The organism is Autumnicola tepida, from assembly GCF_031846485.1.
Classification (GTDB): Bacteria; Bacteroidota; Bacteroidia; order Flavobacteriales; family Flavobacteriaceae; genus Autumnicola; species Autumnicola tepida.
In genome coordinates this window covers 115,343-173,013 of sequence record NZ_JAVRHQ010000004.1, presented here as the reverse complement: position 1 = coordinate 173,013, position 57,671 = coordinate 115,343, and the positions used below count along the sequence as shown (strand labels likewise).

Annotated in this window: 52 protein-coding genes, 1 tRNA gene and 4 pseudogenes (1 of these 57 cut by a window edge); 10 read left to right on the top strand and 47 right to left on the bottom strand. The window is 38.7% G+C overall.

Annotated elements, in window-relative coordinates:
• The 33 genes and pseudogenes from RM553_RS05605 to RM553_RS05445 form a co-directional block, all read right to left on the bottom strand.
• A protein-coding gene (locus tag RM553_RS05605; protein WP_311533975.1) for a GDP-L-fucose synthase family protein crosses the window boundary here: on the bottom strand, positions 1 to 665 show its 5' portion. It extends 286 nt beyond the left edge of the window; only the first 665 of its 951 coding nucleotides appear in the window; the start codon lies at positions 663 to 665; its stop codon lies off the left edge, out of view.
• Between the two features lie 64 nt (positions 666 to 729).
• A complete protein-coding gene (locus RM553_RS05600; protein WP_311533974.1) occupies positions 730 to 1,104 on the bottom strand; it encodes a GxxExxY protein in 375 nt (124 codons plus the stop codon).
• 99 nt (positions 1,105 to 1,203) lie between these two features.
• Complete coding sequence (gmd, locus tag RM553_RS05595; protein ID WP_311533973.1) at positions 1,204 to 2,319, bottom strand: GDP-mannose 4,6-dehydratase; 1,116 nt, start codon at positions 2,317 to 2,319, stop codon at positions 1,204 to 1,206.
• Positions 2,320 to 2,548: 229 nt separating this feature from the next.
• Positions 2,549 to 3,589: a mannose-1-phosphate guanylyltransferase gene (locus RM553_RS05590; RefSeq protein ID WP_311533972.1), complete on the bottom strand. Its 1,041-nt coding sequence runs from the start codon at positions 3,587 to 3,589 to the stop codon at positions 2,549 to 2,551.
• Between the two features lie 6 nt (positions 3,590 to 3,595).
• Complete coding sequence (locus RM553_RS05585) at positions 3,596 to 3,847, bottom strand: hypothetical protein (protein ID WP_311533971.1); 252 nt, start codon at positions 3,845 to 3,847, stop codon at positions 3,596 to 3,598.
• Positions 3,848 to 4,204: 357 nt separating this feature from the next.
• A pseudogene (locus RM553_RS05580) lies at positions 4,205 to 4,732 on the bottom strand (dTDP-glucose 4,6-dehydratase); the annotation flags it as partial.
• A 348-nt stretch (positions 4,733 to 5,080) separates the two neighbouring features.
• Positions 5,081 to 5,958: pseudogene (gene rfbA, locus RM553_RS05575) on the bottom strand (glucose-1-phosphate thymidylyltransferase RfbA).
• A 44-nt stretch (positions 5,959 to 6,002) separates the two neighbouring features.
• Positions 6,003 to 6,791, bottom strand: a complete 789-nt coding sequence (gene cysQ / locus RM553_RS05570) for a 3'(2'),5'-bisphosphate nucleotidase CysQ (protein ID WP_311533970.1) — start codon at positions 6,789 to 6,791, stop codon at positions 6,003 to 6,005.
• 117 nt (positions 6,792 to 6,908) lie between these two features.
• Entirely contained in the window at positions 6,909 to 7,871 is a 963-nt protein-coding gene (locus RM553_RS05565; RefSeq protein ID WP_311533969.1) for a UDP-glucuronic acid decarboxylase family protein, read from the bottom strand.
• 34 nt (positions 7,872 to 7,905) lie between these two features.
• Complete coding sequence (gene cysC / locus RM553_RS05560; RefSeq protein ID WP_311533968.1) at positions 7,906 to 8,505, bottom strand: adenylyl-sulfate kinase; 600 nt, start codon at positions 8,503 to 8,505, stop codon at positions 7,906 to 7,908.
• A 93-nt stretch (positions 8,506 to 8,598) separates the two neighbouring features.
• Positions 8,599 to 9,087 carry a UpxY family transcription antiterminator gene (locus RM553_RS05555; RefSeq protein WP_311533967.1) on the bottom strand — a complete coding sequence of 163 codons (489 nt, stop codon included), beginning with the start codon at positions 9,085 to 9,087 and terminating at the stop codon, positions 8,599 to 8,601.
• A gap of 983 nt (positions 9,088 to 10,070) precedes the next feature.
• Complete coding sequence (locus RM553_RS05550; protein WP_311533966.1) at positions 10,071 to 12,464, bottom strand: GumC family protein; 2,394 nt, start codon at positions 12,462 to 12,464, stop codon at positions 10,071 to 10,073.
• Positions 12,465 to 12,467: 3 nt separating this feature from the next.
• Positions 12,468 to 13,259, bottom strand: a complete 792-nt coding sequence (locus RM553_RS05545; RefSeq protein ID WP_311533965.1) for a polysaccharide biosynthesis/export family protein — start codon at positions 13,257 to 13,259, stop codon at positions 12,468 to 12,470.
• A gap of 116 nt (positions 13,260 to 13,375) precedes the next feature.
• On the bottom strand, positions 13,376 to 14,518 hold the full coding sequence (locus RM553_RS05540; RefSeq protein WP_311533964.1) for a YjbH domain-containing protein: 1,143 nt from the start codon (positions 14,516 to 14,518) through the stop codon (positions 13,376 to 13,378).
• Positions 14,499 to 15,296 (bottom strand): YjbH domain-containing protein, encoded by a 798-nt coding sequence (locus tag RM553_RS05535; RefSeq protein WP_311533963.1) that lies wholly within the window; start codon positions 15,294 to 15,296, stop codon positions 14,499 to 14,501. The genes RM553_RS05540 and RM553_RS05535 overlap by 20 nt, the downstream gene beginning before the upstream one ends.
• Positions 15,297 to 15,483: 187 nt before the next feature.
• Positions 15,484 to 16,554 carry a hypothetical protein gene (locus RM553_RS05530; RefSeq protein WP_311533962.1) on the bottom strand — a complete coding sequence of 357 codons (1,071 nt, stop codon included), beginning with the start codon at positions 16,552 to 16,554 and terminating at the stop codon, positions 15,484 to 15,486.
• 63 nt (positions 16,555 to 16,617) lie between these two features.
• Entirely contained in the window at positions 16,618 to 17,808 is a 1,191-nt protein-coding gene (locus RM553_RS05525) for a glycosyltransferase family 4 protein (RefSeq protein WP_311533961.1), read from the bottom strand.
• 204 nt (positions 17,809 to 18,012) lie between these two features.
• On the bottom strand, positions 18,013 to 18,306 hold the full coding sequence (locus RM553_RS05520) for a hypothetical protein (RefSeq protein ID WP_311533960.1): 294 nt from the start codon (positions 18,304 to 18,306) through the stop codon (positions 18,013 to 18,015).
• A 308-nt stretch (positions 18,307 to 18,614) separates the two neighbouring features.
• Positions 18,615 to 18,944 (bottom strand): hypothetical protein, encoded by a 330-nt coding sequence (locus RM553_RS05515; RefSeq protein WP_311533959.1) that lies wholly within the window; start codon positions 18,942 to 18,944, stop codon positions 18,615 to 18,617.
• A 23-nt stretch (positions 18,945 to 18,967) separates the two neighbouring features.
• On the bottom strand, positions 18,968 to 20,158 hold the full coding sequence (locus RM553_RS05510) for a glycosyltransferase family 4 protein (protein WP_311533958.1): 1,191 nt from the start codon (positions 20,156 to 20,158) through the stop codon (positions 18,968 to 18,970).
• A 4-nt stretch (positions 20,159 to 20,162) separates the two neighbouring features.
• Complete coding sequence (locus RM553_RS05505) at positions 20,163 to 21,074, bottom strand: glycosyltransferase family 2 protein (protein WP_311533957.1); 912 nt, start codon at positions 21,072 to 21,074, stop codon at positions 20,163 to 20,165.
• Positions 21,074 to 22,162 carry an EpsG family protein gene (locus RM553_RS05500; protein WP_311533956.1) on the bottom strand — a complete coding sequence of 363 codons (1,089 nt, stop codon included), beginning with the start codon at positions 22,160 to 22,162 and terminating at the stop codon, positions 21,074 to 21,076. Before RM553_RS05500 ends, RM553_RS05505 begins: the two co-directional genes overlap by 1 nt.
• 10 nt (positions 22,163 to 22,172) lie before the next feature.
• A complete protein-coding gene (locus RM553_RS05495) occupies positions 22,173 to 23,288 on the bottom strand; it encodes a glycosyltransferase (protein WP_311533955.1) in 1,116 nt (371 codons plus the stop codon).
• Positions 23,289 to 25,082: a hypothetical protein gene (locus tag RM553_RS05490; protein WP_311533954.1), complete on the bottom strand. Its 1,794-nt coding sequence runs from the start codon at positions 25,080 to 25,082 to the stop codon at positions 23,289 to 23,291.
• A gap of 25 nt (positions 25,083 to 25,107) precedes the next feature.
• Positions 25,108 to 26,037 carry a glycosyltransferase family 2 protein gene (locus RM553_RS05485; RefSeq protein ID WP_311533953.1) on the bottom strand — a complete coding sequence of 310 codons (930 nt, stop codon included), beginning with the start codon at positions 26,035 to 26,037 and terminating at the stop codon, positions 25,108 to 25,110.
• 15 nt (positions 26,038 to 26,052) lie between these two features.
• On the bottom strand, positions 26,053 to 27,195 hold the full coding sequence (locus RM553_RS05480) for a polysaccharide pyruvyl transferase family protein (protein ID WP_311533952.1): 1,143 nt from the start codon (positions 27,193 to 27,195) through the stop codon (positions 26,053 to 26,055).
• Positions 27,195 to 28,211, bottom strand: coding sequence for a glycoside hydrolase family 88 protein (locus tag RM553_RS05475; RefSeq protein WP_311533951.1), 1,017 nt, complete (start codon positions 28,209 to 28,211; stop codon positions 27,195 to 27,197). The genes RM553_RS05480 and RM553_RS05475 overlap by 1 nt, the downstream gene beginning before the upstream one ends.
• Before the next feature lie 187 nt (positions 28,212 to 28,398).
• Positions 28,399 to 29,583, bottom strand: coding sequence for a hypothetical protein (locus tag RM553_RS05470; protein WP_311533950.1), 1,185 nt, complete (start codon positions 29,581 to 29,583; stop codon positions 28,399 to 28,401).
• A complete protein-coding gene (locus RM553_RS05465) occupies positions 29,580 to 31,103 on the bottom strand; it encodes a lipopolysaccharide biosynthesis protein (RefSeq protein ID WP_311533949.1) in 1,524 nt (507 codons plus the stop codon). Before RM553_RS05465 ends, RM553_RS05470 begins: the two co-directional genes overlap by 4 nt.
• Positions 31,104 to 31,152: 49 nt before the next feature.
• The gene (locus RM553_RS05460; protein ID WP_311533948.1) at positions 31,153 to 32,310 is read right to left on the bottom strand and encodes an acyltransferase family protein; all 1,158 of its coding nucleotides are present in this window, start codon (positions 32,308 to 32,310) and stop codon (positions 31,153 to 31,155) included.
• A 67-nt stretch (positions 32,311 to 32,377) separates the two neighbouring features.
• Positions 32,378 to 33,697: a nucleotide sugar dehydrogenase gene (locus tag RM553_RS05455; protein WP_432271449.1), complete on the bottom strand. Its 1,320-nt coding sequence runs from the start codon at positions 33,695 to 33,697 to the stop codon at positions 32,378 to 32,380.
• Positions 33,698 to 33,857: 160 nt separating this feature from the next.
• Positions 33,858 to 33,941 (bottom strand): annotated as a pseudogene (locus RM553_RS05450) (sugar phosphate nucleotidyltransferase); the annotation flags it as partial.
• A 928-nt stretch (positions 33,942 to 34,869) separates the two neighbouring features.
• Entirely contained in the window at positions 34,870 to 35,343 is a 474-nt protein-coding gene (locus RM553_RS05445) for a UpxY family transcription antiterminator (protein WP_311533947.1), read from the bottom strand.
• A gap of 397 nt (positions 35,344 to 35,740) precedes the next feature.
• On the opposite strand from RM553_RS05445, the pseudogene RM553_RS19710 reads away from it, so the two are divergent.
• Together RM553_RS19710 and RM553_RS19705 are read left to right on the top strand one after the other, a co-directional pair.
• A pseudogene (locus RM553_RS19710) lies at positions 35,741 to 36,166 on the top strand (nucleotidyltransferase substrate binding protein).
• Positions 36,156 to 36,491 (top strand): nucleotidyltransferase domain-containing protein, encoded by a 336-nt coding sequence (locus RM553_RS19705; protein ID WP_432271450.1) that lies wholly within the window; start codon positions 36,156 to 36,158, stop codon positions 36,489 to 36,491. Before RM553_RS19710 ends, RM553_RS19705 begins: the two are co-directional and overlap by 11 nt.
• A 1,191-nt stretch (positions 36,492 to 37,682) precedes the next feature.
• On the opposite strand, the gene RM553_RS05440 is transcribed toward RM553_RS19705, so the two are convergent.
• The 9 genes from RM553_RS05440 to RM553_RS05400 all read right to left on the bottom strand — a co-directional run bounded on the left by RM553_RS05440 (position 37,683) and on the right by RM553_RS05400 (position 44,173).
• On the bottom strand, positions 37,683 to 38,141 hold the full coding sequence (locus RM553_RS05440) for a DUF6730 family protein (protein ID WP_311533946.1): 459 nt from the start codon (positions 38,139 to 38,141) through the stop codon (positions 37,683 to 37,685).
• A gap of 11 nt (positions 38,142 to 38,152) precedes the next feature.
• A complete protein-coding gene (locus RM553_RS05435) occupies positions 38,153 to 39,025 on the bottom strand; it encodes a relaxase/mobilization nuclease domain-containing protein (RefSeq protein WP_311533945.1) in 873 nt (290 codons plus the stop codon).
• Complete coding sequence (mbpA, locus tag RM553_RS05430) at positions 39,022 to 39,318, bottom strand: mobilization protein MbpA (protein ID WP_311533944.1); 297 nt, start codon at positions 39,316 to 39,318, stop codon at positions 39,022 to 39,024. The genes RM553_RS05435 and mbpA overlap by 4 nt, the downstream gene beginning before the upstream one ends.
• A 450-nt stretch (positions 39,319 to 39,768) precedes the next feature.
• The gene (locus RM553_RS05425; RefSeq protein ID WP_311533943.1) at positions 39,769 to 40,434 is read right to left on the bottom strand and encodes a P-loop NTPase family protein; all 666 of its coding nucleotides are present in this window, start codon (positions 40,432 to 40,434) and stop codon (positions 39,769 to 39,771) included.
• A complete protein-coding gene (locus tag RM553_RS05420) occupies positions 40,427 to 41,221 on the bottom strand; it encodes a phage replication protein O (protein WP_311533942.1) in 795 nt (264 codons plus the stop codon). The genes RM553_RS05425 and RM553_RS05420 overlap by 8 nt, the downstream gene beginning before the upstream one ends.
• Before the next feature lie 4 nt (positions 41,222 to 41,225).
• Positions 41,226 to 41,456 (bottom strand): helix-turn-helix domain-containing protein, encoded by a 231-nt coding sequence (locus RM553_RS05415; protein WP_311533941.1) that lies wholly within the window; start codon positions 41,454 to 41,456, stop codon positions 41,226 to 41,228.
• Positions 41,457 to 41,572: 116 nt separating this feature from the next.
• Positions 41,573 to 42,016 carry a hypothetical protein gene (locus RM553_RS05410; RefSeq protein ID WP_311533940.1) on the bottom strand — a complete coding sequence of 148 codons (444 nt, stop codon included), beginning with the start codon at positions 42,014 to 42,016 and terminating at the stop codon, positions 41,573 to 41,575.
• Between the two features lie 599 nt (positions 42,017 to 42,615).
• Entirely contained in the window at positions 42,616 to 43,851 is a 1,236-nt protein-coding gene (locus RM553_RS05405; protein ID WP_311533939.1) for a site-specific integrase, read from the bottom strand.
• Between the two features lie 240 nt (positions 43,852 to 44,091).
• Positions 44,092 to 44,173: transfer RNA gene (locus tag RM553_RS05400), tRNA-Leu, on the bottom strand.
• Positions 44,174 to 44,380: 207 nt separating this feature from the next.
• On the opposite strand from RM553_RS05400, the gene RM553_RS05395 reads away from it, so the two are divergent.
• Positions 44,381 to 44,728 carry a hypothetical protein gene (locus RM553_RS05395; RefSeq protein WP_311533938.1) on the top strand — a complete coding sequence of 116 codons (348 nt, stop codon included), beginning with the start codon at positions 44,381 to 44,383 and terminating at the stop codon, positions 44,726 to 44,728.
• Positions 44,729 to 44,840: 112 nt separating this feature from the next.
• Here the strand turns inward: RM553_RS05395 and RM553_RS05390 are convergent, their stop codons facing one another.
• Both RM553_RS05390 and RM553_RS05385 read right to left on the bottom strand, forming a co-directional pair.
• A complete protein-coding gene (locus RM553_RS05390; RefSeq protein WP_311533937.1) occupies positions 44,841 to 45,962 on the bottom strand; it encodes a PepSY-associated TM helix domain-containing protein in 1,122 nt (373 codons plus the stop codon).
• A 37-nt stretch (positions 45,963 to 45,999) separates the two neighbouring features.
• Positions 46,000 to 48,390 (bottom strand): TonB-dependent siderophore receptor, encoded by a 2,391-nt coding sequence (locus RM553_RS05385; RefSeq protein WP_311533936.1) that lies wholly within the window; start codon positions 48,388 to 48,390, stop codon positions 46,000 to 46,002.
• Positions 48,391 to 48,586: 196 nt separating this feature from the next.
• Here RM553_RS05385 and RM553_RS05380 point away from each other — a divergent pair, with 196 nt between their 5' ends.
• From RM553_RS05380 to RM553_RS05365, 4 genes are all read left to right on the top strand, one after another.
• Positions 48,587 to 49,174: a HupE/UreJ family protein gene (locus RM553_RS05380; protein ID WP_311533935.1), complete on the top strand. Its 588-nt coding sequence runs from the start codon at positions 48,587 to 48,589 to the stop codon at positions 49,172 to 49,174.
• 87 nt (positions 49,175 to 49,261) lie between these two features.
• A complete protein-coding gene (locus tag RM553_RS05375) occupies positions 49,262 to 49,693 on the top strand; it encodes a deoxycytidylate deaminase (RefSeq protein ID WP_311533934.1) in 432 nt (143 codons plus the stop codon).
• Entirely contained in the window at positions 49,690 to 51,285 is a 1,596-nt protein-coding gene (locus RM553_RS05370) for a S41 family peptidase (RefSeq protein ID WP_311533933.1), read from the top strand. The genes RM553_RS05375 and RM553_RS05370 overlap by 4 nt, the downstream gene beginning before the upstream one ends.
• A 10-nt stretch (positions 51,286 to 51,295) precedes the next feature.
• On the top strand, positions 51,296 to 51,601 hold the full coding sequence (locus RM553_RS05365; RefSeq protein ID WP_311533932.1) for a hypothetical protein: 306 nt from the start codon (positions 51,296 to 51,298) through the stop codon (positions 51,599 to 51,601).
• On the opposite strand, the gene RM553_RS05360 is transcribed toward RM553_RS05365, so the two are convergent.
• Genes RM553_RS05360 through RM553_RS05350 form a run of 3 tightly spaced genes read right to left on the bottom strand, consistent with a single transcriptional unit; the run spans position 51,593 to position 52,984 of the window.
• A complete protein-coding gene (locus tag RM553_RS05360) occupies positions 51,593 to 52,204 on the bottom strand; it encodes an FAD-dependent oxidoreductase (protein WP_311533931.1) in 612 nt (203 codons plus the stop codon). The genes RM553_RS05365 and RM553_RS05360 overlap by 9 nt on opposite strands.
• Positions 52,205 to 52,405, bottom strand: coding sequence for a hypothetical protein (locus RM553_RS05355; RefSeq protein WP_311533930.1), 201 nt, complete (start codon positions 52,403 to 52,405; stop codon positions 52,205 to 52,207).
• Positions 52,406 to 52,984: a MarC family protein gene (locus RM553_RS05350; RefSeq protein WP_311533929.1), complete on the bottom strand. Its 579-nt coding sequence runs from the start codon at positions 52,982 to 52,984 to the stop codon at positions 52,406 to 52,408. It lies immediately after the preceding gene.
• 127 nt (positions 52,985 to 53,111) lie between these two features.
• On the opposite strand from RM553_RS05350, the gene RM553_RS05345 reads away from it, so the two are divergent.
• The 3 genes from RM553_RS05345 (at position 53,112) to RM553_RS05335 (ending at position 57,548) form a co-directional block, all read left to right on the top strand.
• On the top strand, positions 53,112 to 53,681 hold the full coding sequence (locus RM553_RS05345) for a DUF3109 family protein (RefSeq protein ID WP_311533928.1): 570 nt from the start codon (positions 53,112 to 53,114) through the stop codon (positions 53,679 to 53,681).
• A 300-nt stretch (positions 53,682 to 53,981) separates the two neighbouring features.
• A complete protein-coding gene (locus tag RM553_RS05340) occupies positions 53,982 to 54,959 on the top strand; it encodes a ribonucleotide-diphosphate reductase subunit beta (RefSeq protein ID WP_311533927.1) in 978 nt (325 codons plus the stop codon).
• Between the two features lie 129 nt (positions 54,960 to 55,088).
• Positions 55,089 to 57,548 carry a ribonucleoside-diphosphate reductase subunit alpha gene (locus tag RM553_RS05335; protein ID WP_311533926.1) on the top strand — a complete coding sequence of 820 codons (2,460 nt, stop codon included), beginning with the start codon at positions 55,089 to 55,091 and terminating at the stop codon, positions 57,546 to 57,548.
• Positions 57,549 to 57,671: the final 123 nt, after the last annotated feature.

The window sequence follows — 57,671 nt, the reverse complement described above, 5'->3', positions numbered from 1 at the left end:
ACGGCATCTGCAAGGTCATCCACAAATAAGAATTCCCTCATAGGCGTGCCTGAACCCCACAGTTCTACAGGCACATGAGCGTTCTCCTTTGCATCGTGGAACTTCCTGATCATGGCCGGAAGCACATGGGAAGTCTTCAGGTCAAAATTATCATGTGTCCCGTAAAGATTAGTAGGCATCAGGCTTATATAATCTTTCCCGAACTGTTTTCTTAATGCTTCACAGGCTTTAACCCCGGCGATCTTGGCTATGGCATACCACTGGTTAGTAGCTTCCAGGCTGTCGGTAAGCAGGTACTCCTCTTTTAAAGGCTGGGGAGCCAGTTTAGGGTAGATACAGGAGCTGCCCAGAAAAATAAATTTTTCTACCCCCGTTTTGTGGGCTTCATCAATGAGGTTATTCTGGATCTGAAGATTTTCCATCAGGAACTGGTAGGGGTAATCATTGTTGGCAAGAATTCCACCAACCCTGGCCGCCGCATCTATGACCACTTCAGGCTTTTCTTCAGCAAAAAATCTCTTTACAGCCTGCTGATCGCGAAGATCCAGCTCCTTTGAAGCTTTGCCTATAAGGTTGGTATATCCTTCAGCCTCCAACTTGCGCCAGATGGCTGAACCTACCATTCCTTTGTGTCCGGCGATGTATATCTTGATGTTCTTGTTCATATTAGATAGTCAACCACTGAGTTCCTCGGAGTTCGGCACAGAGTGCCACAGAGGTTGCTTTGGGTTATTTTATTAATCTTTTAATTCCATTTTTTAAAGAGGCAACATTGAAATTAAGAAGCAATCCAATTTTACACCTGGATAGCTTCAAATATGTCAGCACTTGTGCAGTGTGCACATCATTTAAGGTTTCCACAGATTTTATCTCAACCACAACCGAACCTTCTACTAAGATGTCAATACGATATCCTGCGTTAAGCTTGACTTCATGATAAACAAGAGGTAAAGTTTTTTGTTTTTCAACACTTAAACCGGATTGTTTCAACTCGTAACAGAGGCATTCTTCGTAAGCACTTTCTAATAAACCAGGACCTAATTCAGAATGTACCTTGAAAGCACATTTTAGGATCTGTTCTGTTATTTTATTTATGTGCTGCATTATCTAACCACGGTGTTCACTGAGTTAGGCCCAGAGTTGCGCCGAGTTTTTATCTGTGACCTCTGTGCATTCCTCTGTGCTCTCTGTGTTTAAGCCTTACTATTCGAAGTAGTTTAGGATTTTATAACCACCTTCTTTTAAATGCTGATCCTTTCTCATCAATTCCACATCACTAGACATCATATCTTTGACCAGGTCCTTTAGATCGTATTCCGGAACCCAGCCGAGTTTGTTCCTGGCTTTGGAAGCATCCCCTATTAGTAAGTCTACTTCGGTGGGACGGAAATATTGTGGATCTACAGCTAATACTTCTTTACCTTCCTCTAACTGGAAGTCCGGATTGCTGCAGGATTTCACATAAGCTTTTTCCTCTACGCCTTCACCTTTAAACTCCAGTTCAATTCCCACTTCAGCAAAAGCCATTCTTACGAAATCCCGGACGGGAGTGGTTTTCCCGGTGGCGATCACCCAGTCTTCAGCTTCTTCAGCCTGAAGGATCATCCACATCATACGAACATAGTCTTTGGCATGGCCCCAATCCCTTTGGGCATCAAGATTCCCGAGATAGAATTTATCCTGCAAACCTAGTGCAATTCTTGCCGCGGCACGAGTGATCTTCCTGGTAACGAATGTTTCGCCCCTTAGTGGAGATTCATGGTTAAACAAAATCCCGTTGCAGGCATACATGCCATAAGCTTCACGATAATTTACCGTGATCCAGTAGGCATACATCTTGGCAACCGCATAAGGGCTGCGAGGATAGAAAGGAGTGGTTTCGGTTTGTGGCACTTCCTGTACTTTCCCATATAACTCGGAAGTGGAAGCCTGATAGATCCTGGTCTTCTTCTCAAGCCCGAGCAACCTTACCGCATCCAGGATACGCAAAGTCCCAAGGCCATCGGCATTCCCGGTATATTCCGGGGTTTCAAAAGAAACATGCACATGACTCATCGCCGCGAGGTTATAGATCTCGTCCGGCTGTATCTCCTGGATAAGACGGATAAGATTGGTACTATCGGTCATGTCCCCGTAATGAAGAATAAAGTTCCTGTTTTCTTCATGGGGATCCTGGTACAGATGATCGATCCTGTCTGTATTAAACAAAGAGGCCCTTCTTTTAAGCCCGTGTACAATGTAGCCTTTCTTAAGAAGAAATTCACTTAAATAGGCTCCATCCTGACCGGTCACCCCGGTGATTAATGCTACTTTTTTCATTTTAAAGCTATAGGCTTAAAGCTGTAAGCGATAAGCAGTTTTTAAATTTTGATTCCGGTTATAAAACATTTCTTCTTTGGTTTTACAATCTAATCTCTTTTCCCGCATTGCTACAAATAGCCAGGCCGGCGACTGTTTTCTACTCCAGAGTTGGGGCAAACCGGGGGCAACAGATCACCGGTTTTGGCTAAATTTTTATGCAGTTAAGGCAGGAAAATATTTTCCATTTCTAATGGATTAAATCCGGACTATTTTTTTCTAACTCCACATACACATCCTTTACCTTCTGCGATTCGGCTTTGGACAATACCAGCTGGGCATCTTTGGTAGAAACAAGAATACAGTTCCCCAGCCCCACAAAGGCGGTATGGCGATCTGAACCTAACACCATATTACCATTGACATCCACCGGGTGGCCCTGCTCCTTCAGGTAATCATACACCGCTTCAAAACTGCCCATATCACTCCATTCAAACTCCGCTTTAATTACCTTAATCTTATCACTCTTTTCCATCACGGCATAATCCACACTTACCGAAGGAATTTCCATAGAAGCTTCCAGAGGCAATTTACCTTCTTTATTTTGCTGCCAGGCCAGTTTGGCCTTCTCAAAAAGTACAGGGCTAAGTTCCTTTAACTCCTCAAGAAAAACCCCTGCCTTAAAACAAAACATCCCGCTATTCCACAAAAAATTCCCCTGTCTCAAAAAGTCCCTGGCGGTTTCCACACTGGGCTTTTCCCTGAAGGAAATAACATCCTGGCCTTTATGCTCTATATAGCCATAACCGGATTCGGGCCTGTTTGGAGCCACTCCAAAAGTGACTAAAACATCCCTGTGCGCAAGTTTTATGGCTTCTTTAATGGCACCTGAATACCCCGGACCATCTTTAATAATATGATCTGCCGGGGTGACCAGCAAAACATCCTCCTTAGCCGAAGCGAAGGCAGCAAAAGCAATTGCCGCAGCGGTATTACGAGGGGCAGCTTCCACAACATCGGTATAATCTGTAAGTTTTAACTTATAAAGACTATCTTCAGATAACTGCCGGTTGCCCTGGTTTCCAACAACCATAAGCCGATCTGAAAGAGCAGCATTTCGCTCTATTGCCAGTTCAAACAGGTTCCGGGATTGCCCATGCTTTTCAGCACCGGCACCCGCTGTGTTTTCAGAAAAAATGTTTAGGTATTGTTTAGGCCGTGAATGCCTGGAGAGAGGCCATAGCCTGCTCCCAACCCCGCCTGTGAGCAGGACGTGAATTACTGAAGACATTGTAGGTTAAGTTTTACTTCTGCCGAGTAGGGTTGGCAAAAAAATGCAAGCTTTTAATCTATTACCTGCAAAGCGCTTTTCATGGCTTCGCCGCTGCAAGTCCCATTGGGCTCTCACAGAAAAATTTTTATATTTTTTTAAGAAACCGGCCTTTACTTCCTTTGTGGAAAAAATAATCCCTGTGCTTCTTTGAGCGGACAAAACTATAATTTTTTGTATTCCTGTCAATGCTTTCTTGTTAATTTTTTTAACTAACATGGCTAAAAATTTTTAGAAAATTTTAAGAATTAAAGATTTCTTAATTTGAGATTTTCAAATATTAAATTTTTGAAGAGTTTTTTAAAGAAAAAGACAGCGACAGCTTCTAAAAATGAATGTTTTTTATTTTTTTGAAGATTGAATAAAAGACACTTAAACGGAGAATATTAGGATTTAGAAATAAAAAATTTCATCTGTATTTCAAAAGTAGAAAGAAAAATCCTACGAAGTACTGAGCTGATAGTTAAGCCGTTGGAGTTTTAAAGCGAAAAATCGATATCAGGTTCCAATCAGGTGGTGAAATCAGAATGGAGATTTAACTTAGCAGACAAATGCTAACTTAAACGGACAAACGGAGATCATATCAGACCCGGCTTTGCTGGCAGAATAGGGAGAATTTGGCGCATAAGCTGTTTCTTCTGTAAAAAAGCCTGTTTCTCCAAGGCTGCCAAAAACCTCATCTGTAGAGACATGAAGAAACCGGCTATTTTCATAGCCTTCTTTATATTTAAATGGCCCCTTCATCCAGTATTTATAAGCCACATCCAACAGGCAAAACGTGCCGCGCACGTTGGTTTCTATAAATACCCCCGGGTTTTGAATGGAATTATCAACATGGGATTCCGCAGCAAGATGAACCACCCCCGAAATGTCATGCGCCCGAAAAAGATCTTCTACCAGCTTCCGGTCACAGATATTTCCTTTTACAAACATGTACCTGTCATTATCCTTCACCTCTGCTAGATTGGCCTCATCCCCTGCATAGGTAAGCAGGTCCAGGTTAATAACATTCAGCACGGGATTAGATTCCAGAAAACAGGGTATAAAATTAGAACCTATAAAGCCGGCCCCACCGGTTACCAGAATGTTTCTTTTTTTTGACATAGCTTTTAATTACCTCAGAATTCTACTTCCTCCTATTATATAATTAATTAATCCCGCTGTGAAAATGGCCGTTCTCAACATTTCTTAAGGAACTTAATAACAGGTTCCTGCCCTGCAAAGATAATTTTTACAGAAATAACCTGAAAAGAGCGGCAGTTGCTTAAAAGCCGCGTCTTCCCCTCAGGACTTGTTAGCCCCAGGAGCTTTAGCCTTTAGATTCCTTATTTTCTAATAACACCGAACTACCTGTTTTAATCTTCAGGCCTTAAGCCAGAGGATCACTTTCTGTAACTGTAAAATTTTCAGCTTAAACATTAAAGTTATTAGGTTACAAAAACCCGGACAATTTTATTTTCTTTTAATCCTATCCAGCAGGTATTTTCCATAGCCATTTTTCCTTAAAGGCATGGCTAAGGCTTTTAAATCTTCTTTATTAATATAGCCTTTTTCGTAAGCGATCTCTTCTATACAGGCCACCTTTAAACCCTGTCTTTTTTCTATTGTGTGTATGAAATTAGAAGCTTCCAGCATAGATTCATGCGTCCCGGTATCCAGCCAGGCGTATCTGCGGCCCATGAGTTCTACTTTAAGATTGCCCTGTCTTAAATATTCTACATTTACTGAAGTAATTTCCAGCTCTCCCCGCTTACTCGGCCTAACCTGCTTCGCGATCTCCACCACAGAATTCGGATAAAAATATAAGCCCGAAACTGCGTAATTGCTTTTTGGCTGCTTTGGTTTTTCTTCAATGCTAATCACATTGCCATTCTTATCAAATTCGGCCACGCCATATCTTTCCGGGTCATTAACATAATAGCCGAAAACGGTGGCTTTCCGCTCCGTCTCTACGTGTTGCCGGGATTGTTTCAGCAGGCCGCTAAAGCCATGTCCGTAGAAAATATTATCTCCCAGCACCAGGCATACATCATCATCTCCAATAAATTCCTCTCCAATTATAAAAGCCTGGGCAAGGCCATCCGGGCTGGGTTGTACCTTATTCTGAAAGTTTATGCCGAGACCGGCACCATCTCCCAGCAGTTTTTGAAGTTAGGCAGATCTCCAGGGGTGGAAATAACCAGGATATCCCTTATCCCCGCAAGCATTAATGCAGACAGGGGATAGTAGATCATAGGTTTATCATAAATATTTAAAAGTTGTTTTGAAACCCCTTTGGTAACCGGATAAAGACGGGTGCCGGAACCGCCTGCTAAAATTATTCCTTTCATCTCCTGTTTACTCTAAGCTTAAAAGCGATTAGCTGTTTAAAAATTTATTTTACCAGGAACCAGCCATTCTTTAACTCCTCCCTGTTATATAGCATTTCTTCGCCGGATTCATAATCAGTCAACGTTTTTCCGGCAAAGGTACAAATAGCATGGCCGGCAGCAGTATCCCACTCCATAGTAGGCCCAAAACGCGGATAAACATCGGCCTTAGCTTCAGCCACCATGCACAACTTAAGAGAACTGCCTTTGGAAACCACTTTTACCTCGCCATGCATTTTCTTAAGGGAACTGATATACTCTTCAGTTTCAGCGGAAAGATGTGATTTACTGGCGACCACAGTGTATTCTTTATTCTCTACTGCTATTGGTAATTTTTTAGCTTCAGAAGTTATTTCTTCTATATTGGTTGTTTCAGAAATATCCTCAACCATAAAAGACCCGGTTTCCTTTTCTGCAAAATAAAGCTGCTTTAGCACAGGAACATAAATTACCCCCAGGATTGGCTTCAGATCCTCTATCAGGGCGATGTTAACCGTAAACTCCCCGTTCCTCTTTATAAACTCTTTAGTACCGTCCAGAGGATCTACAATCCAGAGACGTGGCCATTTTTTGCGTTCGGCATAAGGAGCATGTTTTCCTTCTTCAGAAAGCACTGGGATTCCCGTTTTGTCAAGAAAGGACGTAATGGTATTATGCGCGGCCATATCGGCTTTTGTAAGGGGGGAATTATCTGTTTTTTGCTGAATCCCGAAATCTTCCTGCTCATATACTTCAAGGATCTTTTTTCCTGCTTCAACCGAAGCCCTTATTGCGGTTTCTAATAGTGGATCCATATTTAAGTTCTCTTCAAAAGTTCTAATATTTTAAGTTGAAGGAGGTGTTTTTTCAAAACCTCCACAGAGTTTTTTCCCGAGGGTCCGGGCGTACCCTTGCCCCGGTGGCAAAACTTTTCAGATTAAATTTTTCTCCAACCTGAGTAAGTCCTCAAAATAAGCAATTGTTTTTACCAGGCCATCTTCTAAGGCAACCTGCGGCTCCCAGCCATTCAACTCCTTTTTTGCCAAATCGATTACCGGCTTGCGCTGAGTAGGATCATCTTTTGGCAGATCCAGGTGTACTATCCTGGATTTGGAGCCCGTGAGCTCTATAATTTTATCTGCCAGTTCCAGCATGGTAAATTCCCCCGGGTTCCCCAGGTTTACGGGCCCTGTAAATCCGTCCCGGCTATTCATCATTCTTATAGTTCCTTCCACCAGGTCATCTACATACTGAAAGCTACGGGTTTGTTTGCCGTCCCCAAAAACAGTGATATCATTTCCTTTTAAGGCCTGGACAATAAAGTTGGAAACCACCCGGCCATCATCAGGATTCATATTTGGACCGTAGGTATTAAAGATCCTGATAATTTTAATATTCACATTATTTTGCAAATGATAATCCATGAACAAGGTTTCGGCACATCGCTTCCCTTCATCATAACAGGAGCGCTGGCCTATAGGGTTTACATTGCCCCAGTAACTTTCGGGTTGCGGATGTACCTCAGGATCGCCGTATACCTCGCTGGTACTGGCCTGCAGGATCTTTGCTTTTACCCTTTTTGCCAAACCAAGAGTATTGATGGCGCCCATCACCGAAGTTTTTATCGTTTTAATGGCGTTGTACTGGTAATGCACCGGAGAGGCAGGACAGGCGAGGTTATAAATCTCATCCACCTCGGCAAAATAGGGCTGGGTGATATCATGCCTTACCATTTCGAAATATGGATTATCCAGCAGTTCGACAATATTTTTTTTGCTACCGGTAAAGTAGTTATCCAGGCAGATGACTTCATTGCCTTCTTGCAGGAGCCTTTTACATAAATGCGAGCCCACAAAACCGGCTCCTCCTGTTATTAGTATCTTTTTTCTTTCCAATTGATTTTATCTTTTTGCTTTTAGATAGCTGAGTTTAGTTCCAGCCGGTATTAATCCGGGACTCTACAATTTCCAGGATTTTTGTTATCTCAACCTCCAGGGCAGAATCTTCTGTCGAAACCTCCACATCTGGAGCAACAGGTTTTTCATAAGGCGCAGAGATCCCCGTGAAATTGGTAATTTCCCCAGCCCTGGCTTTTTGATATAAACCTTTTACATCCCTTTTTTCACATTCTTCCAGGGAAGTGGATACAAAAATCTCCAGGAAATTTTCTTCCCCAACAATATCTTTTATTAATTGCCGGTCACTCGCTAAAGGAGTAATAAAGGCTGAAATCACCACGATCCCGCTTTCCAAAAAGAGTTTGGCCACTTCTGCCACTCTCCTTAGGTTCTCCGTCCTGTCTTCTTCAGTAAAATGTAAATTGCAGTTCAGGCCACTTCTAATATTATCCCCGTCCAGGAGACAGGTGTGAACACTTCTTTTAAAAAGCTCTTTCTCCAGAAGTTTGGCAAGAGTGGATTTTCCCGCGCCCGAAAGGCCGGTAAACCATACCACTGTGGGTTTATGTCCCTTCAGATTTATTTTTTCTTCCCGACTTAGCGCCTCTTCTTCCAGGAAAAGATTCTTCATATTCTAAAAAATTATGAATTGATCTCAAATATAGGAATTCCGGAAAGCTTAAGCTGCCAATATGGTAAGATTGGAAATAATATTCCCTGGAAATTATACCACATCAGAAATTTTTGCCGTCACAAGGCAACCTATAGCCGGAAGGAACAGGCGCATTTTCTTTTTCCCTATTTCAGCGATATTCGCCTCCTGGTCTTTTAGCGCCCCCTGGGAAATTTTTACGGTGTCCCCTACAGAATATTTTTCGACCTTAACCGCATCCACCTCATCGTTTTCCAGCCAGTTCCTCAGAGTCTTAATTTCTTCATCCCTTACCACAGCAGGTTTGCCCAGCCAAAAAAGATATCTTACCACTCCAGGCGCATCAAATACCACAGAACGATCCTTGTCATGAAGGCGCACGAATATGTAAGACTTAAAAAGAGGGGAGGTAATTTTCTTTTTACGGTCACTCCACTGCCTTACTTCGGTGTGGGTTGGACAGTAGGTTTCCACCTTTAGCTTCCGCAAAGCCTTATCTACCTTCAATTCCCATTTTGGCCTGGTATACAACACGTACCACTTCATGATTGTCTTTAACATATTATCAATCCGGGTAGGGCACCGGAGGTTATTAAGATTATAAAGCTACAAATTTTAAATTTAAAGCAGTAAAGTAGTTTGGGAAAGGCCTTGAATTTGAGCACCACACGCAGGCATCCTTAAAAGTGGACATGAGCAGGTATTGGCAACTTGAGATGGGATTAAAATGATTTGAGGCTATTGTGCCAGGATCTACAGAAGATTTAAAACGTTAAATTTATCCGGTTCAGGGATTGTAGAGATTGTGTCCGCCACCAAGGGTAGCTACCCATAGCCAGTTCCCCTCATCGAGGAAAAGATCTGAAATATCGCTGGAGCTAATCGAACTGTTTTTTGGCACATGCCTTATTTAAACCCTGAAAGGAGAGCATAAAAAGCAGGAATATGGACATTAGATTTGATGTTCGTAATAAACAAATGAAAGCAAATATCTAAACAGAAACAGGATTTCCAACACCATACTTCAGAAATAAAAATTTTGTTCACAATATAGTCCTAAATCAGATTTGATAAAGTGGATAAGGATAGTAAAAAAAGCCGCAATATTTATGTATGGGACACCAATTGGAAGAAAAAAATGTTCCTGTAACCTTTTCTCCCTTAAAATGTTCTTCACCAAGATATTCGGGTATAATCAAAGTGCCACCGAATTAGACACCTTTTATTTGATTCCAATTGATTTTATTTGATACAGCCAAAAATGAAAAAACCCGTAAACAGTGAAATTTACGGGGTTTTGATTTTATTTAATTTGCAAAAAGTACTCGAGGTGGGAGTACGCGAGTATTGGCAAAAGCCTTAGCTACTGGGCTTTCCAGGGGAGGCTTTTTGGAGTGCCCCCGAATTAGACACCTTTAACATTTTCTTAAATTTTTATTTACAAAACAGGCAAGAAAAAGTGGTGAAAAATTCCAATTGTGAAAACCGGGTCCTAATAAATATTCTATAATGTGATCGCCAAGTTTTTGATTTTAATCCGTTGCCTACCAAAAAGCTGCCTTATTCTTTAGTTTACTCCAGAAACCTTCTTCCTCAGCACCATAGGAATAACCATACTTATTACCATAACCAAAATTTGATAACTCAACATCATTTAATACGAATCCAACATCATGCAGTTTTCCATCTCTTTTCGCATCAAGCGCGAATTCCTGAAGCTTCTTCTCTGTATAACCGGCTCTAATCATATATAAGGTAAGATCTGCATATTTATTAATAAGAAAGGTATCTGCTACAAGCATAGAGGGCGCGGTATCCACAATCACATAATCAAATTTAGATTCCAGCTCAATAAATAATGTAGCTGTCTTATCCTGTCTCCATAATTCTGCCGGGTTAGGCGGAATGCTGCCTGAGGCCAGCAGAAACAAGTTTGAATGGAGTTTAGAAGGTTTAATGAGGCTTTCAAGACTATTTTGACCATTGACCAGAAAGTCACTAACTCCTAACATATTTTTTGTTTGAGTCTCATATCTCTGTAATTGCGGATTTCTAAGGTCACCCCCTACCACAACCACCTTCTTACCGCTATTGGCAAGAGTCATGGCAAGGTTAAAGGCGGTGAAAGTTTTTCCTTCTCCTTTTACCGTAGAAGTAATAAAGATCTTTATTCCCGTTTTTTTATCGCTGCTGTTAACCAGTAAATATTGCAGGTTGGTATGTAATATGCGGAACGCTTCGGCCAGAATGCTTCGGTCACTTTTCTCAATAATATCCTTTTGATTTTTTGCAACTTTTGGCACCTCTCCCACAATCGGTATTTCTTTCGCCGCCCGTTCAATATCTGCACGGTTCCGTATTTTATTGTTAAGCAGATTCCTGATATAGATTATCAGGAACGGGATCATTATTCCCAGGATTAAAGCGGCCAGTAAGATAATCTTTGGTTTTGGAGAAACCGGTGCCTTAGAACTGTAGGCACGATCAACAATTTTAGCTTTAGGCGCAGTTACGGCAAGAGAAAGAGAATTCTCTTCCCTTTTCTGCAAAAGGAATAGGTATAAAGCTTCCTTAATATTCTGCTGGCGTTCAATCCCTCTGTATTCCCTTTCCTTTGAGGGTACAGCTGCGATTTTAGAGCCTATCACCGCACTCTGTCTATCCAAATCTTTTTGAGCGATCCTTAGATTTGACCTCATGCGCTCCAGACTTTGAAGTACATTCGCCTTGATCTGTTCGATCTGAGAATTTAATCTGATTACAAGAGGATTTTTAGCTGTACTTCCGCTCAAAATACGATTGCGCTCCAGTACCAGTTCATTGAATTTAATGATACTCTGGTTCACTCCTTCCTCCTGGATGCCGAGATTAGAAGGTAATAAGCCGTTTTCTTCATCGTTATTAATATAAGAAATCATCGCATTAGCCAGCTCCAATTGTGTTCCAACTTCAGCCTGCCGCTTATTATATTCACTTGCATTCTCAATAATAATGGATGATTCGGCTTCAATATCAGTAAGACTGTTAGACTCCTTAAATTCTTCTTTCCCTGTTTCTACAGAGTCGAGTTCTTCATTGATAATAGAAAGTCTTTCATCAATAAATTTAGCTGTATTCCTTGCTACCAGATTTTTATCTTCTATGGCTTCCCGATTATATTCCATCACCAACTGATCCAGTACATCTCGTGCTTTTTCACGAACCTGATCTTCCAGCCCCAGTTCTATTAAAGTAGAATTCTTATCGGTCAGATTAATCTGTAGCTTCTCGCGGTAGTTAGAGGCCGTTGCATCTATTGTTGAGAAATTAACCAGGATCTCCTCGTAATCTTCGTAATCGCTTAGTTCATTCTTTTGAACAAGTACTTCAGCAAATCCAAGATTTATTGCCCTTCCTGCATCGGTTTTATCGACCTTTGCTGTATTTATATTTTTTAGCTGAAAATCCTTCCCTGCTTTTTCAATCCTAAAGGTAGTTCCTACTTCAGGATCTATTTCAGAAAGAAGCTCCTCATCAATCTTTAACACCTGTACTATAAACGGACTTTTAGAATATAATTCAATAGTCTTAATGCCGACATCTTCAAAATAACGAATATTAAGATCCAGAGCCCTGGTAACATTCGCCATCATCCTTCGGGATTTAAGAATCCCTATTTCATTTTCTATTGAGTTTGTTCCCATCCCATTTAGCAAACCCAGATCTGCAAAAGCAGCCATTTCAGAAGAAGGACTCTTGCTATCTTCATCCTTTATAATAATGCTTGCTGTAGTGCTATACGTGGGAATACTAAATTTTAGATAGGCAAAGGCGGCGGCTACACATATAATCACCCCCAGAACAAACCATGGCCAATACTTTAAATATTTCTCAAGCTCCTCTCGTAAATTTATTTCTTCTTCCTGAGGCCTGCCTGTTGTATGTTGTTGTTGTGACATAACTTAATTGGTAATTAAAACTACTAAAGAGACCAATACAGAAGCGATAGAAATATAGACTCCTGCATTCCTATTATAGCTGGCAGATTGCCTTTGTGCCCTATTTGGTTCTACATAGACTACATCATTTTGCTGAAGATTATAAAATGGAGAGTCCACAATTCCCGGATCTGTTAAATCAAGATATTTATAGGTTTTTTTGCCCTGATCTTCACGCATTACAAGGACGTTATTCCGCTTTCCATAAATACTAAGATCACCTGCCAGTCCCAAAGCTTTAGGAAGGGTTAAATATTCATCACGAATTTCAAAGGTTCCCGGACGATTCACTTCCCCTAAAACACTCACCTGAAAATTAACCAGACGAATATTTACGATTGGCTCCTGAACATATTCCCGGATTTCAGATTTTAATTTTTCCTGAAGATCCTGCCTGCTTAGCCCGCTAACATTCACTGTTCCCAAAATAGGAAATTCAATATTTCCTTCTGCATCCACCAGGTAGGTTTGAAGTTGTTGACGACCGGTAACAGAAAATCCACTATCTCCCTTTTCTGGCATACCCATTACAGGAAGATTAAATGGCATTGCCGCTGCCTGCTCCGGTGCAGAAACAACAATGGTAAGCAAATCATTAGGCTTTATCTTTAAACTTTTATCCTTGTTCATTTCCAGGCGTTCACCAGCCTGTTCCAGTCCCTGGAAATATACAATCTCTTTTCGGGAAACACAGGAACTTAGAATACACATACAAAAGACTACCTGTAAGGCTATTACGATTTGGGGTCGCTTCATTTTCATCATTATAAATTGGCTGCGAATATAAGATTCTTATAGAAGAAATTCACAATTTTTTAACGTTTTATAAATGCTTTATAGTTAGCTGAAATCAATTGATAACTGACACCTGCTTACTGATTATTGTTCCTTGACAAATGTTTAATCCAGGCCTCATTATAATTCCTCAACATATTTGCCAGCCGGGGCATCCCAATCCTGAACTGTCTTGCTACAGGATCCTCATTATTATAGGTATATTCCCATCTGAATTCTTCTGTAGTTCTTAGCTCGAGCTTTTTACTGCGAAGGATCTTACCCGGAAATAGGGAAAAAGCGAACTGAAAACCACCCGTTACCCCAATATCGGTTCCGGCTGCGAACAGTCCTATTTCTGCAGCTTCAAATTGTTTTATCAGGTCTAAGCGAGCTCCTTTATCCTTATACAAAAACTGACCAATACTTAATTTAAGGCTCGTATTCTCTATTCCGGTTCTCCATTCTACATCGGCTACTCCATATAGGTTATCCATAGACTCAGAATAATATTCCAGACCATACAGCCTATAAAATCCCGTCACTCCGCCGGCAAAACCAAAACTCCATGTAGAAGCCAAACGTGCATACCTGTATTCCAGATCAAAACCATAGCGATCATTATAAAAAGTTCCTGCACTCAGGCTAAAAAAATGAGAATTCCAGGGCTGGGTAAAATAATGCAGCATACTGGGGGCCGCCCGTAATTTCATGCCTTGATTATCCAGACTATTCACAATTGGAATGCTGATTCCCGTTTGCAGGCTCAGGCCCGGAGCCAGGTAAAGCCGGGTATCCAGCAAAACATTAAACTTGGTTTCAAAAGGATCTTCATAATAACCGTAACGGGAAACTACTTCGGGATGTAATCTAAAATTAAAACGGTAGTTTCTAAAAACATTATTATTTTTAGCAAAAAAATTCTTTTCTTCTGCATCCAGGGAATGGAATTTATAAGTCTCAGCATCATAAACACCTACGTGCTGGTTATGATAGAGCGGGATCCATTTAATATCATTTTTCTCTAGATCATCTTGATCTTCGAGGATCATCCCTGCGAAGAACATGCTATGATACGGGTTTCGGAATTCCCTGTGTTCAAAAAACAGCTTCAGGCTATCTGATTTATCCTGAATAATTAGGTTTTCGAAACCTTGCTTCCAAAGAGTTTTCTTTATCTCCTGGGCCTTCAGACTTAAACCGAGAAAAATGAACAACAGACTAATACCTGAATTTCTCATAGCTTCTTAAAGTTTTAGGTAAAAAGTCCAGTGAAAAATTTAATGCGGCACTAAAAGCCCATTCCTTTCCCTCGTAAGTATATCCCTGAAGATTAAGCCAGTCCCAGGGCTGGATAAAAACACCAGCGTTTAGGGTATTTGAATCATATTCAGCCATTGCACCTCCCCATTGAACAGGTTGATAAGAAAAGCCGGCAAAAACTCCGGTAAGATAATTGGCATTTAGCCTGGTTTCTGTTTTCTTTTCAATATGAAAATCCAGAAAAGAATTCGAATCATTTTTTTTCAGAAAGACATAAGGAGAACCATAGCCGGTAGTAAGGCTAAAATCCCCAAAACCCGTCTTAAAATTTTTTGTGAGCGCCAGATAATCATGGGCAAGATAAGGTGCGGCCGAGCCCGGCGGGGTCCATCCCAATACTATAGCCGGCCAGTATTTTTTTTCCTTTAGAAGCCGAAATCCAAAATCCAGTTGACGGTCTCCTATACCAAGTTTATTGATTTTTGCCCGGGCAGGGCGATGGGCTATGCTAAGATTGACTTCAAAAAATGAGGTTATAGAAGCTCTTGCGTTGTAAAACTGGACATCGGTAAATTCATTGCCGAATACACTATAATTTCCAGGCATAAGCGCATATGAAAAACCCAGCGGTTTATCCTCAAACCATTCTGCTGAGGGGGTATTGATGTACCCTGACTTTCCCATGATATTGACCTGGGAGGTCACATCTTTCGGGAAATATATAATGGAAAGAAAAAGAATTATTTTTAAACGCATGTACTTTTAAGTACTGAGAAGTGAGAAGTGAGAAGTGAAATTGTATAAAAAAGAGTTGTTTCCCGGGCTTATGAATTAGTACGATTACTAAGCTGAAACTGGCTACCGCAAGGCAATATGGTTTCAGCTTCTCTTTGAAACTATTAGACCAAACCGGAAACAACTCCTTTATAATTAGGCTTTTAAACTAGCTTCCAGATCCCTGATTATGACAGTTATTGCTAGCAGCTGTTAATTTAGCATCAGCTGTAGCCTTAATTGCGGCGAATTTAGCTTCTACTTCAGCAGTTCTGGTATCTCTTAAACCTTCAGCAGTTTGCTTTTCAACCGCTTCTTTATCTTCTAACTTTTGAGAAGCCGCATTATACCATCTGGTTAAATTTGAGCTTGCCTGTACTAAATAGATTAAAGCGAAAGACCTGATATTAGATGCAAGAGCAGGTGAATCACCTTCAATGGAATCAGCATAATTTATCAGATTTGTTGCCCCGCTTAGCAAAGAGTTGAAATATGTATCGTAAGCAGTGTCCACATTTGCCTGCCTTGAAGTAGTACGAGCTTCAGCCTCACCAAGCCTTCTTTGGTAATTGGCCTCGATAGTAGCAATATTTTCCTGACGTTTAGTAATTGCCGGTGCCATAGCTTCATCATAAGCTTCCTGGGCAGCTTCAAAACAAGGACCAGACTGTTGTGACTGGCTAAACGTATTTTTAGTAGAAAAATCTCCTTCAAAACCTTTTAATACAGATTCGTTAAACACAGAAAAAGTTTCTAAATCGGCACCAAAATCTACAGATGGTAGTAATTCAAGAACTTCTGCAGGAGCATCTTCAAGACTTGTAGCTACTGCAGCTAAATCACCTTCCAGGCCAGTCATATTCAGGATCTCTTCTGCCCTGTTAGCATCTAAAGCATCTGCTTCAGCTTTAGCTTCGGTAGAAAAACCGGCACTAAAATTTTCTACTGCATCAAGGCTCGCCTGAGTTTCAGCGCTTACATCTCCCGAACCGTCTCCAAGGTCTGCGACAATAGCCGTAGTTTTTTCAGATTCCTCTATTCCGCCGGTATCGGGTTCGGTAATTTCGGGATCTTCATCCTCTACGGTTTCCAGCTCTTCAAGATCTTCAAATTGATCTTCAAAGTCGTAAGTAGGAGGGGTATCGTCGTCCTTACTACAGTTAACAAATAGCAGACCTGCCAATGCAAGACTAACATAAAGACCGGGCCTTCCGGCTGAACTTAAAAAATTGATTTTCATAAGATTGATTAATTAAATTGGTAAATATTAAAATTGAATAAATAAAACCTTTATTAAAGCGACTTAAGAGAAGAAGTTGGTATTTCTTATAAGCCCCCGAAGTTGCACTCTAATTCCATCCCGGTTTCTTTTTGAAACTATAACTTTTAACTTCCTGTTCTTCTTGAGAATTTCGAATATAACGGCTATGCCCAGAAAAATTAAAAGCATAATAAAACTTAAACTCAGGCTCTCGAATATTTTGCTTAAAAATATAAAAGCGACAATAATAAGAATATTTATTGCACCCAACACCAGACTAGCCTGTTTATGGCTTAGTTTATTATCCAGCAATACATGATGCAGGTGATTACGATCTGCCTCAAAGGGACTTTTCCCGTCCAGCAAACGCAAAATAATCACTCTTAAAGTATCATATACTGGTAAAAATAAAATTGCCAGTACAAACAGTACACGATTCTCCGGCATAAAACCTTCATCCAGTAAAAGTGGAGATTCATTTCTTACTAATATTTTAAGGCTTAAAAAAGCGATCAAAAAGCCTATGGTTAATGAACCTCCATCCCCCATAAAAATCTTTCGATGCCCCCGGGAAAAATTATATCTTAAAAATCCTGCCAGCACTCCTACCACCGTAACGCTTAGGAGTACAAAATAGGGCTCTCCTATAAGATGAAATATTACTGCAAAAGAAGAACAAATCACAATGCCGGCAATCCCGGCCAGCCCATCTATCCCATCTATAAGGTTGTAAGCGTTAATAAGAGCTATTACAATCAGCAGTTTTAATCCATAACCAAGCCATAAAGGAATTTCATGAATTCCCAAAAAACCATGAAGATCATTTAAAAGTAATTCCGGTGAAAAAATGATGAATCCCGCTGCAAAGACCTGACTTATAAATTTTAACCTTGCCGTTGATATTACCAGGTCATCTTTTAAACCAGCCATAAATAAAAAGGTGAGACCTATAATGAGATGATTCCCGGTATAGGAAGTACGTAGACTTTGCAGGATACTGATGATCAGGATCAACACCAGGAAAAAAGCAACTCCTCCAAAAGATGGAACCTCTATCCTATGTGAACTGCGATGATTAATTTCTTTTACCAGTTGCTTTTCTTTGGTTACCCAAAGTACTTTTGGTATAAAATACCAGGTTAAACAGAAAGCCAGTAAAAATGTTCCAAATGTAAAGAATAAGGTATAGCCCCGGAAAAGTTCCAGTAAAACCTTTTGATCTAAAATATTCATTTTTGTTAATTTATCGGGTTAGTAGTTAACCTGATCTGCAGGGAGATTGGTTGTGGTAAGCAATTAATATATGTTCAATAAAATTTTAATTTTTCTTTCTGCTGTTTTTCCATCCCAAAGCGGGATATTCCCTCCCTGTTTCCATTCCCCGACCATTACTTCGTCCAGGTATAGCTTTAGGTTCTTTAATCGGTTCCTAATCATTCATTCCTTCCCATGGTGATGGTTTCTTACATAACTCAGTCGAATACTTTGTATTAAACTCAAGCACGAAAATGAGTGAAAAAAAAAGGCCACTCCTCCAAAGGAAGGTGTTTCCACCGTATGGGAACTACGACCGACAACTGCGGCAGTAAGTTTTTTCTCTTTACTTACCCATAGGACTTTGGGAATAAGATAATAGGTTACTACAAAGGTCCCCAGGAATAAGCAGCCAAGGAAAATTTCGTAATTCGAACGAAACAATTCCAGGATAAGGTCCTGATCAAGAATGTTCATAATTGAAAGATTTTGGTTGGTGTGTTCTCGATACACTCCACAAAACCGTCAGTATTTTTGAGCCGTTCGTCACTTCGAGTGTTTTAAAAAAGCGAGAGCTTTTTAAAAAGTATCAAGAAGAAGAACGGTGAAAAACGTGTCGAGAACAGGTTTTGTGAATCACTCGAACTGACGAAGGCCATCAGCACGAATGGAAGCATCGAATTTGATTAATGAATTAAACAATCGCGTAGCGACGGATAAAATTATCTTCTTATGGGTTATATAAAAGGGTAGAAGTACTGTAATGTTAATATAAATAATAAAAATTAATTATCTAATTTAAAATCAGTAGAATCAATAATGACCTGTTTATTATGTGTCAGACCATTTTTTCTATAAACAAGAATCGTATTCAGATAATCTATTGGATAGGTCGAATTTGAAAAGATCAAGCGTTTTATGGCTCGCGCAAATTTACCAAGAATGACTTCCTCTGTATCTAACTCCTGATGATATTCAGAGGGGTCAATCAGTTCTAAATTGTAATCATCAAATCTTTCTGGATTGAGATATTGAATTTCTAAGGAAAACGTGGTGTCATTTAATAAAGCTGTCAAATGTTCTTTATTTTTGAAGTGCAAGTTTAATTTGTTCATCTGTCTTGGTTTTTTTATTGACATTAATTTTCTAAAGCAGGATCTTCTGTTTGGTTTAATTTTTCTTTGATAATGGTATCATATACATTTAGTAACTGCTGCCAAATCTTCTGAGAGTCAAATTCCTTTTCTACCCTAGTTCTCCCTTTTTGACCCATGGAGTTTCTTAACTCTGAATCATCAATTAGCTTTTCAAGGCCTCTTTCAAATGATTTGTAATTGATATACTCACAAAGAAGACCGGAAACATTTGCTTTAATACTTTCTCGGCAACCAACTACGTCAAAAGCAACTACTGGTAATTCCATTGCTGAAGCTTCAATGGCGACATTGCCGAAACCTTCACGATGAGATGGAAAGGCAAAAATATCGGCTGCTGCAAAATAATTTTGAACATCCTTCACCCAGCCTGCCTGATGAATTCTCGGATGGCTTTTTATACAAGCAAGGACGTCTTCTTCTAATGGATCAAAATTTTCATATTTTCCTTGTAGCAACAAATGGATGTGAGAATACTTTTGAGACAAGGAATTGAATGCCCTTACAAGTTCATTAATTCCCTTATCATTCCTTAAACGCCCTGAATTAAGAATTAATATATCATGGTCATTTAACCCTAAGTCTTTTCTAATGCTTACCCTTTCTTCATTTGTTTTAGCTGTCTTCCTAAACTTTTTTAAATCAACCCCATTACTAGAACCAGAGCCGAAAACTACTATTTTTTCTGCTCTACAAATATTTTTTTCTATTACATCCTTTCTTATTTCCTTGGAATCGCTTAGAACAATTAATGATAATGTACATACCAATTTTTCAATTTTTTCATAAAAAAAGCGGGTAAACCCGGTGGTGCTTTCATATGCACGGCCGCGAAGGTTGTAAACAATATTTCTGTGGAAAGAAAAGTAAGCAGCAAGAGAGCCTATTAAAGAAGCTTTTGGTGTAGAGATATTTATTATGTCAAATCGATTAAATATAAAAAACCAGGTTAACTTAAGTAGACTGTATAGGTCATGAAAAACAGAGGGTTCTCTTTTTAAATGAATAATTTCGGTTTTAAATCCCTGTTCTCTAAGCCATTCATGTTCTACACCGGCAGGTGCAAGTCCGGTAATTTCATACCCATTTGCTCTCAAAAATTTAAACTGGTCTCTATACAACCCGTGCAGGTTCATTGCTGAACCTATAATAATACAGATTTTTTTGTTTGGCATATATTTACACTTTTTTGTTTGGAACATTAAAACCCGCCTTCTTTTTAGTGTTTTTCAAATAAAGAGATAGGAGATACCCAAATGGCAATGCCATCATTGTTGTGTATTTATGTTCTGTAGCTCCAAAGAAATTTTTATTGTTAGCTATAATACTACTGGAAACAAAATGAACAGCCTGTTTAAATCTTAGAGAAAAGGAATGTGCTTTCTTCATTCTATCAAGCCTATAGAAAGCAAACGAATTAGGATTTTTAAGGTAAGAGGTTATTTTATTATTAGAATTTCCATCGGGAAGATATTCTACGACACAAAACACCTCATTAAAGACTAATAATTTATAGTCCTGATCAATTTGTCTGTAAACATAGTCCTGAGCCGGAAATTTCTCTCCTTCAAAAAAAGGATATGGTAAATATTTTCTTATCACCTCCGTCCGGTACACATATTTTTTGTCACCTTTTACTTTATGTATATCTATCAATTCCTGGAAAGTCGCTTTTTTCAGATTATTAGGGAATTTAGTACCAATGACATCTCCGTTCTTGAAAATATCCAATCCAACCATTCCTGCGTAAGCATTACTTCCGTGGCTATCCCAGAGGTTTATTATTTTTTCTACTCCATCGTCAGGCATAAAATCATCAGAATCAATACAGACACTAAGAGGAGTGTCGATATTTTCGTATCCTTTATTATGGGCGCCTAACATTCCCTTGTTTTCCTGATATATGTAAACAATGGATAAATCCTTCTCGGCAATCCAACTTTCGACCAGACTTTTTGTGTTGTCCTCTGAACCGTCGTCTATTACTAACCATATAAAGTCTTTAGAGGTCTGTTTTTGCAGACTTTGATATAATTGAGGTAAACAATATGCGCGATTGTATGTAGCTGTGAATACGGTAAGTTTTTCCATTAGATTAGAATAACATTCATTATATAGGTGAAGAGAAAATATCCAAGGATAACTCCTCCTATTTTCTTGTGCTGAGATTTGAATATTTCTCCCTTTAAAAGCGGGTAAATTATAATTATACCTAATAGAAACCAGGACAAATAAGCAAACCTATTGGAGAAACTTGCAGTAATTATGAGTATCCAAAAACCATTTGCAAAAAGATAAATATTAAACAGCCTAGAATAGAGTTTATCTTTAAAGTTTCTCTTGAATATCATATACCAACCTGCAACAACACCTGTGGCGCTATAGAGGAGAAAATCCCATCTGAAACCCCTGTTATAACCAGATCCGAAATCATCATCTGTCAAATACATACCCATACGGTCATCCCCAAATCCCAAATTGGTTATCGCCGTTTCAAGAAAAGATCCCGCAAATAGAGATAAAGGGATACTGATCAACCAAAACTTTAGGTAAATACTTGAAGAATTATTTATCTGGGTAGTAAAAAAACCAAAGGCTGGTAAAAGCATAGACTTATGCATCCCAATTGAAACCAGAAGCCAAACAATTTGATTCCGTCGTTTTTCTCTTGAAATTGCAAATAAAAATATAGAAGTTGCTATTCCGTTACGAATACCATTAGTCCCGTAAGCCCAAAAGGAAAAGGATATTACGAGCATTAAAAAGCCGTAGAACCAGTATTGTGCAAACCATTTTTTGCAGGCTAAGAACAATGGAACCACATATAAAGTTGCACAAAGGAAAAAGAATGCCTGGACCGTCATTATCTTTGAAGCTCCGAACATTAGAAAATAAAAGAGAAAATCGTACTCTACTGAGAGATTTGGTGAATTTTCAAATCTTTCAAACATTTTAGCATAAGTGACCATGTCAATAAAGACTCCGTCGATAGGACGAAGGCCTATATATGCTAAAACGAAAAGGAACAGACTTATTCCGGTGGTTCGTATGTATTTTAAATTTAAATAATTATCAATGGCTATTATCTGCGTATGTAAAACTGTGAATAGAACAACAGCTAACATCGTGTAGTAATAAAACGAAGTATAAAATTGTATAGGTATAAAATCTATTGTCACTTCACTATTTTTATTCAGCAGAGTAAATGGCTTCTATTTTCTTGCTACTTGATTGTATATCAAAACCACTTTTTTTAATTATTTCTAATCTCTTCTGTTCATTCATCCAACTTTTCTTTTGAACAGCGAATAAATCATCACACCATTGTTGGAGGGAGGAATTTAATGATCTAAAGGTGATCAGTCCCACCCCTAAATCAACTTCATTCGAAACCGTATTTGAAACTATTGCAGGGATTCCAACAGATTGAGATTCCACTAGTACAACGGGAAAACCTTCGTGTAAGGACGGTAGGATCATTACATCTGAACCTGCAAGAATTTCCGGAATGTCTTCTCTTAATCCTAAAAACGAAAGGTTATTTTTTAAACCATCCTTTCTAGATTTATCCTGGAATTCTTTTAATAAAGAACCATTACCTACAAATACAAAATGAAAGTCTTTATTTTGTTCTTTCATAAATCTGGCTAGTTTCAGTGTAAAACTATGGTTTTTTATATGATTAAATCTGCCGACTTGTACTATGATCAACGTTTCTCTGGGAATTTTCAAGAGGTCACGGAGAAAGCTCGACTTCTTTTTTCCTATCTCATTAAACAGGGCAGTGTCAATAGCATTAGGAAGAACAATAAATTTTTTGCGATACGGAAATAAAAAAGATCCAGCTTCTTTACCGCAGGCGATAAATTGAGTAGCAAGATTATTTATAAGGACTTGAGATAGTTTTTTGTATGGAAGGTTATATATCGCTTTGCGATTATTTTTATTACTTGTGCTGTGGGAATGAACAATTCGTTTTTTTACACCGGCTAGATAGGCTGCTAACAAATGAAACCCGCTACTCAAAAGCATGTGACAATGTATAGTTTTTATATGATTTTCCTTCTTTAAAAATTGGTTTACAGCAAGCATTTTTTTTAATGGATTGCTAAATTCTTCAGAAGGAAGCCTATAAATTTTACCTCCTAAAAGTTCTATTTCATGATCATAATCACATACCTCGCCAGTGAAGTATAAGAAATCAAATTGAAAATTCTTGCGATCAATAGCTCTATAAAGGTTCATTATCATTGTTTCAGCACCTGCCCTATCCATTCGCCCTACTATATGCAGAATTCGCTCCATTTAACCTTTTAAACTTTTTAGTGGAACTTCTCCGATTGTATCGTTTTTAATGCCATACAAGTATCTACTATCGTTCTGATACATTTTAAGAATTTTGTCAACCATAACCAGGCGGTAAGCAATGGTAATGGGATCTAGATGCAATTTCTTTTTGCTTTTCAAGTATGCCTTAACTCGCATTGGCAAATTTTCGGATAACAGGATTTGAAACTTCGACACAAAAGTGTTTGAACCATTTGGTTTCAGTTCCAGTTTTTCTAATTTGTCCTGCACGCTTGCAATCAGGCTAGAAGAAAAATGTTTGTTTCCCGAGAGTTGTTCGAGATAGTCCTTCAAAAATTTTATCCCTGTGTCATTTTTAAAAATATTTGCTTGGTTAGGTATTGAGGGACTAGCTGCAAAGGAAACACCGCTTTTATCTAGTTGCTTACTCAAATCAACAATAATTTTCTTGTTACCTTTTTTTCTATCCTCCAGGGTGGAGTATAGATGAAAAAGTTTACCCGACATTATAGGAGATCTACTCTCCATATAAGATGCAGTTATGTCGTTAAAGGTAGAAATAACAACTGGAATTCTTAAACTAACATAAAGTCTATCTCTCCACTGTAGGTATGACTCTCTATTTTTCTTGTTCAAGTTTGCAGGATCTTTTTGCAGGTCAAAAAAACCATTAAGATCGTAATCCTCATAATTTTCGTAGTCTGTAAATTTATTTATTCCCGTATGGGTGCGGGCCATTATATTATTCAAATCTAGTCCTTCAGTGAAAGGAATATCTCCGCGCACTACTACTTTGTATCCTTTTTGGGTTAGACCACTCCAAAATTTAAAGGAATCTGTATATGCGTTAAAATGATCAATTCTGCCTTCACTGTGGAGAACAAAGTCGTGCAGAAGCTTATCTTTATCCTCTACTTCTGATGGTATTACAATATCCAGATATTTCCTTTTATAACAGTGGGCGATTTTTCTGGAAGCTACCTTATCATTAAAAACAGATCCATCAGATGGAACGCCCCAATTTATAAGATCAACAGTAGATAAATTAGGATATTTTTCCGTCAAATAAAGAAGTAGTCTACTATCATTGCCTCCAGAGAGAGGCAAAAGTATTTCTTTGGGATTATTTCGATCTAAAGAGGAAACAATATTTTTCACTAGTTCTGAAGTAAATTTTTCTTTTATTTCCTTAAAAGAAAAATTACTCTCTATCTCATAATTATTATCACACTTATCTTTTTCTGTCAAATTCCAGTTAGAGAAATTAAAGTTATACAGAGTTCTGGGTAAAACCATTTTAATATTTGAATCCCACGAAGAAAAAACTCCTTGAGTACCAGACGACAAAAACCAGGATAAAGTAGATTTTTCGACCTTGTAAGTTCCTTTTAACATTGTAATAGCTCTTTGAGATGTAGAAAGAATGATCTTTTCGGAATCATAGTAGTACCAGAGTGTTCTTGACCCAAAGGAGTCACAAAAAAATTCCAAGTTGTTCTCGTTAAAACGAATGAAAGCATAAGAGCCATCTGGTACATCTTTACCCACACTCTTATATTCATTTGTTTCGGAATAGACTTTACCCATTTCTACAAAAGAGGTGTCCTTTATTATTTCATCATTTTGAGCGGCTATAAAGGTATTTTTAGAAAAGGCGCTCTTAAAAATGGTATGTTTTACGTAGGGTTTAATTTCAATAGGAGTTAATCTATCACAAACCTTTTGTAAATTGTCCTTGACAATCTGTTGAGGTTGCTCGTTAAAGTAGGTAATGAAGACGTATTTTGCCATTAGTCGATAGTTCTAACCAGGATGTTTAATTTCTTACTAAAGCTCTTTGGAAGCGATAGATTTTTAGAGGTAAATTAAAATTATTTATTGCGGACCAAAGCAGAATTTTGTGAACTGGAGAGAGAGAATTGTTCCCAAAGACTTCATCATTGACTTCATGAAAAATGTTTGCTATTCCAGTCCCGGATTGTTCCCTGTTAAGTAAAACAAAAAGTTTATAGGAAAGCTTCATGTTTCTAATAGGTTTGAGAAACTGCGGATTTTCACTTAACAACTTTTCAGATTGATTGATTACGAATTCATATGCTAAAAAAGATTCTGAGGACAGCTTGTTTGAATAAGAAGTCTCTCTTTGTATATATCTATAAACCGTTTTATGAAGAGTACTTACTTTTGGCTTTTTAGTCAAGATTTTGATTAAGATGAGCTTATCCTCCATGTAATCTCTTCCTTCCTCAAATTGAAGACCATAAAAGAGTTTTTTACTGATTAATTTGTTCCAGAGAGCTGCATGAACTTTACCCTCTAAAATCATTAGTAACAAATGATCATAATCAATAATTGGTTTATGTCTAACAATATCTTTTGATGATGAATTTTCAATTATATAATCTCCAATTACTATATCGCTGCCGTTGTTTTCTGCTTGAGTAACTAGTTCTAAAAGAGCATCATCTAATAGGATATCATCAGCATCAATCTGCAGAATATATTTGCCGGTGCTGTTTTTTAAACCTGCATTCCTGGCTGAGCTAACTCCTCCATTTGACTTGGTCAAAACTTTAATTCTGCCATCATTACTAGCAAATTTTGTGCAAATGCTCAAAGAGTTATCTGTAGAACCATCATCAACTAATATTATTTGAAATTTCTGATAAGATTGACCTAAAATACTCTCAATACAATTAAAGAGATAGTTCTCAGCATTGTAAATAGGAACGATAATAGAAATCAAAGGATTGTACAATTTTTACTTCTCTTTCTCAGTTAAAGCTTCTTGTAAAAAGGAAAAAGAAACCTTTTTTTTATTTTCCAAAATGCCGTTGACGGTTGTCCAGTTAATTTTGGAGTCGATAAGATCTTCATTTAATTCTGCCGGACTAAGAATTAACCTATCTTCTAATTGAAACATTTTCAGAAGAGATTTAAATCTGGCTAGGCCACGTTCTTTATTTCCTATGGCAATAAAAGGTTTATTGAAAATTATAGAAAACACACACCCATGAAAAGAATCTGCTATAACAAATTCGGCATCATTAAAGGCTTTTAGCCATTTGGTTAGCTGGGGAAAAATATATTCCTGAACCTCGTGATTAAAGTCCTTATCAAAAGGTTTTGGCATGACCTCGAAGGGCTTTAAGTTTAAACGTGAGGATACCTTTCCAACGATTGTATCATTGTCTAAATTCGAATCTAAAATATAAGTAAATAAATCACCTTTACTAGGTCTTTCTTTTTCATACTTTCTAACAAGATCCAAATAGCGACTCTTATCTAACAACATGGTAGGATCCAAAGTATGTTCAGCTTTAACATTAAATTTTTCTTTTACCAGAGCTACTGCAGAATCTTCCCTGACGGAAACCCGGTTGAAGTTTTGCAGAAGCCTTCTGCATACTTTGGTTTCTTCTGGGGAATATTCCCACTTATCTGTTCCAAATGAGGCAGCAAAGGATATTTTAATAACATCTTCAGATGCGAAATCCAAAAAATAATTATAAATGTCGGGAACATATCTCGGTCTCCACACCTGGTCACTTCCAACTATAATTGCGTCATAATTCTCACCTATAGATTTCATATGGTCGTTCTCTACCAATACAGCAGTTATTGGTTTGATTTCACGTTTTATAAATTCAAGGGTGTTTGTTGAAATATAATTTTTCTGACGATAATCGGGATAAAAAACTGTATTCTCTTTTGATATAAGATTTTGTTTTAAAAACCTTTTGAATTTGTTTTTCTTCTCGGAAATGAAAGATGGCTTGGGATGATGCCTGTTTATAAATTCTGTTTCATGGCCTAGATCCTTTAAAACGGATTGCAGTGCATAAGCTTGAAGTATCCCGCCATAATTGTTCCACATAGGAAGTGATAAAATTCCAATTTTCATTAATTTGTATTTGCAATTAGTGACAATAATAATCCCTGGGTGAGTTCTGATTTACCCTTTTTTGTCGCATATTTATTTATATAAATAGTATCTCCGCTACTATTCAGTACATATCCTTCTTTATTGATTGAATCTTGTAAAGACTTTTCCACCTCTTTAATTTTAACTTCTTTACCACTTACGGTCCTAGCATAATATAACATTAGTGTGATAGAAGTATCAATGGAGGTATCATTAGTATGGCCTAAAAACTGCGACCAATGAAGGTTCTTGATCTTTAGTTCTTGAAGTTTTATATCTAGTTCTTCAAAGGTAGAGCGGAATAATTTGTAGTGTGGATTGTTGGAGGCGGTCGTATATTTTAGCGAAAAAGCTAAGCCTATCATGAACCACCCTATACCTCGTCCCCAGTTGGTGGGGCCTAAATGGATTTTATTTTTTAAATCTACTGCATGAAAAGGTAGTAGACCTGATTTATCCGTTCCGTTTTTTATGTAAAAATAGAGTTGCTCATTGGCTAGACGTATAAGATCTTCTTTTTGAAAACTACTTCCATAGGTGTAGAGGAACGGGCATACCATTCCCAATGTGTCTACAAAACATACATCAATACCTTTTCTATAGAGAATTAAATCTTGCTCGTCATTAATAAATTTTTTTACTTCATGCTCTATGTGCGATAATGCTTTAGAGTAAGATTCTTTTTCATCGCTAAGGTATAATCTTGATAAGATTACTCCAAAAAGAGATTGGTCAATCTTATCAAATTTAAAGTGCAGATTTCCCGACGCATCAATAATTTTTTTTATCTCCTTTTCAACCGTGATTAAAACTTCTTTGTCTCCACCGTTGTCGAAAACATCCAGTAGTCCATTCAATAGGTAAGCTCGTGGAAAGTTAAAGTACTTATAATCTTCCTTATCCTTTCGTTGTATTTTGGATTTTACTTTTGCTAAAAAAGGATATAGCCCTTCCGCGTCATCAAATGACATTGCTACTTTACTGGAACGAGCCATTAGAAGGCCTCTGAAAATGATTAAATGTTTAATGACTCCAATGGAATCAAAGGGCATTAGTTTTTCTTTATGGAACTTTTTTTTATATAAGGGAATACATTCAAAGGTTATTAGCAGGAGAACTAAAAAAAAGCAAATTGTGAATAATATGAAAATCATTTTAATTGTAAAATTAATGCCGCCGCAGTTATTTAGTAGGAATATTTAATCTCTGTTTTATTGGATGGAAGCACCTCAATAGAAGGTGATAATAAGTTCTAGGCGGTATTTTATAATTTTGTTTTTTGCATTCATTTAGAATTTCTGCAGAAAAGGTATTTTTAGACCTCAGATAATGGTAAATGGTTTCTGCTAAAAATTTATTTTTATTAGTTTTAAAATGGTATATATCAAAAACATTCGAAAAAGGTTCAAGCTTGCCAGCAATATCTAGAGCTAACATTGTTCTAACACATTTGTAGCAATTAGAACAGTTTTTGATTTTGTTATCTTGAATTTTCACGTGATCATATTCAGTAGTCACAATGCAAACATTGAGGTGATCTTGAGCCGGCTTATAATTCATTATCTCTTTGGTCTTTTCTACCCTATTCGCCATTAAACCAAAGATTTCGAAATTTAAGCTGTTGGATGAAAGGGCGACAGCAATAATTAAGTCATAATTCGCAGTATCAGAAGGATCGACTCTAAAATCTTTTATGTTGTGACCAGATGAATAATAGTATGTTTTAAAGATATTTTGAAACAATAGGGAACAGGCTAAGTTTCTAAAGGTATGGGTAGGGACAAAAGGCCTATCAAGGATTTCATTTAAATTCGTATCAACCCATATTAAAGGCATCTGCAAATGATCAGCAAGAGCTTTGGCTTGATTTATAATAGAATAAAATAATTTTCTTGCTTCTTTACCACCATTGGTCCCAAATGCACCTGCATTATAGAGGGTCAAATGTGTTACAGGATTATGACCTTTATTGTTTTTTGCAAGGGTATAAAAGGAATCGATCCCTAAAGACATTGCAGTTGCGATTCCATTTGCCTCTGGAAATGTTTTCTCACTTATGGGCGCATCGATGTTTATTCTTCTATACCCTGGATTCATCATTATTAATATATCCACCAGATAATTTTCGACACCGTATAGTAGTCTTCTGGATACCGGGGATTTTAGGTAAATATCCTGTTTAGTATGAATGGATCGTAAAAATAGGACGACAAAAAAAGAGTCGCAAATATTTGTGTTCAAATACACTTCATTTTCGATAGAAGTTTCGAACCAGAGAATATCCTCCACGCCATTATCAGTGAACTTACAGGAAAGTCTAATTTTTTTATCAATAATTTCCTTAGAAACTTCTTCTACTATTATCATAATCTTGATGATGGTGAAAGTCTTACTTTCAGTTTGAAAAAATTAGCAACTAATGATCTCTCAAAGCCATTTAGTGCTAATGTGAAAAATACAAGACAGTAAGCAGTAATATAAAGTAAACTTTTAATTGAAAAATTTAACCATCCGCTCCCTGGAATCTCTTTAATTAAAAAACCAACACACATAACAATGATAAATCCAGGCAGTATTCGCCTAAACACTTCTTTAAAAAATTGAGGAATATCTAACTTTAGAATTTTATGGTAATAAATATTCATTATTATTAGGGCAACTAACCATCCAGCTACGATTCCATAGATCATACCCGACATTCCTAGAGAATCAATTAAGAACCATCCTAGCAAAGTTCCTAAACCAATAAAAATAAGGTATATAATAGCTTTAAAATAAAATTTTTTGTTTGCTTCCAGTAGTGAGTTTGCGAAGTTTTGAATAAGAGGAAGCGTGTAAGCTAACATAACTGTTAAAGCTATGATCCAGGATAATTCATAGGATTCGCCAACCCAGAGTGTAACAAATTGTTTCCCGAACAAAATGAAAGCTCCTAAAATCGCCAGCAAAACAATTAGCGACAGCCGCCCTATTTTTATCATCATACCGGTTAGTTCTTCTTTAGTGGAGCTTTTAACCACCATCTGAGTAGCTTTAGGTAAAAAAACTGAAGAAATCGCTCCGGAGAAACTACTATAATAGCTGCCTAAAACAATTCCCACCGCATAAATACCTACAGTTACAGTATCTGTTTTTATTCCGAGCAATACTTGCCCCCCTTTCCATTGAAATTGTTGGACAATAGCAAATATGAAAATCCAGATCGAATAGGAGAATATAACTTTTACCAAGGAAAACTCGTAAGTGTGTAGTTTAAATCTGACTCCTAACCTTTTAAAAACGTAAAAACCGTTTACAATAATAATTAAAATGTTCATCAATGTATCCAGGAGAACTAGACCTATGGCATCACCTCCCATTAATAACAACCCTACAACAGCCGCCGATCGGACAATATACCGTACTATATTAATAGTTCTGGGAAAAACAAAATGCTCATAGCCATTAGAAATAGCAGTAAAAGCTCCACCAGGTAGTGTAATTGCAATATTAAAAATGAGAATAAGAAACATGACCTTAGCCTTAGTCATTTCCTCTGATGTTAGAGAAGAACCGAAAATTGATTCCAGGTTATAATAAAGAAGTATCCCAATGAGTCCAATTAATACAGAGATGACTCCATAAATCATCATGGTGGTAGACAAAAAACTTTCTTCCCCCTTTTTATCATTTTCAGCCCTAAATTGAGCTACGTAACGCACGATCGTATTGTTTAGTCCAAGGTCGAGAACACTAATATACCCTACAAAAGCACCTATTAAGGCATATAATCCATACTCTGAATTCCCCAGACTTCTAATAATAAATGGAGTTAAAACCAATCCAATCACGTTTGTTAGAATGATGGTAACGTACGAAAGAATTACGCCCTTTTTAAGTTGGCTCAAAGTTTTACTGTTTAAATAACGATGTGAAAAATGATTAAATATACTTTCTTTATGATGGTGGAAGGCCAAACTTTTTACGTCCGGTAGGCGAGCTTTTCAAGTACGGACTACTTCTGATTGATGTGAATTTCTGCTTCAATTTGATGAATGGTCTTTCAAAGTAGGTATAGGAAATATAAGCCAAAATAATCGTTGCAAGAATAATAACACCGTAAAGCAATATGTAATTAACAAAAGAAGAGTGGTCAAATTCCCCGAATATCTTATAAACAAGAAAAATTAATAAAGGATGAATTACATATACTCCGTAAGATATTTTTCCTAAGAAATTAAAAATTAATTTATCTAAGTCAATTATCATATTTTTTCGCATAATTTGACTAAAAATTATCATTACTGTTGTAATAGCTATGATTTCTGAGTCAATTAAAGCAGAAGAAATATTAAAAATATTTAAAGCTGAAAGTGCTATAATTGACCATGAAATAACCTGTGTCTTTCTATTGATAAAATATGCAATCCATTTACTTTTATTATAGTAAAAAATAGCTCCAATAGCTCCAATTATCATAATATGGAATCTTGTGACATTCATTGCTGTTAAAAGTAGAGATAGGGTCACGTTGTCATCGCGAAAAACATAAAGGAAAAATTTTATTATGTAAAAAATCGCGGCAAAAACCACGGCAAATTTAAAGAGTTTTTTATTGTCAAATTTTCCTATCCATGGCCAGAACAGGTAGAATTGTTCTTCAACGGCTATTGACCACAGATGCCCCATGTATGGCAACATCGAATTAATAATAATAGGAATATTTGCTGCCAAGAAAATGTAGAATGGTACAAGTTTTTCATTGAATTCGATGCCAAACACAAAATAAGTAGCAGTAAGAACAGCTATGAATAAATAATATAATGGCCATATTCGCAAAGCTCTGCGTATATAAAAATGTTGAATATTGATCTTTTGTTTTTCTTTTTCTTTTAACAACAGGAATGTTATTAAAAAACCACTAAGAGCAAAAAAAATAGTAACCCCGTGTGAGGCCATAAGTATTCCCTTTGGATTCCCTAGGGCATCTGTGAAAAGGGGCGCTAATCCAAATAAAGGTAAAGCTAAACTTATATGAGAAAATACAACTGCCATAGATGCAATTGCTCTGAGACCATTTAAACCTGTTAAATGAATTGCTTGGTTTTTTTCCATATTATGAGAAAATAAATTAAATCAGCTTTCCGGTTGCGGGCTATAAAAGTTGTTTAAGACTCTCATATTATAATTTTCCACTCGAATGAGCCATAATTCCTTTCACATCATACACCACAGCACCTTCATTTTTTAAAGCGTCAAGGTTCATTTTTAGAAATTCCTTATGAGCCACGGCCAATACCACAGCATCAAATTGTCCTTCCGGCAATTTGTTGGTTGTTTCAAGGTTGTATTCATGCCTCACTTCAGCAGGATTGGCTAGTGGATCGTAAATAGTCACATTGGTTTGATACTCTTCCAGATGTCTTACTACATCTACCACTTTGGTATTTCGAACATCGGGGCAGTTTTCTTTAAAAGTGATCCCCAGTACAAGAATGTTAGCTCCTTTTACCTTCATGTCGCTTTTAAGCATCAGTTTTATCACTTCAGAAGCAACATATTGCCCCATAGAATCATTCATACGCCTACCGGCAAGAATGATTTCCGGATGATAACCCATTTCCTGGGCCTTTTGTGCCAGGTAGTAAGGGTCTACCCCTATACAGTGCCCCCCAACCAGTCCCGGTCTAAAAGGCAGGAAGTTCCACTTGGTACCGGCTGCTTCCAGTACGTGGTTCGTATCGATGTTCATTTTATTAAAGATCTTCGCCAGTTCATTCACAAAAGCAATGTTGATATCCCGTTGGGAATTCTCAATTACTTTAGCGGCTTCAGCTACTTTTATGGTGGGAGCCAAGTGGGTTCCTGCAGTAATCACGCTCTTGTAGAGCGTATCTACGCGTTCACCTATTTCTGGTGTCGAACCTGCGGTTACCTTCATTATCTTTTCTACGGTATGTTTTTTATCTCCCGGGTTGATACGTTCAGGAGAATATCCCACGAAGAAATCTTCGTTGAATTTAAGTCTGCTGGTTTTCTCCAGCACCGGTACACATTCATCTTCAGTCACTCCGGGGTAAACCGTAGATTCATAGATCACAATATCTCCTTTTTTCAAAACCTTTCCCACGCTCTCACTGGATTTGTAAAGCGGGGTAAGATCGGGACGGTTATTTTTATCTATGGGAGTGGGAACGGTAATTATGTAATAATTACAGTCCATAATATCCCCCAGGTCACGGGTGATGAAAAGACCATCCACCTCCCGGCCTCCCCCGAAGGAGGAGGAGTCTGTTTCTTCAAAAGCAGTTCCTGCGAGTTCCAGTGCTGGTTGCTTTTGAAGGTTATATATGCTTTTAACCAGCACCGCCTGTAGCTTTTCGTCTTCTACTTCCAGGGTGCTGTCGTAACCTTTTTGTAACTCTTCTACCCTGGCAGCATTTATGTCAAATCCTATTACCGGGTATTTGGTAGCGAAAAGCCTCGCCAGTGGGAGACCCACATATCCCAGGCCAATTACCGCTATTTTATATTTTCCATTTTTAAAACGTTTCTGATATTGATACCAGGCTATGCCTGTTGTTGTTATTAATTTTCGGACAGCGCATAAATTAAGCGCCCCGAAATATTTCGGTTATATAAAAAATTAAAAATCCTGATTACCTCTTAGGCCGTGATTGCCTGGATAGCGGCCAAAGCCTGCTACCAACTCCTCCTGTGAGAAGTACGTGAATTATTGGGGACATTTTTCATATTTAATCTGTAATTTTTAATAGGGCCTTTTACAGATAGGAATGATTTTGTTGATTTACTAAGATAAAATCCTAACAATTTGAAACTTGATAAGGAATTTATTACGGCTTCGCCGCCCTGTGTCCCATCTTTCAGTGAGCAAGACGATAAAAAGCTATAAAAACCGGATAAAGAGCAGCTCCAGCTAAGAAGGTGCAAATATATTATTTCACATTTAATTAACACAAGCAAAAAGTGTTAAAAATGAAATATATTTGATCAACAGCAGCTATAGAAAAAAGAAGTGCTACTTGTGGGAAACCCTAAGGATTTCCTTCATTAACAATATTGAGATTAATGTGTAGGATTAATTGATAAATTGAAAATCTGAAGCCACAATTTTAAGAATGCTTTAAGATTTGGTCTAGTGGAAATTCTGATATTTGAGTTGCTTAGCTTTTTTTAACCAGAGGCCCAGAACGAACAAACTATTCAAAATAATAGTACCAGATCCACAATTAAAATTCCACTTTAGAAGAAATTTTTAGTTAGAAAAACATGCCCTGTCACTCTTCTCCTGGGGTAATTTAGCGGTATCAAAAGTCCTATAGCCAAATTAAGCATTAACTGGTTACGGGTGCCATCATCAAATTAAGCCTGATTCATGAGATTATTATCTATTCGTGGCTTCTTTGGAATCAAAGGTAAGAGCGGAATATTTAACTGATATACAGAGTGCAGTACAGGAAATACAAATTCTCCTTCACTGTAACTATAAAAATACTCAGGTCGAACAAAATTTTCCGAACCCATTTATACAAATGCACCACTCAAGTCTGCAGAAAGGATGAACAAGAAAACGCTTATAATGTAAAAATTATAAAAAGAAACCAAGAAAGCTGTGTTGGCTGAAAAAGTATCCATACTTTGATAATCGATAATTTACAATACTTCGTCAATATGGGCAGTAAGCGTCCATCCCAGATCCTTCAGGATTAATTTTAGCTTTTTACCACCAACTTCCTGAATGACCGCCTTTTTATTGGCAAAATTGCCTGTTTTTATCTTTAGTTCGTCCCCTGGTTTCAGATGCGTTACTTGAAAGTCCCCGAGTTTATCATTATTTATCCAAACTTTAATAGCCTCTATCTCCTCATTTTTTGCAATGGCCGGTTTTTTAAGCCAGTACAAATAATTCAGTACGCCAGGAGCCTGGAAGACCACATTGTGTTCTTTTTCGGAAAGATTTACGAATAAATAGGATGTAAACAGTGGCACTGTGACCTTCTTTTTCCGGTCACTCCATTGACGTACTTCTTTTATCACCGGGCAATATACCTCCACTCCCAATCGTTCCAAGCAATTGGCAGTTTTAATCTCATGCTGAGGTTTAGTTCGAATTACATACCAGGACATACTGCGCTTTTTGATTATTAAAACCTAAAATTTTAATTTCCCGCAGCAGGGTAGAGAAATATCATTACAAATGAAACCATAAAATACAAGTCTTCCAAAATAAATTTTGAAACATCTGTGGGTTATCTAATATGGGCAGAGGTTTTTGCCCGGAACTGATTGTTCAATGTAAAGAACCTTCAGGTGCATTTAAACTTCATTCCTACGAAATGTTATAATAGTTAAATGAACTTTGTCAATTGAACTCATTGGCTTATACTTTACATTCAAAGAGTTTACTGAATTTAATATCCCTAAAGTTGATCACAAATTAAGATCATAATTAATTGCTTCTTATTGCAATAGTGCTTCTGAGATGTATTCATAATAATTACATTTGTAAAAGAAACCTTCCAGTATGGCCGGAGAAGATATCAGATGGCATCAGCGCCTTATGAATTATGAAAAAGCTTTAATTCAATTGAACAAGGCAGCAGCTTTAAGCAAAGAACGGGATCTCTCGGAACTTGAAAGGCAAGGCCTTATTCAGTCTTTTTAATTTACACACGAACTCGCCTGGAAGGTAATAAAAGATTACTTTACTTACCAGGGCAACCCTGAAATACGGGGGAGCAGGGATGCTACCCGTGAGGCATTTAAATCTGAATTAATAAAAGACGGAGAAGCCTGGATGGACATGATTATTAGTCGCAATAGATTTCCTTATACGTATGATGAAGAAACTGCGATAGAAATAGTAGACTCTGTTTCAAAAAAATATGTAGCTCTATTTAATCACTTTGAAGAAAAAATGAAGAGTATTCGGAAGGGTACTGAATCATAACAATATTACGGAATTTAGGTTAAAAGATCATGTACTTCTTAAACTAAGAAAAGTCTTCAAATCTTTTCCGGGAATTAAAGAGGCGATTATATATGGCTCCAGAGCTTTGGGAACTTATCGTGAAGGATCTGACATCGATATTACCTTAAAAGCTGACCTGAATTTTGATGAATTGATTGAGGTTGAGAGAAAACTTGATGCTCTTTTGCTACCTTATAGGATTGACTTATCATTATATCAAAAACTTTCTAATCCATATTTGGTGGAGCATACTGATAGAGTGGGGAAGCAATTCTATTTAAAGGAAACAGTAGTAAATAATTGAGAGGTATTCAAATTAAAGGAATGGCAAAAATCAGAGTATCCAATTTGGGTTAAAGCGCCGGAAAATTCCTTAATGGCAGGGTAGCGGATTTTTTGTGTTTGGCCATAAATCCATTTTATAGCTAGTCCAAAAAACGGATAAGCATAGGATTACTTGTGGACCACCTCTGAACCTGTTGGGGAACCAGCTCTGGGACAGTTGGACCCGAAAATAAATAAACCGCTATCCCGCTTAAACAATCTTCAAAGGAAAAATAAACTTGCACATAAAGCATTTATATCAGTAAAATTACTTTGCATGTCTGCATCCAAAGCAATCAACAATTGGCAACCTTTGAAAATTCTGTTGAAGGTTTTGAATAAATAATCAAATGAGTATATAAATCCAGTTCCCATCTAAGGGATTGTATTTTTTTGCCTTTGAACACACTGGTCTTTATTCAGAACGGTTGGCCAGGCACCTTTCCAAAAAAGGAATTTCCTCTGCCATTATTCCCGGACCTGGAGATCAAACATTCCTTAAGTATAACAAAACTCCAAAAAGCCAGACAATTTGCTATCTATTACAGCATTTCCCTATTCCCCGACCGATCCGGCACCAATCTCCTAAGGAAAACTCCGCTTAGCCCTCTGACCTACAAAAGAATGAAAAACCTTCTTGACATGTGTGTCAAATCCTCCATCCAGCACAACAAGGAAGTAAGTGAATATTATCAACGTCGTGCATCAGAAGGTAAGAGCAAAAGGAGTACTATTAACATAATTAGAAAAAAATTGGTTTCACGGGCATTTGCCGTCATACAAAGAGATAGCCTATATGTAAAGCTGTCGAGGCATGCATCATAAAAATATTTTTTCCTCAATATCGCCCCTCGCAGAATCATGGGGTGTATTGAGGGAAAAATATTCAATTCTATTAAAATAGTTGGAAAGATCATAGGGCGCGACCTACTTCCATTATATTTGAAGTTTACTGGAAATATTTGCTTGTTTTCAAGGCTTCGCAGCGCATTTCCAGTAAATCTTTGAAATAAAATCTTTTATTTTTTAAAAAGTTGAAATTTTTTTTGAAAGTTTTGCCGCAAATTCTAATGGTTTTACTGGGGTTTCCAGGGCATTTGCCGCAAATTTACTAATTTTTGCAACAAGGCCATTTGTCATGACAAACCTGGTATCCATCCTCTATCCACTATTACAAATCCGAGTATCCATCCTGTAGCCACTCGCAGTATGCCTCCTGAATTTCCGGATATGCTACAAAATAATCCTGGTACGATCTATTCTGTGATTCCATAACCGTCCGGTACACTTCAAAATTTTCTTCCTGTTGTGCATTGGCGGAATAACTAAAGTATCCTATCAGTCCTAAGCTAAGTATTCCAAGTACTCCCAAAAGGATAAGCAAATAATTGGGTATAAGCCTGGCATGCTTTAGTTTTTTATCAATCCCCCTTAAAATTTCATCCCTTCCCTGGCTTTGCGCTTCCTGCTTTTGCAGGAATACGTTCAGGTTCTTTTCCAGTGCTTCGGTGCTGATGGGAATGCTCAGCTCCGATAGTTGCCTGGAAAGCAATTGAAGCTTAAGAATAGCGATTTTAAAATCCGCCATCTCATCGGCCATCAGTTCCATGATCTCATCTAGTTTTTTCATCGCTCAAAATTTTAATATCCCATACCTATTCCGGTATCCCTTATTATTTTTATAGCTCCTGTTACAAGTTCTTTGGCTATTTTGGTCGCCAGGTTATTGCTTAGCTGCACAGCCTTATTTAAAACAAAGACATTTTTCGGGACTTCCTTCAGTCTTGTAAAACTTCTGTTTTGTGAGATCTGGGGAATTAACCTATTCCCACTCATTGATCGGTCAACTTCACTGGCTTTAAGGTTGGTCCCTTTATATGCTACACGAAAGCCCTGCAGTTGATTAGACTTATTGATTGTAGGAATCACTTCCACTTTATGAGCTTTCATTTTGCTTATATACTCATCCAGGGACTTTGGCCTTGTTTGAAGAACGCGGTCATGTATCGTTTTGATTTCCTGTCGAATTTCTTTTAACTCCTGCAGTTTTTCATACTGTACTTCCCGGACCCTGGTAAGGCCTAATTCTTTAGCGACATGATCTGCAGCCAGCTGGCTTCTTTTCCCTATAAAATTGTCTTTATAGACTTCTCCGCTAAGGCTGATCCTATTGGCATAGATATGCACGTGGGTATGTGCCTTATCCCTATGCACAAAGCCAATAGCCTGATGGTTTTGCAGGTGCATCTCCTTTAAAAACTTTTTAGCGAGTTCTCCCAGTTCTTCCGGGCTTAAGCTTTTACCATCTTCAATGGTAGGACTAACCACAAAACTAAGGGTGTTATTGATGCATCGAGCATTTTGGGACTGGATGATCTGGAACTCTTCTGTGATCTCCGTGGGAGTATCTCCCGCCAGATATTCTTTCAGCACCACTTCCGCTTCCTTTTCCTGGTTCCAGCCATAGGAGATAGATGCCTTTGTACTGGAGATGGCATGTCCTTTCCCGATCATTTTTTAAAGTTTTTTAGATGCGTCCTGATCTCTTGCGCAAGCTGGCCCACAGCTGCAGCTAACTTGGGATCCCTTTTTTTAAACATATTACTGATGCGGGCAAAGTTGTTCTTGTATTGTACCAGCATCTGGTAAGATTCCAGTTGCTCCGCAGTAATGCGTTCTACAATATTCCGTTCAAAAGCAGTGGAGCGAAGATATTTGGAAAGGGAAATTCCTGCCCTGGCCGCTCTTCTTTGGAGCAGTTTCTTCTCGTAAATCGAGCAGCGGATCTGGATGTATTCCCTTTTCATTTTTTTCTTTTAAATCTTTGCGACCTCCGGGAGTAAAGCAAGATTGTCATGACAATGACACATCTTGCTTTACTACTCCATATGGAAATCTCCCTTGTGGAATTTACCAATGCAATGATGTGCTTCATTCCACTTTGATCATCCTTTGAATGGAATCAAAAAATTGATTTTTCAGTGATTTAAAATCTGTTATGCTGGCACCGGATTTCTTTTGATCCAGGAACTATTAAAGTTTTGCGGAGGTAAGCCAAAAAGGTTCTTTTCAGCCAACTTGTTTCCATTATCAAATCCAACGTTTAATCGAGCTGATCTTACTTCTCCTGGTCCTTTTGGCTTACTTCCAAATCCACTCTTTTCAGACGAACCGTTTTTTCCTAAGATGTAGCTTTTGCGAAATCGTGGAAAATGTGGTGAGGACTTTTGTTTCTTTAAAAACTTGAAGCTTATAAATTATTCCCTCCAGCTTTTTCCTTCCCACTTGATGATATTGAACATCTCCGGCAACCGGTCTCCAATATGATTTCCATACCGGGCCGCTATAGCAGATGGATTTTCATTAGTGGTCACAAAAGTTTTTAGTTTCCGCCGATGTCTCTCAAAAAGTAGTTTCCCGATGAGCTCTTCCCGGTTATAGGCTTTATCTTCTTTTCCAAGATCGTCCAGGTACAATTTTCCATGGTAGTAGCTTTCCAGTTTAAAATTGCTTGTAGGATTCTTTTGTGTCTCATAGTACCTAGTCAGCATATGGATCGTGGATATCCTTGGAAACCAGAGTTGGGTATTTTGAGTACGGATTACAATTAACTTTCCTACTTCATGGACCGCATCAAACAAAGTGGATTTGCCCACTCCGTAATCTCCATACACTAATAATCCTTTATCCAGGCTGGGGTTATTTTTAATTATTCCGTAGGCATTAAAATCCGGCAGCTGTAAAAAATAGCGGAAAATGCTATAGATGATCTGTTCATTTTCCGGTTTGATCTTAAAGCCAGGTGCAAGACGATTGAACAGTTTCCAAAAAAGTTGTTTACTGATCAGAGATTGATTGTTCACCTGAATTTTTGTTGCTGCGGCAACTTTTGGGGAACGAACGTCAATGGATGAACTAATCATAGCTTTTTATTTTTTGCCGGACCCTGAGGTCCATATGTGCTGCTTTTCCAGGTTGTTTTCCCTGCGCGATCAGTTGCCCTACTTTCTGCCGAAGCTTTTTGGTGTCGAGAATAATCCCTTTCCAGAATTCATCGTTCCCATCGAGCAAATCATAAGCAAGCTGTAACTGGCTTTCTGAAACGCCATCTTTTTCCCTCATCAGCCTTATGGGGTTTACAAAATCCTCATAATTTGCCATCTCTGTCTTTTTTGTTGGCGCGCCTTTGTTTTTTAAGTTTTTCAGAAACAGCTCCTGGAATTTTACCGCCCATTCATAATAGCCCAGCTCATTTTCAGGAATTTCAGATCTGTGGATTTTCAATAATGGCTTTTTAAAAAAGGTTTTATGGTTTATTGGTTTATAGTTTAATTGTTTATTTATACTCGCAATGCTTTGGAGGCGCTTTGTACCCTGCTGCGACAGTGCTTTGTCCAATGCTTTGGGTGGTGCTTCAGTATTTTTTACCAAAGCAATGACATTGGCAGTGTACTGGTTACTGCTTTTTTGGATCCACGTGATAAATCCCCAATCCACCAGGTCCTGTAGCGCCCCGATGTAGGTCCTGTAATTTTTAATGCCCAGGGCTTCCATGGCCAGGTCGGTAGGAAAACCAAATTCATCCTTCCATCCCAATCGGTTGCAGCGTTCTATGGCAAAGAAGTAAATGGCGGTATGTACCGGTTTTACTTTACCGGGATTGAGAAAGCTGTAATCAAACCATATCCTGGAAAATTCATAGCCGTTCATAACACTAAAGCTTTGAATTTCTCAAGAGCCAGGCATTGAGTTTTGTTCGCTCAAAATAGATCATCTTCCCACTGGGTTTGGAATGGGGTATTTTTTCTGCCGCAGTAAGCTTGTACATATAGCTCATCGAGATCCCGGTGTACAGGCAGGCTTCTTCTAAGGTTAGCACTTCTTTGTTTGCGGTGAGTAGTTTTTCGATGCGAAGCAAGCGATCTTCCAAATGTAAATTGTCCATGAGTTCTGTTTTTTATGAAAGCCAACACCGATTGTTGTCTTTCGGTTACAGCAACAAATGACCGACTAATATCCCTGTATATCAATATGGTAACAGGTAATCTAGTGGTAATTACCTTATAGATACTGTTGAAAAAGCCTGGAGATCTCCTTTAGGTATGGAGCTTTGTTCGTGCGCCAGTCGGAGATATTTTTGGAAGATAAGTTCTGGTTGTTCCCCTCTGAATTTTTAAGGATGAAGTAGTAGTTGACATATTCCATCATCTGGTGATTCTCCAGATTTTCAAATCCGATCATCAGCTGGCTTAGGAATTCTAAAAGGCTTTGGCGGTTGACCTGCTTTGGCCTTTTAGGGGAAGCATCTTTCCATTCCAGTCGATCTTTTTCAGATATCGGGTTTAACAGCACCAGGGATTGAAAGCTTTGATAACTTCCGCTTAAAAAATTCAGGGAAAATGCTTCAAAAATATGTTTCTTCTGAAGTGTAGTGAGTGGAATGGCCTTAAGGTTTAGATGTGGTAATTTTTCCACTTCATGGTCATTATGAATATAAACTTCCATGCCATTTGATGTATGTCTGACTCTCTTATTATAGAGGTGGAAATACAAGGCGGCTACTGAAAGTAATGCGCAGAATACAAAAATAAAACTACTTCCTAATTTTAACCAGAGGGGGAAGGGATTCATCCATACATATAGAAGAGCCAACGAAGCAAGGAAAAGGAAACATGAGAAAAATAGTTGACCGAATTGCGAATCGGTTTCCCGCAGCAGGGAATTCAAAAAAGCAACGGTTTTTGCCCTAAGCTGAAGTGTGAAAATCGCCACCCGCTCTAAAAACATGGTATCTTTCTTATTGTTATCTACTAAAGATAATTAAAAGAAAGAATATGTTGGCTTTCAAAGAGTGCATTCCTAAAGTCTAAGCATTGAGGTTCTTGATATTGGAGTTCAAAATGAATTGACTAGGTTTAAATATATGCAATTTTATAAACTCAAGTTTATATGTTTGTTTAAAAATAACCTCAGTCGCAGTTTATTTTTGTTGTAATTTCTAAACCGTGAGTATAGAAAAAGAAAACAAATTAAACCGCTCATTACAACAACGTCCTGCCGGTACTCCTGCTCAAACCTCCTGGTTGCGCAAAATGCGTTTAGCTCTATTTATTTTCATTGCTCGCTTTTTCAGCTGCAGAAATTCTTTCCTTCAGAGAATTCATATCCTCACTCAATTTTTCATCAAGAATCTTCGCATAATGTTGTGTGGTTTTTAAAGATCGATGGCCTAGCATCTTACTTACAGATTCTATAGGTACACCATTAGTAAGTGTAACGGTAGTGGCGAATGTATGTCTGGCCATATGAAATGTTAGGTTCTTCTTAATTTCACAACGTTCAGCAATCTCTTTTAAATAGCTATTCATACGTTGATTGGAATAGACGGGAAATAAAGTTCCTTTTGGATTTTCAACATCTTTATACTTCTCTATTAATTTCTGTGCAATCGGAAGCAATGGAATGCTGCTCAGGGATTTTGTTTTGGTTCTTTTGATTTTAATCCATAGGCTACCATCTATGCCTTTGACTATATTGTCCGCAGTCAATTTCTCAACATCTGAATAGGCCAATCCAGTGTTGCAAGAAAAAAGGAAAACATCCCGGACGTTTTCTATTCTGGGAGTAGTAAAATCCTTTTCCATAATTTTGATAATTTCTTCTTTTGTCAGGAATTCCCGATCAATTGATTCAGTTTTGAGCTTGAAATTATAAAAGGGATCTTTTTCCATCCAGCCATTGGCAAAGGCCATCCTAACTATTTTCTTAAGATAGGAGAGGTACTTCAAGGCTGAATTGTGGGTATGGTTCAACTCTGTCTTTAGGTAGTAGATAAAGGCATTGATGAATTGTGTATCAATACCTTTTACAGGATAATCCTTTCTTTTATAAGAGGAGCAAATGAAGGCAAGTAAATGTTTTTGTGTGGTTCTATATCTTTGGAGGGTGCGGAAGGAATAATCTTTACCTACAAGTTTCGACATCCTGTTATTATGTTCCTCAAACATCTCCAGGATAGATTTATTCTCATCTGTATTCCCGAGATAAATATCCTTGATTAATGTAGCAGTTATATGCTCATTCCCTTCCAGAAGCTTTTGATAAATCTCGTAAACTCTGTTTTTGATCACGTCTAAATTTCGGTTGACCTGTTTTGCTTCTATGGAAGAGCCATTGGCTTTATTGGCCTTTGCGCTCCATTTAGCCAAAGGCACTTTCCGCATTGTGCTCACTTCTGCTCTTTTTCCATCATAAGTAATTCGCAGGTATACCGTGGCATGAGTAGCGTTTTCATGCTTACTTTTTCTCACATAAAATAGTACTGATAGTAAATCCTGCATCCTAATAGTATTTAAATTCGAAATAAATTTACTTCATTTTTTTTTATTTAAAAACACGCAAAATACTATTTAACAATAGGTTACGTTCAATTCGGGCGCACTTTTAGCGCCACCTAAAGTGCCACCGAATTAGACACCTTTTATTTGATATCAAATGGTTTTGTTTGATATTAAATAAAATGAAAAACCCTGTAAACAGTGAAGTTTACAGGGTTTTAGCTTAATTTGATTCGTGAAAAGTACTCGAGGTGGGAATCGAACCCACACTTCCGAAGAAACTGGATTTTGAATCCAGCGCGTCTACCAATTCCGCCACTCGAGCTAATGGAGGGCAAAAATAAGAAAAATTTCTTTTCTAATCTCAAAAAGTAAAAATATGTTCTGCTGTGAATCCCCGCTGAGGTTTATATGAATAAATTTTTTACTGCTTTTTTAGAAAATTTTTAAATATTAAAAATAAAAATTTTCTCTTATATTTTTTATTTTTATCAAAATTAAGGATTAATAATAATTTTAATTTAAAATAAAAATGAAAAAGCTGCTTCTAATTGTGTTTTTATTATTTTCTCTGAATGCAATTCAGGCCCAGGAAAATTATATAAAAGCAGGGCACGTAGTAACTATAGAAGAGCCCTCCACGCCTAATTTCAGACATATTCATTTTCCAAGACCAAATTTCATTATAAAGCGGGGAGGAATAGTGAATTATAAGAGAGAATATGGGCAACAGGTAGAAATCCTAGCAATAGAAACCAGAAAAGACGGCACAAGGCAAGCCAGATTAAGACGGACCGATGGGAAAAAATTCTTTCGGAGTCAATCCACTGTTCTGGCTGATATTGATGAAGCTATTGCAGCCGGGGAAATCAGTCTTTAATTTCATTTTTACCCTCCATTGGTTTACTTTTCTTCATGCTGTTGTGAGTTTAAGCATACTGCGTTTTTAAAAATATTGGAGGTAAAATACTCACTTTACCAGCCTTTCCCTTTTACTTTTTCTTTTTCATTTTGTTCAGCCAGATAATGGTCCCCGTTACGGGAAGGCTGGTCGCGATCAGGCAGGCCAGAAAGTAAATGACCTTCGAAAAGATACCAAAAACCTCCCCCGTATGGATTGGCTTTATTAAAGAAGCAATTTGTACGTTTAAACCCTTCTGCTCAAAAAGTTCCTGGCTCAGCATTTCCCCGTTTTGATCCAGGATCAGTTCATCAGCCACAACGGGGGAAAAATTGCTTTCATCATATTTCCGGATTTGATAAACTCCCTTTTCAGAAGAAGGAAAAGAAATATTTGTTGTTCCTGGATAATCCAGCCTTTCTGAAGCATTGTCGTAAATGGCACTTATAGATAATCTTTCACCAGGCGCAAAATCACCTTCGGATTGAATTTTGGGGCCTCCCCTGTTACCAAATATTTTTGTTCCCAAAACTTCACTACCCGCATCCCTGTACCATCCAAAGGACCAGCAAAGCCCGGTAAGCACCATTATCACAAGAAATATACAGGCATAGAAGCCCAGCGTATTATGAAGGTCGTGATTGATCCTTTTCCATCGGGCTGAAAATTTAATTTTAAAGCCGGGCTTAAAATTCTTCCACTTCCACTTCTTCGGAAACCATAAAACAATCCCGCTAATAGCAAGAAAGAAGAAGATAATACTGGCCACACCAACAATGGGGCGCCCAATTGTGCTATCCAAAAGCAGCCACCGGTGCATCCTGAACATCGTCATAAAAAATCCGTCCAGGGGATTAGCCTGCGCTTTCAATATCTTTCCCATATAAGGATCTACATAAAAAACACTCCCCCGCCTGTCTTCAGGAGATGTTTTTACACGAAACTCATAAGGCAGGTTATCCTCATCGCTAATTTTTACAGCAGTTACTTCCCCCTCGGCCTGCAGCATCACCGCAAGAGAATCTATAGAGATTTTTTGCTCCTGTGCCTCCACTTTAAAATCTTCAGCAAAAAGCCCCTTTATCTCATCTTCAAATACCAGCATGGTCCCGCTGAAGCAGACTAAAAACAGGATGATCCCGCTTGCCAGGCCCAGCCAAAGGTGAACATCATTTATAAATTTCCTAAGGGTGTATTTCTTCTTTTTTTTCATAGTAAAGGAGCATAATTACTGTAATATCTTATTCAAATTAGAAGGAATAAGAAAGCACTCCCGCAAATGTACGGGGATCAGTCTGGTTGATATACCTGGTCCTGTAGGCATTATAACCAATTTCATCAAAAACATTATTCGCAAGTAACCTCAGCCTCCAGTGCTCATTGAATTGATAGCCCGCCTGGAAATTCACCAAAGTATAGGCTTCTACATTAAAAGGCTTCTGGTTAGGCACAATTCCTTCATGCGTAACAGGCCCGGCAGACCAATCGTTAATTGGGCGTTCCCCCGTATAATAAGCTCCGCCTCCAAGTGACAAGCCCTCCAGGCTTCCGCGGAAACTATAATTGGCATAGGCATTAAAGGTATGTTTAGGGGTATTGAGTGGCGCAGAACCATAAACATAAGAAGTGTGTTCTTTATACTGGGCATCTATATAGGAATAACCGGTAATCACCTCCAGGTTTTCCAGGATTCTTCCGGTAAGCTCCACTTCCACACCCTGACGCTGATCGTTACCTCCTTTTTGGTAAAAACCTGTAGCCACCCAGTTTTCGTCATAAACAGGTAAATTGATATCCTTATTGTTTATCTTAAAGAAGGTGAGGTTAAAACGAAGCCTGTTATTTAACCAGTTAGTTTTGATCCCTGCCTCCAGCTGATCGTATCGCTCATTTCCTAATTCTTCCCCGTTTTCTCCCAGTCTTGAAGCAGAGCGCGGGTAAGAGCTGTTGGTATAGGAGGCGAAAAAATTAATGTTTTCAAGAGGAGAAACAATTATTCCCGCAAGCGGATTAAAAGCATCATTGCTGTTGTTTTCTGGATTAGAAATGGTCTCTATGGAACTATACCTGGCTCCCAGAAATGTCTTTAACCAGGAATTGAAAGTAATAACATCCTGGGCAACAAATCCTATGGCCCTGGACTCGCCTCCTCCCGTACGCGGACCTCCAAACTGAATACCTTCAGGCAACCTGTTGTTATTGCCGGCATCAAAAACATCTAAAGTGTCCACATCGCCCGAAGACTGACTGAAAGTGCTGTAATCTGTGCTACGGTAATCAAAACCTACCTGGAAAGTATGGGTGATATTTCCTGTAGCAAGTTCATCTCCTATAATGTCAAACTGGATAACGCTGTTTTCATCACTCCTGGTGGAAGTGCTGTATCCCCGCACCACCTGGTTATATACGGGCTCCCCATCAAGCTGAATGGCACCTCCCAAACTGGCACCTTTATCATCCAGGTCTAACTCCGACCTGTAGTAGGCAGCCTTAAGGGTTAACTTATCAGACAATTCCCGGGCAAATCGTATGGCATAAGTGCTGTTCCTGGTAATGGAACGGTCATTTTCGTACCCAAGGAAAACTTCATGAGGCAAATCATATATCGCGTTTACATCATTTTCAGCTAAATTAACAGTTCCAACATCGGGAGTACGACTATCGTCAAAATAATCCATTTCCAGTGTAAGTGTGGTGCTGTTATCTATCTTCCATTCCAGGGAGGGATTAATGTAAAAGCGTTCTGAAGAAATCCCTTTGCGGTAGCTATCTGCTCTTTCCAAAGCTCCGTTAATCCTGAAGGCAAGCGTGTTATTTTGGTTAACAGGCCCGTAGATATCAAATGTTGGGCGCACTTGTCCATAACTTCCAAGCCTGAGGGACGCTTCTCCGCCAAAATAATATTTAGGCGTTTTAGTCACAATATTTATAACTCCCCCCGGGCTTCCTAAATCTGTGGCCACTCCCTGGGTAATAGTGGCAGCCCCTTTTAAAACCTGTATATTATCCACTCCCTGCATATCGGTAAGGATGCCGGTACCTCTAAAATCTGAATGCACCCTTACCCCGTTTTTAAGAATAGGAATTCCACGGAACCCACGGGAAGACATACTTTCCCTCTTGTTCCCATAGGTTGCGAAAGTATAAACCCCCGGCACATTTTTAGTGGCTTCAGAAATACTGAGAGCCCCCTGGTTTTCGATAAGTTTCTCTGAAATTACCGAAATACTCTGTATCTGCTCATAAGGCTCCAATGGCAGGCGCGTAAGGGCTTCAATTTTATCGGGACGTTTATGGCGGTTACCAAAAACTTCTACTTCATCCAGGGCATTATCTTCCTTTACGGTAAAATTTGCAACCTGCTCTGCCCCGGCCTTCACTGTAATTTCCAAAACGCTACTGGTGTAGCCAACGGCACTCGCTGTCACTTCCCAGGTTCCGGCAGGAATATTGGCAATGCGAAATCTGCCTTCACTATCTGCCGAGCTTCCCCTGTTTAATTCTTTTATATAAACGGTGGCAAAGGGTACCGGAGCTTCCTTTGGATTAACAACTCTGCCCTGAATGGACCCATAGTTTTGTGCAAATGCAGGCTGGAACAGCCCTGTAAACATTAATAAAAGTAGTAGTAGTGGTTTCATCTTATTTATTTAGACTTAATTTAAATAGAGCGTCAAAAATAGTATTTCATTTTTTTCGACAAAAATTTATTTAGATTTATTTTAAATAAAAATTAAAAGTATTTTTGGACAAGATTATTCCTCTTCCGTCGACGGTTAAATTTTTTGGAAATTGTTAACAAAATTGTATTTTCGCCCTTTCCCATAACAAAAGCAAATGTCTCAGTTTTGGTTGTATTACAGGCTTGGCCTGGAACATATTCTGGATTGGCAGGCGTACGATCATGTTTTATTTCTAATCGTGCTAATTGTGGGCTACACCTTTAGCAGCTGGAAAAAAATCCTCTGGCTTATCACGTTGTTCACCATAGGCCATACGCTCGCGCTGTTCCTTTCGGTTTACGAAATTGTTAAAGTGGACACCAATTATGTGGAATTTCTTATCCCGGTAACTATTCTTATTACCGCCTTCTATAATATTCTTACGGCTGGCAGGAATGAAAAAAGCCGAAACCAGAACATGCTGTTTTTTACCACCGTGTTCTTTGGCGTGATTCATGGCCTTGGTTTCTCTTCTTATTTTAAGATGATAGCCGCAGCCGGCGAAAGTAAATTTCTGCCCCTGCTGGAATTTGCCCTTGGCATCGAGACCGCGCAAATTCTGGTAGTGATAGTAATTGTGATCCTGGGCTTTATTTTTCAGAATATGATACGCGTTTCCAGGAGAGACTGGATCCTGGTAATTTCTTCTATTGTTATCGGAGTTATTTTACCCATTCTTCGGGATAATTTTCTGGCAATTTAATACTTTAGCTATTCTGAAATTTTTTCAGATTCTGATTTTCAATACTTAAGCTCTTCAGCATAAAAGAGAAGAGAGACCGATTGACGCATGCAAAATAACAAGCAGTTAAAATACGATAAGGCTTACCTTAGGATAGCAAGGGAATGGGGAAAACTTTCCCATTGCAAAAGGAAAAAGGTTGGCGCACTTATTGTTAAAGATAGGATGATTATTTCTGACGGGTACAATGGTACTCCCAGTGGCTTTGAAAACTATTGTGAAGATGAGGAAGGTTATACCAAATGGTATGTGCTGCACGCCGAAGCAAATGCTATTCTAAAGGTTGCCTCCTCCACACAATCCTGTAGTGGAGCTACTTTATATATTACCATGTCACCCTGTAAGGAATGCAGTAAACTTATTCACCAGGCCGGGATAACCCGTTTAGTTTATAATATTGACTATAAAGATAATTCCGGACTGGAATTTCTCGAGAAAGCCGGAGTGGAACTTAAACAAATAACAGACTTAGATCATTGAAAGATAAAAACAAAATATATATTCCCCTGCTCCTGGGAATGGCCTGCGCCCTTGGTATTTTTTTGGGTGCCAGGCTGGACCTGTCTACTTCAGACGGGTTGTTTTCGGAAAATCCCAAGAAGCAAAAACTTAACAGGCTTATAGATTATATAGATTACGAATATGTTGATGATGTTAATACCGACAGCATTGTTGATGTTACTGTAAACAGGATCCTTGAAAACCTGGATCCTCACTCGGTTTATATTCCAAAAAAAGAGTATGATGCGGTGAGTGAAAATATGCAGGGCGATTTTGTGGGAATTGGCGTTAGCTTTTATTCTGTGGGAGATACTGTGGTGGTCATTCAGCCGCTGGAAGGTGGCCCCAGTGAAAATGTTGGTATCCATGGGGGAGACAGGATTCTGTACGCCAATAATGAACAACTTTTTGGAAAAAATTTATCGAACGACTCAATAATTAGTCAGCTGAAAGGCGAAGAAGGCAGCAAAGTTAGTCTGAAAGTTCTTCGGCAGGGGGAAAAAGACTTACTTGATTTTAATGTTACCCGTGGAAAGGTCCCTTTGAAAAGTGTGGATGCCGCTTATATGCTTACCAACAAACTGGGATATATTAAGATTAATCGTTTTTCTGAAACCACTTACGAAGAGTTCGATATGGCCTTGGAAAACCTGCGCCGCCAGGGAGCAAAAGAAATAGCCCTGGACCTTCGTAACAATCCGGGAGGATATCTTGCTGAAGCAATTAATGTAGCAGACGAATTCCTGAAAGATGACAAGCTTATCCTATTCACCAAAAATAAAAGTGGCGCGATTGAAAAAACGTACGCCCAACGCGAAGGAGATTTTGAAGACGGAAGGGTTTATGTACTTATAAATGAAGGTTCTGCCTCGGCAAGCGAAGTGGTGGCAGGAGCTTTGCAGGACAATGATGTGGGCACCATAGTTGGCCGCAGGTCCTACGGCAAAGGCCTTGTACAGCGCGAAATGGACCTAGGTGATGGCAGTGCGGTAAGGTTGACTATTGCCCGCTACTACACCCCAACCGGCCGCTCCATCCAGAAGCCTTATGAAGAAAACAACGAAAAATATTTTAATGATTACCTGAGAAGATACCGCAATGGCGAATTACAGTCGGCAGATAGTATTCATGTTGCCGATTCTTTGCGTTACATTACCCCCGGCGGGAAAGTGGTGTATGGAGGAGGTGGGATTATTCCCGATGTTTTTGTCCCCAAAGATGTAGATGCTGAAAAAGAGCAAATTTCCCTTCTGCTGAACCGTGGGTTTATGAGCCGCTTTATCTTTGAAGTACTTGATGAGAACAGGAACTATTACAATTCCTTAAGCACAAAGGAATTTGAGAAAGAGGTCCTGATTGATGACAGCATGGTGGCAGATTTTCTGAAGTATATTAGATCACATCCACCTGGTCTCAATATCAGGATTACCAGTTATGAACCTTTACTAAAGCAGTATCTTAAAGCAGTGATGGCCGAGCAGCTTTTTGGCACTAATGCATTTGAACAGTTAAAAAACGCAGATGATCGAATAATTGACAAGGTAATTCAATTGTCGAAGGAAAAAACCTAATTTCGGGAATGTGAATTCTACCTACGATTATCTCTGGGCCTGCGTGACGGTTTCCCCCCTCATTTTTTTTATAATTGCGGTGAGCTTTCGGCTACTGGATAATAGTTCTCTTCTATTTCTTCAGAAGGAAATCCTGGTAAATTCTTCAAATGTTTCCATAAAATCCATTCAGGAGCAAATACAAAATCACCCCGATGCAACTTTCAGAAGACAATTAAAAAGGGCGCTGGTTTACAGAAAACTACACCGGACGTTTATCTGGTTGATGATATTGTCCCTGCCGGTAATGATATTCTGCCTTTCATTGTTATACTAATTTATCGTGAACCTTTACGTGCTCTCCATGGTTCCAACGGGTAAGAATATCTGTTGCGACAGAGGCCCCACTGCCACAGGCAATAGAGTACTGGCTTCTCCAGCCCGCTAAAGCCCCGGCCACATATAGTCCCGGCGCGACCAGGTGATCGTCATTTTTAAGCTGGATCCTGTTTTTTGAAATTTTCGCCCTTTGATGCGGCACAATATAATCTTCCAGGCCTTTAATACGCATAGGAGCTTCATATCCCACTGCCACCACCACCTCTTTGGCGGTATAAGTCTTCTTATTGGTTAACACCTCAAAACCTTCCGCCGGAAGAGCAGATATCTCCTTTACTTTTTCCCGCTCAATCAAAGAAACTTCGGGATACAGGTTTTGTAACTGTTCCTTTCCTCTTTTTAAAATAGAATTTCCGGTTGTTCCCGGTTCAAGTCCCAGCACATTATTAAACAATGCCGATTGCAGATGGGAAGCTTTTTGATGCAGAATTATCCCGGCTTTTTTCCCTTCAGCAAAAGGTTTATTCATAGCAGAGCCTATAACCAGGGCGCAGGACATTCCTGCAGCGCCACCTCCAACAATTAGAACATCAAAATCCATTTACTCCTGCTTTTGTTTTTTAGCGATGGTACGTGACATTAGCAAGATAGCCATAAGCACAATAACACAGGTGCTGGCAAGAATAGCAGCTGAGGCCTTACCACTTTCACCGTCCAGGAGATTATTAAAGTCCAGGATGCTAATGTTATAACCAATTAAAACAACAGCCAGAGCGATAATGGTATAGATAAAAAATTTCATTTAGAAAAGACTTTGAATATTTGCAGTGAACAGTTTTACCGCTATCGCAAGTAAGATCACTCCAAATATTTTTCGAATTACATTTATTCCCTGCTGCCCTAAAATACTTTCAATTTTACCCGAAGATTTTAGCACAGCATATACAAAGATAACATTGATTACGATAGAAACAATGATATTTACCGTTTCATATTCAGCCCTTAAAGACAAAATGGAGGTCATTGTACCTGCACCCGCAATAAGCGGAAAAGCCAGCGGCACAATAGAAGCCGTTTGCGGGGTATCATCTTTATAAAGCGTGATTCCCAGGATCATTTCCAGAGCCAGGAAAAACAGGATAAAAGCACCCGCCACAGCAAAAGAATTCACATCAATACCAATAAGATTTAAAATTTCCTTTCCAAGAAAAAGGAAAACCACCATCAACAAACCGGCAACAATAGAAGCTTTTTCGCTTTCTATATGCCCGGATTTTTTCCGCAGATCTATGATAATGGGAATGCTGCCAATAATATCTATTACAGCAAAAAGCACCATACTGGCAGTAAAAACTTCCTTTAAATTAAATGTTGACCACATAGCCTTCAAAATTTCGCGCAAAAGTACTTTTTAAAAGAGAAATGAGAAGCCCTCGAAACCAAAATTTTTTATAAAATTCAGCGTGGTAAAACAAGGTCAAAAGCTTATAGTAAATTATATTTGCAGCATGTTTCAGTTAGGAAAAACCATAGTATCTGAAGAGATCATTAAAAATGATTTTGTGTGTAACCTTTCTGCCTGTAAAGGAGCCTGTTGTATAGACGGAGATGCCGGGGCGCCTGTGGAGGAAGAGGAAGCTAAAATCCTTGAAGAACTTTACCCTAAAATAAAACCCTTTTTGAGGAAAAAAGGTATTAAAGCCATAGAAGAACAGGGCACTTCTATCACTACGGAATTTGGGGAAATTGAAACCCCGCTAATTAATGATGCCGATTGCGCTTATGTTACCTTCGACGAAAAAGGCACCGCCCTCTGCGGGATTGAAGAAGCTTACAACCAGGGAGCTATAGAATGGAAAAAACCGGTTTCATGCCATCTCTACCCTGTAAGAGTCCAGGATTACAGCGAGTTCTCTGCGGTAAATTATCACCGCTGGCAAATTTGTGATGATGCCTGCAGCCTGGGAGCAGAACTGGAAGTTCCGGTTTATAAATTTGTAAAGGAAGCACTTATCCGCAAGTTTGGCGAAGATTGGTACATGGAGCTGGAGAAAATTGCCGAAAACCATAAAAAGTAGTGGCGAAATTTCTCCAAAGAAAGCTTTTACCTTCTTAAAATTTCCCTTTTCATAATCCTGTAATCTTGCTGAGAATTACACTGGGAACCGACATTACACCTCCTGCTCTATTATAGCAGAATTTCACATCTTCATCAAAAATATCAAATCGAAAAGCAGTTCTTTTTAAGATACTTTTACCATTCCTGTTAAAAACTTTGTGGAAAACGTTTGACACTTCCAGCCAGAATCAACAAAGGAAATCACAATCTTTGTTATGAACCTAATCTATAACCTCTACTAAACTAAACCCTTACCCCTATGGCTCAACTGGAACCCATTTTACAGGAAAACAAAGACCGGTTTGTAATCTTCCCAATTAAACATAACGATATTTGGGACTGGTATAAGAAAATGGAGGCCAGTTTCTGGACAGCCGAGGAGATAGACCTTCACCAGGATTTAAACGACTGGAACAATCAATTAAACTCTGACGAACGCTACTTCATCAAACATATTCTTGCTTTTTTCGCCGCTTCAGATGGGATTGTAAATGAAAACCTCGCAGAAAATTTTGTAAATGAGGTGCAGTATGCCGAAGCCAAATTCTTCTACGGCTTTCAGATCATGATGGAAAATATTCATTCGGAAACCTATTCGCTTCTTATTGACACGTATGTTAAAGACGACCGGGAAAAAGACCAGCTTTTTAAAGCCATAGAGGTTTTTCCTGCCATTCAGAAAAAGGCAAAATGGGCGCTAAAGTGGATAGAATCAGATTCTTTTGCTGAAAGATTAATCGCTTTTGCAGCCGTGGAAGGCATTTTCTTTTCAGGATCTTTTTGCTCAATTTTCTGGCTAAAAAAACGCGGACTAATGCCGGGGCTTACCTTCTCTAATGAACTTATTTCCAGGGATGAAGGCGCGCACTGCGATTTTGCCGTTCACCTGCACAACAACCATTTGGTGAATAAGGTGCCAAAAACCCGAATTCGCGAAATTTTGGTAGACGCTTTAAATATCGAACGGGAATTTATAACCGAAAGCCTACCCGTAAGCCTTATTGGCATGAATGCAAAGCTGATGACGCAGTACCTGGAATTTGTCACCGACAGGCTGCTGGTAGAACTTGAATGTGAAAAGGAATACGGCTCCTCCAATCCGTTTGATTTTATGGATATGATCAACCTCCAGGGAAAAACCAATTTCTTCGAAAAAAGGGTTGGGGAATACCAGAAAGCCGGAGTAATGAATAAAGATAAGAATTCAGATAAAATCAGTTTCGACGCCGATTTTTAAGTCTCTGGTCCCCAGAGGGTGAACACAGCCATCTTCCCGGGCTCCATAGAGGGGAAGCACATTTAGAAAATTAAAGGTCCACAACTCCTCCCTTTCGGCAGGTCGGGAGGGGCTCAAAATATTAGGAGTATGTACGTAATTAAAAGAGATGGGCGCAGGGAGCCTGTAATGTTTGACAAGATTACCGCCAGGGTCAAAAAACTTTGTTATGGTTTAAATGAACTGGTAGATCCCGTAAAGGTTGCCATGCGGGTAATTGAAGGTTTATATGATAACGTGACCACCAGCGAACTGGACAATCTCGCTGCCGAGATTGCCGCTACCATGACTACTTCTCACCCGGATTATGCTAAACTGGCTGCACGTATTTCAGTTTCCAACCTGCATAAAAACACAAAGAAGACTTTTTCTGAAGTCATGGCAGATCTTTATGAATACGTGAATCCCCGCACCGGGGAAAAGGCCCCGTTGCTGGCAGATGATGTTTTTGAAGTGATTCAGAAAAACAAAGAACTTTTAGATTCCACCATCATTTACAACCGTGATTTTGGTTATGATTATTTCGGCTTTAAAACCCTGGAACGTTCATATCTCTTAAAATTAAACGGAAAAATAGCCGAACGGCCTCAGCACATGCTTATGCGCGTGGCGATTGGGATTCATTTAAATGATATAGACGCTGCCATTGAGACTTACGAGCTCATGTCTAAAAAATATTTTACCCACGCCACTCCCACCCTGTTTAACTCCGGAACACCGAAACCACAAATGTCTTCCTGTTTTCTGCTTACCATGAAGGACGACAGTATAGACGGCATTTACGATACGCTGAAGCAGACTGCTAAAATCTCACAATCTGCAGGAGGAATAGGACTTTCCATTCATAATGTTCGTGCCACGGGATCTTATATTTCGGGAACCAACGGCACTTCCAACGGCATTGTTCCCATGCTGCGGGTTTTTAACGATACCGCGCGCTATGTAGACCAGGGTGGCGGCAAGCGTAAAGGTTCCTTTGCCATGTATGTAGAACCCTGGCATGCCGATATCTTTGATTTTCTTGATCTTAAAAAGAACCACGGAAAAGAGGAAATGCGCGCGCGTGATCTTTTTTATGCCATGTGGGTGCCAGACCTTTTTATGAAACGGGTTGAAGAAGATGGGAATTGGACGCTGATGTGCCCGCATGAATGCCCCGGTTTGTATGATGTACATGGTGAAGCATTCGAAGAGCTTTACCTGCAATATGAAACCGAAAACAAAGGACGAAAATCGATAAAAGCAAGGGAGCTTTGGGAAAAAATCCTGGAATCGCAGATAGAGACCGGTACGCCCTACATGCTCTACAAAGATTCGGCTAACCGTAAATCTAACCAGAAAAACCTGGGTACCATCCGCTCTTCTAACTTATGTACGGAGATTCTGGAATATACCAGCAAAGATGAAGTTGCCGTTTGCAACCTGGCTTCCATTGCTTTGCCAATGTTTATTAAAAATGGCGAATTTGATCATAAAGAACTTTATAAAATCACCAAACGCGTCACCAAAAACCTGAACAAGGTGATAGACCGCAATTACTACCCGGTAAAAGAGGCTGAAAATTCTAACATGCGGCACCGCCCGGTGGGACTCGGTGTCCAGGGCCTGGCCGATACTTTTATAAAGCTGAGACTGCCATTTACGAGCGATGCCGCTAAAAAACTTAATCAGGAAATATTCGAAACTCTATATTTTGGCGCTGTTTCCGCTTCTATGGAACTGGCAAAAGAAGAAGGGCCGTATTCCACTTTTGAGGGTTCGCCCATGAGCCAGGGAGAATTTCAGTATAACTTATGGGGAATAAAAGATGAAGACCTGAGCGGCAGATGGGATTGGGCAAAACTGCGCCAGCAGGTGCTAAAGAATGGCGTACGTAACTCGCTTCTCGTTGCTCCCATGCCCACGGCTTCCACTTCCCAAATCCTCGGTAATAATGAGGCTTTTGAGCCTTACACTTCAAATATCTATACAAGGCGAGTGCTTTCAGGGGAATTTATTGTGGTTAACAAACACCTGCTGGAAGACCTTGTGGAACGCAACCTTTGGAACGAGGAGGTGAAAAATGCCATTATGCGCAATAACGGGTCGGTACAGGATATAGATGTAATTCCGCAGGACCTGAAAGAACTTTATAAAACGGTATGGGAAATGAGCATGAAAGACATTATAGATATGTCCCGCCAGCGTGGCTATTTTATAGACCAGTCGCAATCCTTAAACCTGTTCATGGAAAATGCCAATTTTGGAAAACTTACCTCCATGCACTTCTATGCCTGGAAGAGCGGACTCAAAACCGGGATGTATTACTTAAGAACCAAAAGCGCTGTAGACGCCATAAAGTTTACCCTTCAGAAAGAAAGCAAAAAAGAGCCTGTTGCTGAAACTGCTTCTGCTTCGCCTTCCCATGCAGCTGAATCTTTAAAAAAAGAAGAAAATTCCAATCTAGCCACTTCCCATGAAGAAGGCTCACTTTCACCCGAAGAACTGCGAGCCATTATAGCGCAATCTAAAGAAGGGGAAGGAGATGACTGTTTAATGTGTGGGTCTTAAAATAGGCTGTAGGCTGTAGGCTGTAGGCTGTAGGCTGTAAATTAAAAATCTCCCGCAGACTACGCAGATAAGCGCAGAAATTTTTTAACCACTTTTCATTAATCAATCTGCGAAAATTAGCGG

Coding starts and splice junctions, on each gene's coding strand:
- RM553_RS05335 (WP_311533926.1), top strand. CDS start 55,089: ATGTACGTAATTAAAAGAGATGGGCGCAGGGAGCCTGTAATGTTTGAC.
- RM553_RS05510 (WP_311533958.1), bottom strand. CDS start 20,158: ATGCCAAACAAAAAAATCTGTATTATTATAGGTTCAGCAATGAACCTG.
- RM553_RS05355 (WP_311533930.1), bottom strand. CDS start 52,405: ATGAAATTTTTTATCTATACCATTATCGCTCTGGCTGTTGTTTTAATT.
- RM553_RS05445 (WP_311533947.1), bottom strand. CDS start 35,343: ATGTCCTGGTATGTAATTCGAACTAAACCTCAGCATGAGATTAAAACT.
- RM553_RS05435 (WP_311533945.1), bottom strand. CDS start 39,025: ATGATCGGGAAAGGACATGCCATCTCCAGTACAAAGGCATCTATCTCC.
- RM553_RS05480 (WP_311533952.1), bottom strand. CDS start 27,195: ATGAAAATTGGAATTTTATCACTTCCTATGTGGAACAATTATGGCGGG.
- RM553_RS05540 (WP_311533964.1), bottom strand. CDS start 14,518: ATGAGAAATTCAGGTATTAGTCTGTTGTTCATTTTTCTCGGTTTAAGT.
- RM553_RS05395 (WP_311533938.1), top strand. CDS start 44,381: ATGAAAAAGCTGCTTCTAATTGTGTTTTTATTATTTTCTCTGAATGCA.
- RM553_RS05555 (WP_311533967.1), bottom strand. CDS start 9,087: ATGTTAAAGACAATCATGAAGTGGTACGTGTTGTATACCAGGCCAAAA.
- cysQ (WP_311533970.1), bottom strand. CDS start 6,791: ATGGATCCACTATTAGAAACCGCAATAAGGGCTTCGGTTGAAGCAGGA.
- RM553_RS05390 (WP_311533937.1), bottom strand. CDS start 45,962: ATGAAAAAAAAGAAGAAATACACCCTTAGGAAATTTATAAATGATGTT.
- RM553_RS05420 (WP_311533942.1), bottom strand. CDS start 41,221: ATGAACGGCTATGAATTTTCCAGGATATGGTTTGATTACAGCTTTCTC.
- RM553_RS05520 (WP_311533960.1), bottom strand. CDS start 18,306: ATGAACATTCTTGATCAGGACCTTATCCTGGAATTGTTTCGTTCGAAT.
- RM553_RS05515 (WP_311533959.1), bottom strand. CDS start 18,944: ATGAACAAATTAAACTTGCACTTCAAAAATAAAGAACATTTGACAGCT.
- RM553_RS05425 (WP_311533943.1), bottom strand. CDS start 40,434: ATGATTAGTTCATCCATTGACGTTCGTTCCCCAAAAGTTGCCGCAGCA.
- RM553_RS05440 (WP_311533946.1), bottom strand. CDS start 38,141: ATGAAAAAACTAGATGAGATCATGGAACTGATGGCCGATGAGATGGCG.
- RM553_RS05475 (WP_311533951.1), bottom strand. CDS start 28,211: ATGGCTCGTTCCAGTAAAGTAGCAATGTCATTTGATGACGCGGAAGGG.
- RM553_RS05600 (WP_311533974.1), bottom strand. CDS start 1,104: ATGCAGCACATAAATAAAATAACAGAACAGATCCTAAAATGTGCTTTC.
- RM553_RS05460 (WP_311533948.1), bottom strand. CDS start 32,310: ATGGAAAAAAACCAAGCAATTCATTTAACAGGTTTAAATGGTCTCAGA.
- RM553_RS05530 (WP_311533962.1), bottom strand. CDS start 16,554: ATGAAAATCAATTTTTTAAGTTCAGCCGGAAGGCCCGGTCTTTATGTT.
- RM553_RS05385 (WP_311533936.1), bottom strand. CDS start 48,390: ATGAAACCACTACTACTACTTTTATTAATGTTTACAGGGCTGTTCCAG.
- RM553_RS05415 (WP_311533941.1), bottom strand. CDS start 41,456: ATGGACAATTTACATTTGGAAGATCGCTTGCTTCGCATCGAAAAACTA.
- cysC (WP_311533968.1), bottom strand. CDS start 8,505: ATGAAGAATCTTTTCCTGGAAGAAGAGGCGCTAAGTCGGGAAGAAAAA.
- RM553_RS05345 (WP_311533928.1), top strand. CDS start 53,112: ATGTTTCAGTTAGGAAAAACCATAGTATCTGAAGAGATCATTAAAAAT.
- RM553_RS05585 (WP_311533971.1), bottom strand. CDS start 3,847: ATGTTAGTTAAAAAAATTAACAAGAAAGCATTGACAGGAATACAAAAA.
- RM553_RS05350 (WP_311533929.1), bottom strand. CDS start 52,984: ATGTGGTCAACATTTAATTTAAAGGAAGTTTTTACTGCCAGTATGGTG.
- gmd (WP_311533973.1), bottom strand. CDS start 2,319: ATGAAAAAAGTAGCATTAATCACCGGGGTGACCGGTCAGGATGGAGCC.
- RM553_RS05545 (WP_311533965.1), bottom strand. CDS start 13,259: ATGAAGCGACCCCAAATCGTAATAGCCTTACAGGTAGTCTTTTGTATG.
- RM553_RS05405 (WP_311533939.1), bottom strand. CDS start 43,851: ATGCAGGATTTACTATCAGTACTATTTTATGTGAGAAAAAGTAAGCAT.
- RM553_RS05495 (WP_311533955.1), bottom strand. CDS start 23,288: ATGGAGCGAATTCTGCATATAGTAGGGCGAATGGATAGGGCAGGTGCT.
- mbpA (WP_311533944.1), bottom strand. CDS start 39,318: ATGAAAAGGGAATACATCCAGATCCGCTGCTCGATTTACGAGAAGAAA.
- RM553_RS05470 (WP_311533950.1), bottom strand. CDS start 29,583: ATGATAATAGTAGAAGAAGTTTCTAAGGAAATTATTGATAAAAAAATT.
- RM553_RS05490 (WP_311533954.1), bottom strand. CDS start 25,082: ATGGCAAAATACGTCTTCATTACCTACTTTAACGAGCAACCTCAACAG.
- RM553_RS05360 (WP_311533931.1), bottom strand. CDS start 52,204: ATGGATTTTGATGTTCTAATTGTTGGAGGTGGCGCTGCAGGAATGTCC.
- RM553_RS05505 (WP_311533957.1), bottom strand. CDS start 21,074: ATGGAAAAACTTACCGTATTCACAGCTACATACAATCGCGCATATTGT.
- RM553_RS05380 (WP_311533935.1), top strand. CDS start 48,587: ATGTCTCAGTTTTGGTTGTATTACAGGCTTGGCCTGGAACATATTCTG.
- RM553_RS05375 (WP_311533934.1), top strand. CDS start 49,262: ATGCAAAATAACAAGCAGTTAAAATACGATAAGGCTTACCTTAGGATA.
- RM553_RS05525 (WP_311533961.1), bottom strand. CDS start 17,808: ATGAATATTTTAGATCAAAAGGTTTTACTGGAACTTTTCCGGGGCTAT.
- RM553_RS05590 (WP_311533972.1), bottom strand. CDS start 3,589: ATGTCTTCAGTAATTCACGTCCTGCTCACAGGCGGGGTTGGGAGCAGG.
- RM553_RS05410 (WP_311533940.1), bottom strand. CDS start 42,016: ATGGAAGTTTATATTCATAATGACCATGAAGTGGAAAAATTACCACAT.
- RM553_RS05535 (WP_311533963.1), bottom strand. CDS start 15,296: ATGCGTTTAAAAATAATTCTTTTTCTTTCCATTATATATTTCCCGAAA.
- RM553_RS05340 (WP_311533927.1), top strand. CDS start 53,982: ATGGCTCAACTGGAACCCATTTTACAGGAAAACAAAGACCGGTTTGTA.
- RM553_RS05550 (WP_311533966.1), bottom strand. CDS start 12,464: ATGTCACAACAACAACATACAACAGGCAGGCCTCAGGAAGAAGAAATA.